At 38.1% G+C, this 57671-nt stretch carries 56 protein-coding genes, 3 tRNA genes and 1 other annotated feature (1 of these 60 running past the window's edge); of the genes, 25 read left to right on the forward strand and 34 right to left on the reverse strand.

Annotated features, from left to right (window positions below):
- Positions 1 to 354 precede the first annotated feature (354 nt).
- The 18 genes from K5Q22_RS06060 to K5Q22_RS06140 form a co-directional block, all read right to left on the reverse strand.
- A complete protein-coding gene (locus K5Q22_RS06060) occupies positions 355 to 825 on the reverse strand; it encodes a sigma-70 family RNA polymerase sigma factor (RefSeq protein ID WP_205013950.1) in 471 nt (156 codons plus the stop codon).
- 351 nt (positions 826 to 1176) lie between these two features.
- The gene (ftsH, locus tag K5Q22_RS06065; RefSeq protein WP_205013951.1) at positions 1177 to 3150 is read right to left on the reverse strand and encodes an ATP-dependent zinc metalloprotease FtsH; all 1974 of its coding nucleotides are present in this window, start codon (positions 3148 to 3150) and stop codon (positions 1177 to 1179) included.
- Between the two features lie 21 nt (positions 3151 to 3171).
- Entirely contained in the window at positions 3172 to 3714 is a 543-nt protein-coding gene (gene hpt / locus K5Q22_RS06070) for a hypoxanthine phosphoribosyltransferase (RefSeq protein WP_014735203.1), read from the reverse strand.
- Between the two features lie 7 nt (positions 3715 to 3721).
- Complete coding sequence (gene tilS, locus K5Q22_RS06075) at positions 3722 to 4990, reverse strand: tRNA lysidine(34) synthetase TilS (protein WP_205013952.1); 1269 nt, start codon at positions 4988 to 4990, stop codon at positions 3722 to 3724.
- Entirely contained in the window at positions 4991 to 6271 is a 1281-nt protein-coding gene (locus K5Q22_RS06080) for a serine hydrolase (protein ID WP_205013953.1), read from the reverse strand.
- Between the two features lie 12 nt (positions 6272 to 6283).
- Entirely contained in the window at positions 6284 to 6397 is a 114-nt protein-coding gene (locus tag K5Q22_RS09775) for an SP_0009 family protein (protein ID WP_032501539.1), read from the reverse strand.
- Positions 6394 to 6762: a septum formation initiator family protein gene (locus tag K5Q22_RS06085; RefSeq protein ID WP_004194327.1), complete on the reverse strand. Its 369-nt coding sequence runs from the start codon at positions 6760 to 6762 to the stop codon at positions 6394 to 6396. Before K5Q22_RS06085 ends, K5Q22_RS09775 begins: the two co-directional genes overlap by 4 nt.
- Entirely contained in the window at positions 6749 to 7021 is a 273-nt protein-coding gene (locus tag K5Q22_RS06090) for an RNA-binding S4 domain-containing protein (RefSeq protein ID WP_004194330.1), read from the reverse strand. The genes K5Q22_RS06085 and K5Q22_RS06090 overlap by 14 nt, the downstream gene beginning before the upstream one ends.
- A 49-nt stretch (positions 7022 to 7070) precedes the next feature.
- The gene (mfd, locus tag K5Q22_RS06095; protein WP_205013954.1) at positions 7071 to 10565 is read right to left on the reverse strand and encodes a transcription-repair coupling factor; all 3495 of its coding nucleotides are present in this window, start codon (positions 10563 to 10565) and stop codon (positions 7071 to 7073) included.
- A complete protein-coding gene (pth, locus tag K5Q22_RS06100) occupies positions 10565 to 11134 on the reverse strand; it encodes an aminoacyl-tRNA hydrolase (RefSeq protein ID WP_105150893.1) in 570 nt (189 codons plus the stop codon). Before pth ends, mfd begins: the two co-directional genes overlap by 1 nt.
- 54 nt (positions 11135 to 11188) lie before the next feature.
- Positions 11189 to 12304 (reverse strand): redox-regulated ATPase YchF, encoded by a 1116-nt coding sequence (ychF, locus tag K5Q22_RS06105; protein WP_014735197.1) that lies wholly within the window; start codon positions 12302 to 12304, stop codon positions 11189 to 11191.
- An 83-nt stretch (positions 12305 to 12387) separates the two neighbouring features.
- Positions 12388 to 12747, reverse strand: coding sequence for a helix-turn-helix domain-containing protein (locus K5Q22_RS06110; RefSeq protein WP_158456536.1), 360 nt, complete (start codon positions 12745 to 12747; stop codon positions 12388 to 12390).
- A gap of 103 nt (positions 12748 to 12850) precedes the next feature.
- Positions 12851 to 13054 carry a DUF951 domain-containing protein gene (locus tag K5Q22_RS06115; RefSeq protein ID WP_029171245.1) on the reverse strand — a complete coding sequence of 68 codons (204 nt, stop codon included), beginning with the start codon at positions 13052 to 13054 and terminating at the stop codon, positions 12851 to 12853.
- 9 nt (positions 13055 to 13063) lie between these two features.
- A complete protein-coding gene (locus K5Q22_RS06120) occupies positions 13064 to 13945 on the reverse strand; it encodes a diacylglycerol kinase family protein (protein WP_205013956.1) in 882 nt (293 codons plus the stop codon).
- 91 nt (positions 13946 to 14036) lie between these two features.
- Positions 14037 to 15173, reverse strand: coding sequence for a DNA polymerase III subunit beta (gene dnaN, locus K5Q22_RS06125; RefSeq protein WP_205013958.1), 1137 nt, complete (start codon positions 15171 to 15173; stop codon positions 14037 to 14039).
- Between the two features lie 153 nt (positions 15174 to 15326).
- Positions 15327 to 16700 (reverse strand): chromosomal replication initiator protein DnaA, encoded by a 1374-nt coding sequence (gene dnaA, locus K5Q22_RS06130; RefSeq protein ID WP_024384308.1) that lies wholly within the window; start codon positions 16698 to 16700, stop codon positions 15327 to 15329.
- Between the two features lie 202 nt (positions 16701 to 16902).
- A complete protein-coding gene (locus tag K5Q22_RS06135) occupies positions 16903 to 17667 on the reverse strand; it encodes a ParB/RepB/Spo0J family partition protein (RefSeq protein ID WP_012775418.1) in 765 nt (254 codons plus the stop codon).
- 60 nt (positions 17668 to 17727) lie between these two features.
- Positions 17728 to 18924, reverse strand: coding sequence for a S1C family serine protease (locus tag K5Q22_RS06140; RefSeq protein WP_014736606.1), 1197 nt, complete (start codon positions 18922 to 18924; stop codon positions 17728 to 17730).
- A gap of 173 nt (positions 18925 to 19097) precedes the next feature.
- Between K5Q22_RS06140 and rlmH the strand changes: the two genes are divergently transcribed.
- Both rlmH and K5Q22_RS06150 read left to right on the forward strand, forming a co-directional pair.
- The gene (gene rlmH / locus K5Q22_RS06145) at positions 19098 to 19577 is read left to right on the forward strand and encodes a 23S rRNA (pseudouridine(1915)-N(3))-methyltransferase RlmH (RefSeq protein ID WP_205013960.1); all 480 of its coding nucleotides are present in this window, start codon (positions 19098 to 19100) and stop codon (positions 19575 to 19577) included.
- Between the two features lie 24 nt (positions 19578 to 19601).
- The gene (locus K5Q22_RS06150; RefSeq protein ID WP_029171250.1) at positions 19602 to 20285 is read left to right on the forward strand and encodes a YoaK family protein; all 684 of its coding nucleotides are present in this window, start codon (positions 19602 to 19604) and stop codon (positions 20283 to 20285) included.
- On the opposite strand, the gene K5Q22_RS06155 is transcribed toward K5Q22_RS06150, so the two are convergent.
- Positions 20283 to 20356: transfer RNA gene (locus K5Q22_RS06155), tRNA-Arg, on the reverse strand. The two genes, K5Q22_RS06150 and K5Q22_RS06155, sit on opposite strands and share 3 nt — an antisense overlap.
- Positions 20357 to 20467: 111 nt before the next feature.
- Between K5Q22_RS06155 and K5Q22_RS06160 the strand changes: the two genes are divergently transcribed.
- Positions 20468 to 20539, forward strand: a tRNA-Glu gene (locus tag K5Q22_RS06160).
- 5 nt (positions 20540 to 20544) lie between these two features.
- A tRNA-Asn gene (locus K5Q22_RS06165) sits at positions 20545 to 20617 on the forward strand.
- 172 nt (positions 20618 to 20789) lie between these two features.
- On the opposite strand, the gene K5Q22_RS06170 is transcribed toward K5Q22_RS06165, so the two are convergent.
- From K5Q22_RS06170 to K5Q22_RS06195, 6 genes are all read right to left on the reverse strand, one after another.
- Positions 20790 to 21911 (reverse strand): site-specific integrase, encoded by a 1122-nt coding sequence (locus K5Q22_RS06170; protein ID WP_205013963.1) that lies wholly within the window; start codon positions 21909 to 21911, stop codon positions 20790 to 20792.
- Between the two features lie 62 nt (positions 21912 to 21973).
- Positions 21974 to 22312: a DUF771 domain-containing protein gene (locus tag K5Q22_RS06175; RefSeq protein ID WP_014638876.1), complete on the reverse strand. Its 339-nt coding sequence runs from the start codon at positions 22310 to 22312 to the stop codon at positions 21974 to 21976.
- A 62-nt stretch (positions 22313 to 22374) separates the two neighbouring features.
- Entirely contained in the window at positions 22375 to 23625 is a 1251-nt protein-coding gene (locus tag K5Q22_RS06180) for a replication initiation factor domain-containing protein (RefSeq protein ID WP_205013966.1), read from the reverse strand.
- A gap of 307 nt (positions 23626 to 23932) precedes the next feature.
- The gene (locus tag K5Q22_RS06185) at positions 23933 to 24685 is read right to left on the reverse strand and encodes a cell division protein FtsK (protein WP_205013968.1); all 753 of its coding nucleotides are present in this window, start codon (positions 24683 to 24685) and stop codon (positions 23933 to 23935) included.
- Between the two features lie 12 nt (positions 24686 to 24697).
- Positions 24698 to 25168 (reverse strand): hypothetical protein, encoded by a 471-nt coding sequence (locus K5Q22_RS06190; protein WP_024407766.1) that lies wholly within the window; start codon positions 25166 to 25168, stop codon positions 24698 to 24700.
- A 40-nt stretch (positions 25169 to 25208) separates the two neighbouring features.
- Positions 25209 to 25505 (reverse strand): hypothetical protein, encoded by a 297-nt coding sequence (locus K5Q22_RS06195; protein ID WP_205013970.1) that lies wholly within the window; start codon positions 25503 to 25505, stop codon positions 25209 to 25211.
- A 209-nt stretch (positions 25506 to 25714) separates the two neighbouring features.
- On the opposite strand from K5Q22_RS06195, the gene K5Q22_RS06200 reads away from it, so the two are divergent.
- The gene (locus tag K5Q22_RS06200; protein ID WP_205013973.1) at positions 25715 to 26362 is read left to right on the forward strand and encodes an epsilon-antitoxin; all 648 of its coding nucleotides are present in this window, start codon (positions 25715 to 25717) and stop codon (positions 26360 to 26362) included.
- A 32-nt stretch (positions 26363 to 26394) separates the two neighbouring features.
- Here the strand turns inward: K5Q22_RS06200 and K5Q22_RS06205 are convergent, their stop codons facing one another.
- On the reverse strand, positions 26395 to 26730 hold the full coding sequence (locus K5Q22_RS06205) for a helix-turn-helix domain-containing protein (RefSeq protein WP_205013975.1): 336 nt from the start codon (positions 26728 to 26730) through the stop codon (positions 26395 to 26397).
- Positions 26731 to 26872: 142 nt separating this feature from the next.
- On the opposite strand from K5Q22_RS06205, the gene K5Q22_RS06210 reads away from it, so the two are divergent.
- Positions 26873 to 29761 carry an SEC10/PgrA surface exclusion domain-containing protein gene (locus tag K5Q22_RS06210; RefSeq protein ID WP_205013977.1) on the forward strand — a complete coding sequence of 963 codons (2889 nt, stop codon included), beginning with the start codon at positions 26873 to 26875 and terminating at the stop codon, positions 29759 to 29761.
- Positions 29762 to 30176: 415 nt separating this feature from the next.
- Here K5Q22_RS06210 and K5Q22_RS06215 read toward each other — a convergent pair whose 3' ends face one another.
- The 3 genes from K5Q22_RS06215 to K5Q22_RS06225 all read right to left on the reverse strand — a co-directional run bounded on the left by K5Q22_RS06215 (position 30177) and on the right by K5Q22_RS06225 (position 35352).
- Positions 30177 to 32756, reverse strand: coding sequence for a YfhO family protein (locus K5Q22_RS06215; protein ID WP_205013979.1), 2580 nt, complete (start codon positions 32754 to 32756; stop codon positions 30177 to 30179).
- Between the two features lie 36 nt (positions 32757 to 32792).
- The gene (locus K5Q22_RS06220; RefSeq protein WP_012775415.1) at positions 32793 to 34415 is read right to left on the reverse strand and encodes an ABC-F family ATP-binding cassette domain-containing protein; all 1623 of its coding nucleotides are present in this window, start codon (positions 34413 to 34415) and stop codon (positions 32793 to 32795) included.
- 64 nt (positions 34416 to 34479) lie between these two features.
- On the reverse strand, positions 34480 to 35352 hold the full coding sequence (locus K5Q22_RS06225; RefSeq protein ID WP_024384295.1) for a YitT family protein: 873 nt from the start codon (positions 35350 to 35352) through the stop codon (positions 34480 to 34482).
- 101 nt (positions 35353 to 35453) lie between these two features.
- Positions 35454 to 35660 (forward strand) — a binding site (T-box leader).
- A 46-nt stretch (positions 35661 to 35706) separates the two neighbouring features.
- Between K5Q22_RS06225 and trpS the strand changes: the two genes are divergently transcribed.
- Both trpS and guaB read left to right on the forward strand, forming a co-directional pair.
- Positions 35707 to 36732, forward strand: a complete 1026-nt coding sequence (gene trpS, locus K5Q22_RS06230; RefSeq protein ID WP_029171262.1) for a tryptophan--tRNA ligase — start codon at positions 35707 to 35709, stop codon at positions 36730 to 36732.
- Positions 36733 to 36963: 231 nt separating this feature from the next.
- A complete protein-coding gene (gene guaB / locus K5Q22_RS06235) occupies positions 36964 to 38445 on the forward strand; it encodes an IMP dehydrogenase (protein WP_012028051.1) in 1482 nt (493 codons plus the stop codon).
- Positions 38446 to 38515: 70 nt separating this feature from the next.
- Here guaB and recF read toward each other — a convergent pair whose 3' ends face one another.
- Together recF and yaaA are read right to left on the reverse strand one after the other, a co-directional pair.
- Complete coding sequence (recF, locus tag K5Q22_RS06240; RefSeq protein ID WP_205013981.1) at positions 38516 to 39610, reverse strand: DNA replication/repair protein RecF; 1095 nt, start codon at positions 39608 to 39610, stop codon at positions 38516 to 38518.
- Between the two features lie 2 nt (positions 39611 to 39612).
- Positions 39613 to 39996: a S4 domain-containing protein YaaA gene (yaaA, locus tag K5Q22_RS06245; protein WP_114866986.1), complete on the reverse strand. Its 384-nt coding sequence runs from the start codon at positions 39994 to 39996 to the stop codon at positions 39613 to 39615.
- 73 nt (positions 39997 to 40069) lie between these two features.
- On the opposite strand from yaaA, the gene yfmF reads away from it, so the two are divergent.
- The 11 genes from yfmF (at position 40070) to K5Q22_RS06300 (ending at position 50111) form a co-directional block, all read left to right on the forward strand.
- Positions 40070 to 41323 (forward strand): EF-P 5-aminopentanol modification-associated protein YfmF, encoded by a 1254-nt coding sequence (gene yfmF / locus K5Q22_RS06250; RefSeq protein WP_014638852.1) that lies wholly within the window; start codon positions 40070 to 40072, stop codon positions 41321 to 41323.
- Positions 41320 to 42603: an EF-P 5-aminopentanol modification-associated protein YfmH gene (gene yfmH / locus K5Q22_RS06255; RefSeq protein ID WP_014638851.1), complete on the forward strand. Its 1284-nt coding sequence runs from the start codon at positions 41320 to 41322 to the stop codon at positions 42601 to 42603. The genes yfmF and yfmH overlap by 4 nt, the downstream gene beginning before the upstream one ends.
- An 81-nt stretch (positions 42604 to 42684) precedes the next feature.
- Positions 42685 to 43539, forward strand: a complete 855-nt coding sequence (gene rodZ, locus K5Q22_RS06260) for a cytoskeleton protein RodZ (RefSeq protein WP_205013983.1) — start codon at positions 42685 to 42687, stop codon at positions 43537 to 43539.
- A gap of 19 nt (positions 43540 to 43558) precedes the next feature.
- Positions 43559 to 44098 (forward strand): CDP-diacylglycerol--glycerol-3-phosphate 3-phosphatidyltransferase, encoded by a 540-nt coding sequence (pgsA, locus tag K5Q22_RS06265; RefSeq protein ID WP_014638849.1) that lies wholly within the window; start codon positions 43559 to 43561, stop codon positions 44096 to 44098.
- Complete coding sequence (locus K5Q22_RS06270) at positions 44098 to 44934, forward strand: energy-coupling factor ABC transporter ATP-binding protein (RefSeq protein WP_205013986.1); 837 nt, start codon at positions 44098 to 44100, stop codon at positions 44932 to 44934. The genes pgsA and K5Q22_RS06270 overlap by 1 nt, the downstream gene beginning before the upstream one ends.
- Positions 44910 to 45752 carry an energy-coupling factor ABC transporter ATP-binding protein gene (locus K5Q22_RS06275; RefSeq protein WP_002938195.1) on the forward strand — a complete coding sequence of 281 codons (843 nt, stop codon included), beginning with the start codon at positions 44910 to 44912 and terminating at the stop codon, positions 45750 to 45752. Before K5Q22_RS06270 ends, K5Q22_RS06275 begins: the two co-directional genes overlap by 25 nt.
- The gene (locus tag K5Q22_RS06280; protein WP_174854029.1) at positions 45745 to 46539 is read left to right on the forward strand and encodes an energy-coupling factor transporter transmembrane protein EcfT; all 795 of its coding nucleotides are present in this window, start codon (positions 45745 to 45747) and stop codon (positions 46537 to 46539) included. Before K5Q22_RS06275 ends, K5Q22_RS06280 begins: the two co-directional genes overlap by 8 nt.
- A 131-nt stretch (positions 46540 to 46670) precedes the next feature.
- Positions 46671 to 47225: a LysM domain-containing protein gene (locus tag K5Q22_RS06285; RefSeq protein WP_205013988.1), complete on the forward strand. Its 555-nt coding sequence runs from the start codon at positions 46671 to 46673 to the stop codon at positions 47223 to 47225.
- Positions 47226 to 47346: 121 nt separating this feature from the next.
- Positions 47347 to 48729: a HAMP domain-containing sensor histidine kinase gene (locus tag K5Q22_RS06290; RefSeq protein WP_205013991.1), complete on the forward strand. Its 1383-nt coding sequence runs from the start codon at positions 47347 to 47349 to the stop codon at positions 48727 to 48729.
- Positions 48726 to 49394 (forward strand): response regulator transcription factor, encoded by a 669-nt coding sequence (locus K5Q22_RS06295; RefSeq protein WP_014638843.1) that lies wholly within the window; start codon positions 48726 to 48728, stop codon positions 49392 to 49394. Before K5Q22_RS06290 ends, K5Q22_RS06295 begins: the two co-directional genes overlap by 4 nt.
- A 111-nt stretch (positions 49395 to 49505) precedes the next feature.
- Positions 49506 to 50111, forward strand: a complete 606-nt coding sequence (locus K5Q22_RS06300; protein WP_205013993.1) for a DUF3642 domain-containing protein — start codon at positions 49506 to 49508, stop codon at positions 50109 to 50111.
- 40 nt (positions 50112 to 50151) lie between these two features.
- On the opposite strand, the gene sdaAA is transcribed toward K5Q22_RS06300, so the two are convergent.
- Complete coding sequence (sdaAA, locus tag K5Q22_RS06305) at positions 50152 to 51024, reverse strand: L-serine ammonia-lyase, iron-sulfur-dependent, subunit alpha (protein ID WP_105119835.1); 873 nt, start codon at positions 51022 to 51024, stop codon at positions 50152 to 50154.
- A 12-nt stretch (positions 51025 to 51036) separates the two neighbouring features.
- Positions 51037 to 51708, reverse strand: coding sequence for an L-serine ammonia-lyase, iron-sulfur-dependent subunit beta (gene sdaAB / locus K5Q22_RS06310; RefSeq protein WP_002938202.1), 672 nt, complete (start codon positions 51706 to 51708; stop codon positions 51037 to 51039).
- Between the two features lie 214 nt (positions 51709 to 51922).
- On the opposite strand from sdaAB, the gene mnmA reads away from it, so the two are divergent.
- Complete coding sequence (gene mnmA, locus K5Q22_RS06315) at positions 51923 to 53047, forward strand: tRNA 2-thiouridine(34) synthase MnmA (RefSeq protein ID WP_205013996.1); 1125 nt, start codon at positions 51923 to 51925, stop codon at positions 53045 to 53047.
- Between the two features lie 42 nt (positions 53048 to 53089).
- Here the strand turns inward: mnmA and K5Q22_RS06320 are convergent, their stop codons facing one another.
- Positions 53090 to 53479 (reverse strand): nuclear transport factor 2 family protein, encoded by a 390-nt coding sequence (locus K5Q22_RS06320; RefSeq protein WP_024389859.1) that lies wholly within the window; start codon positions 53477 to 53479, stop codon positions 53090 to 53092.
- Between the two features lie 125 nt (positions 53480 to 53604).
- Here K5Q22_RS06320 and K5Q22_RS06325 point away from each other — a divergent pair, with 125 nt between their 5' ends.
- The 5 genes from K5Q22_RS06325 to K5Q22_RS06345 all read left to right on the forward strand — a co-directional run.
- Positions 53605 to 53931: a helix-turn-helix domain-containing protein gene (locus tag K5Q22_RS06325; protein ID WP_014638837.1), complete on the forward strand. Its 327-nt coding sequence runs from the start codon at positions 53605 to 53607 to the stop codon at positions 53929 to 53931.
- Positions 53932 to 54072: 141 nt separating this feature from the next.
- Positions 54073 to 54525: an NUDIX hydrolase gene (locus tag K5Q22_RS06330; protein WP_205013999.1), complete on the forward strand. Its 453-nt coding sequence runs from the start codon at positions 54073 to 54075 to the stop codon at positions 54523 to 54525.
- A 36-nt stretch (positions 54526 to 54561) separates the two neighbouring features.
- Positions 54562 to 55017, forward strand: coding sequence for an NUDIX hydrolase (locus tag K5Q22_RS06335; RefSeq protein WP_205014001.1), 456 nt, complete (start codon positions 54562 to 54564; stop codon positions 55015 to 55017).
- A 2-nt stretch (positions 55018 to 55019) separates the two neighbouring features.
- Positions 55020 to 56936 (forward strand): tRNA uridine-5-carboxymethylaminomethyl(34) synthesis enzyme MnmG, encoded by a 1917-nt coding sequence (gene mnmG, locus K5Q22_RS06340; RefSeq protein WP_205014003.1) that lies wholly within the window; start codon positions 55020 to 55022, stop codon positions 56934 to 56936.
- A gap of 106 nt (positions 56937 to 57042) precedes the next feature.
- Positions 57043 to 57671: the 5' end (the start) of a DHH family phosphoesterase gene (locus K5Q22_RS06345; RefSeq protein WP_044758771.1), read on the forward strand. It continues 1333 nt past the right edge of the window; 629 of the gene's 1962 nt are visible here — the first part of the coding sequence; it begins with the start codon at positions 57043 to 57045; the stop codon falls past the right edge of the window.

The following is a 57671-nucleotide window of genomic DNA, read 5'->3' on the forward strand; positions in this document are numbered from 1 at the left end:
TTCTATCATCTTCTACTGAACTTGTCAACACTTTTTTGAAACTTTTTTTCATTCCGCTATTGACTAGCCCCTCAAGAGACAACTCAGTTATTCTATCACGACTTATACACATTGTCAACCGGTTTTTTGATATTTTTACACTGAAAGTTCTATGTAGATACTAAAGCATAAGGTTACCGCTGAATCAGTCAATCAGGCGCTTAGGTTACTATTGGCTGAGTATCACATTTAGTCACTCCTCTCCTATTCCTTCTTCTCTTTGCTATAACCTAGATAAAAAGAAACTGAACAGAACTTTTTACGATGCTTCTGCCCAATTTCTTGATTCGATTAACATAATGTTAGTGACTAGCTTTAGCGAAAGTCTTTCAAATGAATTTGTAGATCACGTATCATTTCACGGCGACCATTAAAACATTGTCCGCTAATTAATTTTTCGTATTTATCAAGTTGATCATTGCTCAGATTTTTTCGATAATCTCTCAAGGCACCTCTCAACATTAATAGTTCATCGTTTATCAATCCCGGTGATTGTATTGTGTGAGATAATTCGTGAATATCTTCATGTGGCATACGGTCAAACTTGCGTTTTTGACTTTCCTGTTTACGGATACGATCCTTGATTCGATTTCTGAACTTGACTTTGAAATAACAATATAATTGAACTTGTTCATCAACTAGCCACGGTTGATCTTCCAACAATTCAAATAAGGTCATCATTCCTTCTTGTTCCCAATCATCTCGATCCCATAGTTTAATGTAAAACTCTTTTCGAGCCTTGTTTACAATACCTTTGACGCTTGCGTACACTTTTTCGAATTCCATTTCTTAATCTCCTTTTGTTGATGGTTTAAGTTTATCGAAAAGTGCTGTCTTTCTACAGGACATTTTTGTCTAGCATACTTTATTTGATTTTTCTTTTTTAAAGTACATTTGCTATTGATACTCTATGGCAAACATTGCATTCTGCTCCAGAAGGGAATTATTTGGTATAGTTCTAAGATTGAGATAAATAGCGATTGATTCGTTTTTCTTGTAAATACCCTGTTTCTGATGTGTAGCATGTAAAAAAGCCTTCACCAAGATTATGTACTTAGCGAAGGCTTGGTGGTTATTTTAGTGGTTGAGAGTGAGGGCAGATCCGTTATGGAATGTCTTGCCCAGAGTATTTTTATACTACTCTTTCGTATTAATTTTCTCTTTTACTTCTTCATAAGAAAGGGGATGAACATCTTCGTCATCGTGTTCAATATTCTCTGGCATTTTGCCTGTTTCATACAGAGATTTAATTTGAACACTATCAAGAGTTTCATATTTGAGAAGTGCTTCTGCAATCAGTTTGTGTGTATCACGGTTTGATTGAATAATATCTGCAGCTTTATTACGAGCCTCATTTAGCAAATCTCTTACTTCATTATCTAACTCATATGCAGTTTGCTCAGAAATATGTTTTTGAGTTGTTTGTCCACCAAACATTGCATGACTGCCTTCATACTGCATTGGTCCCATTTTTTCACTCATACCATATTCTGCAACCATAGCACGCGCCATCTGTGTAGCTTGTTCAAAGTCATTTGAGGCACCGGTTGTTTGGATATTGAAAATAATTTCTTCCGCAACACGACCACCCATAAGACCAGCCAATTGCTCCTTCATATCTTCTTTAGATAGAAGCATTTGATCTTCTTTAGGAAGGGCAATCATGTATCCACCTGCGCGACCGCGGGGAACAATTGTTACTTTGTGAACTTCACGTGCATTTGATAGTACGAGACCAACAATTGTATGACCTGCTTCATGGTAGGCAACGATTTCGCGTTCTTTGGCTGAAACTTGACGGTCTTTCTTAGATGGACCTGCAATTACACGATCTTCTGCTTCGTCAATATCTGAAGCATCAATGACAGTCTTGTTTCGACGTGCTGCTACAAGGGCTGCTTCGTTAAGAACATTCTCTAAATCTGCACCAACAAATCCTGGTGTTTGTTGTGCTACTAATTTCAAATCTACATCTGCTGCTAATGGTTTATTCTTCGCATGAACTTTAAGGATTGCTTCACGTCCTTTAACATCCGGACGACCAACCAATACTTTACGGTCAAAACGACCTGGACGAAGAAGGGCAGGGTCTAAAACATCACTACGGTTGGTTGCGGCAATGACAATGATCCCTTCGTTCCCTTCAAAACCATCCATTTCAATTAGGAGTTGGTTGAGGGTTTGTTCACGTTCATCGTTACCGCCACCCATGCCGACACCACGTTGGCGACCGACAGCATCGATTTCATCGATGAAAATAATGGCTGGTGCTGCTTTTTTTGCATCTTCAAATAATGAACGAACACGGCTGGCACCGACACCAACAAACATTTCAACAAAATCTGAACCAGAAATGGAGAAGAATGGCACACCTGCTTCACCCGCTACTGCTTTGGCAAGCAAGGTTTTACCTGTTCCTGGAGGACCCTCTAGTAGCACACCTGCTGGAATACGTGCTCCAAGTTTAGTAAAGCGTTTTGGATCCTTCAAAAATTCAACAACTTCAACTAATTCTTGTTTTTCTTCCTCTGCACCTGCTACATCTGAGAAACGTACCTTGATGTTACTTTGTTCCAAAGCTTTAGCTTTATTCCGTCCAAAGTTCATTGCACCACGTGCTCCACCGCCACCCTGGTTCATCATCATCATAAAGAATACACCAGCAATGATAAGCGGTAACAAATTAAAGACGATATTTAACCAAAGTCCATTTGAACTTTCAGGTTTAATAGTAACCTTTACTCCATTTTCATTTGCAAGAGCTTGTAGCTCTGACAAATTCGTTTCTGACGGTAAAATTAGTGACTTAAAGTTTTTATACTTAACTTTGCTAGAAACTTGGAATAACTTAATAGATGAAGCTAACTCATCTTTAGCTTCCTGTTCTGTTTTGTACTTACCAGTAATTTCAATAACACTTGAATTTGGTTGATAAGTAATTTCAGATACATTATTATTTTTCAATTCAGTTACTACTTGTGAATAACTGATTTCTTGAGTTGCTACTTGCTGACCAGCGTTAAAAAATTGAAAGGCTGTAACAATAGTGGCAATAACGAGAATAATGAGAAAAGGATTTTTTATAAATCCTTTATTTGGTTGATTGTTCATAATATAGTAGGAAACCTTTTTCTATTTTGTGTAAACTTCCTCTTTGAGTACACCAACATAAGGAAGATTACGATAATTTTCATCATAATCTAAGCCAAATCCAACTACAAATTCATTTGGAATAGTAAAGCAAGTGTAGTCTGGCTCGATTTCAACAACACGACCTTCTGGTTTATCAAGAAGAGTGGCAATTTTAATAGAAGCTGCCTGACGCAAAGCAAAGAGTTCTTTCAACTCTTTTAATGTACGACCAGTGTCAATAATATCCTCTACGAAGATGATATGTCGACCTGCAACACTATTGTCCAAATCCTTGATAATCTTAACGGTACCGCTACTCTCCGTTCCACCATGGTAGCTAGAAACAACCATATAATCCGTTTCTACATGGGCATCAATATGTTTCATTAATTCTGCCATAAATGGGATAGAACCTTTTAAAATTCCTACAAGAATAGGATTCTTATCTGCATAGTCTGTTGCTAGAATTTGACCGAGTTCTTTGCATTTTGCAACGATTTCTTCTTCTGAAACAAGAATTTTCTTAATATCTTTGTCCAACATAGTTGTTCTACTCTTTCATTTTTATATATAAGGTAGCTTTGATTATATCATTTTTTACTGATTTACTCAAATCACTGCTAACAAGATTCGTAATTCCGTAAATTTCTCCATCCTGCTCGATAATAAGCGCATTTTGTCGAACTTTCTGTGAGATTTTATTATCAATAAACCAACGGCGGAGTTTTTTATTTACTCCGTTTATTAAAATGGTATCCCCAGCCTGCCTTCTCCTCACTACAATTGGATTTTCTGTAGGAAAATATAAAATACTATCCGCTTCTTCCAAAGGATGATTGAGAGAAAAAATATATGAACCGTAAGAAAAAATACCCTCTGATTTTATCATGATTTTTTCTGGTTGACTATCCGTCTCTAGTCCTATTTTATAAATTTGAAAACGATGATAATCCTTCTCTAACATGTAATCATTTTTCAATAAATGATAGTAGTTAGTTTTTGAACGCAAGATGTGTAATACTTCATTAAATTGTGGACGAGAGAGCTGTAAATCAGGAAATTTTTCCAAATATTCCTCTAATAGATAACTTTGTACTGCAGGTGTCTGTTGTTGAAAACTCATCACATCTGTAACGGATAAATCCTGTGTCAAATCTCTTAGCGCTTGAAATAGATTATTTGTATCAACTGCAAGATTATTGAGAGCAAGTTCGATTTTAGGATTTTCCTGTTTTAACTTTGGTAAATAGTCATTTCTGACTCTATTTCGAAAATATTTGAAATCTGCATTACTGCAATCTTCAAAATGAAATAGCTTATCAAAATCTGCCTTTTTAAAAGATAAAAGTGGTCGAATAAGTTCTCCTGTTGCAAAAGGCTGAGTCGGTTGAATTGCTGATAAGTGACGTAAACGCCCTCCTCTAATCAATCGCATAAAGACAGTTTCTGCTTGATCATCTGCATGGTGAGCTGTCACTAGCGCAGTGTAGCCTTCCTTCTCCATGATTGTAGCAAAAAATCCATAACGCCATTTTCGCGCCGCTTCTTCTGAAAAAACACCTTCAAAATAGGACAGATAAAAGGGAACATTACTTTCTTCTGCTAACTGTTTAAGATATTTTTCCTCGATGACAGATTCTTCCCTCTGTCCATGATTAATATGGGCAATTCCAAGTTCAATCCCTAACACTTGTTTGCATTCGTATAAAAGATGGAATAGGTTCATAGAATCTAACCCACCAGATACGGCTACTAGTACTTTCTTATGTTTATCAAAAAAGTGACCATCCTGTGTCACTTTTAAAAATCTATCTTTCATTTACTTTAAAATCCCGTAAATATCATTTGCAATTTGTGTAATCTCATCATAATTTGATTTATCTGTAAAAATAGATAAAACAAAAGGAGACCCTGCGTAAACAATCGCTACATCGTGTTTGACATCATCTGCATCGCCAATTTTATGAGCAACTGGAACTGAGATGTCTTTCGAAATACGTTGATTATCAAATTGAGTAGATAACAAACTTTCTAGCACATAGCCATTTTGAATATATAAGGCTTCCATCATTTTCCCTGCGATCTCAGCTGAAGTTTCACGTGTAACCATACTCCACTCACTACCTGTTTTAGCAGTTATTACTTGATAAAAATTGGAATCGAATTTATTAGCTACATAATAAGAAAGTAAATTACTAGCTACATTATCTGACTCTTTAGCAGTCTTATTGATCAATTCTTCCACTGAATAATCTTTGTTGTCAGGAGTTTTTGACAGTGAACCACTTCCTCCAGCAACATAAGCTCCTGGGAAGGACATAGATTCGGCTGTATATTTCACTTTAGTAGTCAAATCAATATACACAGCATTCAGTTGCTCTTGAACGTAATAAAGAATTGGTAGTTTAGCAATGCTGGCAGAATAGAATAGTTTCTCTTGATTTACACCTGCAGTTTGACCTGTTGACAATTGTTTCACATATATACCAATAGTATCTTTGGAATATTTGTTAGTCAACAACTCTTGAACAGCTTCTACTCTATTATCCGTTTTAGAAAGATTATTTACTGCAATCCAACCTTTATCTGTAACATAGGCAAACTCACCTAGGGAAGTTGTTACGATTTTAGAAACCATAACAGCTTGATAGGGTTGTAAATCATTTTTTATTTCCGTAGCTTCGTTAGCAATTGGTGAGATTAACAATGTGAAACCTTTTTTTGTCCAATAAGTTTGCTCAACAGTAGTTTCTGTAACAATTACATCATCAAATAGTAGATGCCTACTTGCAAGAATGTAACCCTTGTCATCTATTTGGAAAACCAATTCTTTTTTACTATTGACTAGAGCATCCGTAATAGAAAAATGTTGGTTCGGCTGTAATTGTCCACCTGCTATAGTCAGTTCTTCATCCGAATAAAGATTCTCAGTTTGAAAAACATTTGGGTTTTGAGGGATAGTTTGAAAATACTGATCATAGATAGTATGAGTCAATTCGTATTCTTCTTGCGCTGTGAGTTCAAATGGTATTTCTGTACTATCGACCACCTGCCATCCAAATAAAACTGGCAATAACCATACGAGCAGTTTTTTCTGCATACTCCCTCCTTTCTACGATTGATTTTCTTCTAACTTTAATTCTCTATTCTTTTGATTCAACTCTTCTAATTTTTCATCAGAATGCTGTAAAAATTGCTCTACAATTTTAAAAATAGATTCGGTCATTTTGGTAACCCTGGAATATTGTAGACAAATTCCCCTTCTTTAGAGTATTGATACTTAGCTCGAACATACTTTGCTGCGTATTCCTCATTTTTCAATTTTGCAACCATCTCTGCTTCCTGCTTCTGTTCTTTGGTCAGTTCTTCGTAATTTTTTTCCAATTCAGCAAGTTTCTTTTCCTGCTGCTGAATATTGGTGTAAGTCCCAACAAGATTGTAGGCAGGCAACATAAAAAGAAAGATAACTAGAATGAGAATTGCACCCATAAAACGATTTTTTTGTTGGCGTTCTGCCAATTGATGCTGAGTTTTTTTACGCTCCGACTGAATAAAGGCATTATTCAGTTGTAGAATTTTAGATTTCTTCATCTTTTTCTATCCTTTTTTCACTGATAATTTCATACATTTTCAGTGCGTCTTCTTTTTTAGTCGAATCTTTCATCTCAAGTACTTTTACAGTGAGTAGTTTATTACCAAATTGGATTTCAACCTGATCATTTACTTTTAAATCTGTTGAAGATTTCGCCAAAATCCCATTGACTTTTATTCGTCCTTTATCGGCAACTTCCTTCGCAACTGTTCGACGCTTGATAATGCGGGATACTTTCAAATATTTATCTAGTCTCATACTTTACCTCAGTTCACTATTTTACCATTTTTCAAGGTATTTGAGAAATTTATTCTGCCTTCCTTGCTTTAATTTCTTTTAATTTTTCGGCAAAAGAAATCAATTCCTCTAATATTTCATATTCTTTTTTCTGTTGAATGTTAAACACAACAGCTAGTTTTCCTTTATTTTCCGTTATCTGAGCTTTCAAATTTGTCACAGATAAAGCTTCAAAGTAATCTTGCGTTAGGAAAATTTGACCAGCCATAGGTTCGAATGTTACTGTCACTTGATGTTGTCGTCTAAGAACTGTATGACAGAAAACTTGGTCTAAAAATGACTTCAATAGGCCAATTTCAAGCAAGTAGGCTACTACATCAGGATACTCTCCAAAACGGTCTATCAATTCTTCTTGCAATTCTTGATAGTTTACACGACTGTCAATATTCTTTATACGCTTGTAAATTTCAATTTTTTGTCGCTGATCAGCAATATAGTCACTTGGTAGATAGGCGTCAATCTGTAGGTTGACCTCAGTGTTGCTTTTCTGACGTTGGGCTGCCTTACCTTGTTTTTCCAAGATGGCTTGTTCCAGCAATTGTGAATACAGTTCATACCCTACAGAATCAATAAATCCTGACTGGGCAGCGCCTAAAATATTTCCAGCTCCACGAATGGACAAATCTTGCATGGCAATCTTGAAACCTGATCCTAGTTCTGTAAAGCCCTTGATTGCCTCCAAACGTTTTTCAGCTACTTCTGTCAGGGACTTGTCTGGACGGTACATGAGATAGGCATAGGCAATCCGACTGGAACGGCCAACACGTCCTCGAAGTTGATAGAGAGTTGACAGTCCCATGTGATCGGCATTTTCAATAAACAGTGTATTAGCATTTGGAATATCAACACCTGTTTCGATGATTGTTGTGGTCACTAGAATATCATACTCACCCTCTACAAAGGCATATAGAGTATTTTCTAATTGGATTTCCGACATTTGTCCATGGACGTATCCTATAGTAGCTTCTGGAACCAAGTCTTTTAATTCAGACACTTTCTGTTCAATGGTGTCAACTTTATTGTAAAGATAGTAAACCTGACCTCCGCGATCTATCTCACGAAGCATTGCATCTCGGATAACGGAAGGATTTGTTTCCATCACATAAGTTTGTACAGGATAGCGATTTGTCGGTGGAGTCTCAATTACTGATAAGTCACGGATTCCCAACATGGACATTTGCAATGTCCGAGGAATTGGAGTTGCAGTTAGGGTTAGGACATCTATTTTCTTTTTCAGTTCCTTCAAGCGTTCCTTATGCTTGACACCAAACCGTTGCTCTTCATCAATAACCAGTAAACCCAAATCAGCAAAAACAACATCTTTTGATAGGAGGCGATGGGTACCAATCAAGATGTCAACTTGGCCTTTTTTCAACTTCTCAAGTGTTTTTTCCTGCTCTGCCTTTGTTTTAAAACGACTCATAACATCAACATTAACAGGAAATTCTGCAAACCGTTCTTGGAAATTAGCGTAGTGTTGCTGGGCTAAAACAGTCGTAGGAACAAGAATAGCTACTTGCTTGCCATCATTGACAGCTTTGAAAGCAGCGCGCATAGCTACCTCTGTCTTACCAAAGCCGACATCCCCTACCAGCAAACGATCCATTGGAGAGTCCTTTTCCATATCTTGTTTGATTTCATCAATGGATCGAAGTTGGTCGTCGGTTTCCACATGTGTAAAGTAGTTGTCAAACTCAATCTGATTCTCATCATCTGGTGAAAAGGCAAAGCCTTTCAGCTGACTACGCTCCGCATAAAGCTTAATCAAATCATCTGCAATATCCTCCACTTGCTTCTGAACTTTTTGCTTGGTTCGTTGGAACCGACCATCGTTTAGTTTATTAACTTTTGGAGCTTTCCCATCAGACGCTAAGTATTTGGAGAGAAGATCAATTTGTTCTACAGGAATAGAAATGCGATCAGAGTTTTGATATTGAACCGTTAAATAATCACGATGAATGCCTGAAATTTCAATAGTCTCAATTCCTAAGTATTGACCGATACCATGAACATGGTGAACAACATAGTCACCAACTGCTAATTCACTATAGTCCTTAATACGTTCAGCGTTAGAAATATTGGTTCTACGTGTCTTACGCTTCATTTTCTTATTGAAAATCTCTTTTTCAGTGATGAAAACTAGTTTCTCATCCATCAAATGAAAACCTGAAGCTAACTGACCAATCGTAACCTGTTGCTGACCTTCTACTAACTTATCTGCTGCATGTACTGGAAGATGGATATCATACTCTTGTAAAGTTTTCTGTAAAGTCTGTAAACTTACATCAGAACTCGCTTGAATAACAACGGTATTATTTGACTTCGCATACCGAGTCAATTCATCTTTTAACAGTGGAATCTGGTGGAAAAATTCCTGCATAGGATGCTGTGTGAATTGATAGAGAGCATCAAACTTTACATTGCCTAAACCTTTTTGAAAACTTGAAAAGAAGGTGGCAGGTTTGTATTTTCTTAACTCCGAATAGGTAGATGCAAAATAGTGCAAACTTGACACTGATTTTCCCTTTTGTAAATCATCTGTCAATAACTCTGCTGATTCTTTTTCAAATTGAGCCTGCTTGTCAGCAATTTTATGAAAATCATCTAAAAATAAGGGAGAACCCTTTGGCAAATAATCCAACAATGTCCAAGATTGTTCATATAAAAATGATAGAAATTTCCGTAAATCGGGATGACGATATTCCGTTTGCATATCTGCCACGACTTCTCGTAAATAAGACTGCTGCTCCCCACTTCTAGATTGGTCAATAGAGATTTGGATTTTCTGACTAGCCCGCTCATAGTCAGTAGACGATAAAATAATATCTGATGCTGGTGACAAACTGATTTGTTCGAGATTCTCTAAAGACTTTTGACTATCTACATCAAAAATACGGATGCCATCAATTTCATCTCCAAAGAATTCTAAACGGCAGGGAGATGCCGCTTGCATATCAAAAATATCTAGAATATCCCCTCGTTGGCTGAATTCTCCCTGAGTTAAAACTCTGGACACCTTTTTGTAGCCTGTATTGACAAGTTTCTTTACAAGATTGTCAATTTCTATTTCTTGACCAACTTCAAGCCTTATTTTAGAACCTTTATAAGTCTCAGGACTCGGCAATAAGACCCGACAAGCAGCTATACTAGCAACTAAAATTCCTGAACTGGTAGAATCTGTCAAGAAATTTAAACTATCAATCCTTGATTGAGTCCGTTCTTTTGATGCAAAAACAAACTCGGCAATAGGACTATCATCTGTAAAAAAGTTGTAAACATTCTCACTTCCAACGATGGCTGTTAAATCTGCAACTAATTTCTCAGCATCATTTTGAGTAGCAGTCACAATCATAATCTTTTCAGCCAAACAATCATAGGCAGTCGCCATGACTAATGACTTACTGGTGCCAGTGAGTCCTAATAATAGTTGGCGAGCTGACTTGTTTAAGCCAGACTGCCACTGATTGATTTGCTTATTTTTGTGAAGAAGATCTAGTATATTCATTATCCGTTAAACTTTCTCATGATGCTATCAAAATCGTCCTCTTCCAGATAAAAGTTGACAGCCTTGTCAAGTTTATCTAGTGCTAAGTCGATTTCAATACGGTCTTCTGTATCAAATCCAGATAAGACGTGATTGACAACGTTCATCTTTCCTTTTGGACGGCCAATACCAATCTTGATACGGTCAAATTCTTGTGTACCAATATGCTTGACAATGGATTTAATCCCATTGTGGCCACCAGCTGAACCCTTTTGACGAAAACGGATTTTCCCAACAGCCATGTCCAAGTCATCGTAAGCCACCAAAATATCTGTCTCATCTAAACCATAATAGGTCATCAGGGCATGGACAGCCTTACCTGATTCGTTCATGAAGGTCGTTGGCTTTACTAGATAGATTTTTTCACCGTCAATAAAGGTTGTGGCAATGTCTGCTTGGAAAATCTTATCGTGACTAAAAGTTACATTTTCACGCTTGGCAATCTTATCTAGCAACATAAAGCCGACATTGTGCTTGGTTTCAAAATAGCGATCCCCAGGATTTCCTAGGCCTATAATCAATCGTGTCATTTTTTCTCCTTACATACCAAAAGGCTGGAAAATGTATTCCAACCTAATTGTCTATTATACGTTAAAGCGGAACTCCATGATGTCCCCGTCTTGAACGACATATTCTTTTCCTTCTTCACGGAGGCGTCCTGCTTCCTTAACAGCTTTCTCAGAGCCGTATTGAATCAAATCATCATAGGACATGGTTACGGCACGGATAAAGCCTTTTTCGAAGTCTGAGTGGATGATGCCAGCACATTGAGGAGCTTTCATACCACGTTTGAAGGTCCAAGCACGAACTTCCTTCTCTCCTGCTGTAAAGTAGGTGCCTAGACCAAGCAAGTGATAGGCTGCACGTGTTAATTTGTCCACACCAGATTCTGTCAAGCCGAGGGCTTCCAAAAACTCACCCTTGTCTTCATCGTCTAGTTCTGAAATTTCCTCTTCTGCACGCGCAGAAATCACCACCACTTCTGCATTTTCTGTTGCTGCAAAGTCACGGATTTGCTGAACATAGCTGATAGAGTCAGGATCCGCTACCTTGTCTTCATCGACGTTGGCAACATAGAGGACTGGCTTGGTGGTCAAGAGGAAGAGTTGCTTAACGATTTTTTGTTCTTCATCTGTGAAGTCAACTGTACGAGCTGATTTTCCGTCTTCCAAGACAGGCTTGATTTTTTCAAGAACTGCAAATTCTGCTACAGAATCCTTGTCTTTTTGCGTACGGGCCATTTTTTCTACACGCGCATAACGTTTGTTGATGCTCTCTAGGTCCGCCAAAATCAATTCCAAGTTAATGGTATCAATGTCTGCGATAGGATCAACAAAGGCATCTTCACGGCCTTGTTCACGCATGACATTTTCATCGTCAAAGGCACGCACAACATGGACAATGGCGTCAACTTCGCGGATATTGGCCAAGAATTTATTTCCAAGCCCTTCACCTTTAGAGGCACCTTTTACGATACCAGCAATATCGGTAAATTCAAAGGTCGTTGGCACTGTCTTTTTAGGAGTGATGAGTTCTGTCAACTTCTGCAAACGCTCATCGGGCACTTCTACCATACCGACGTTTGGATCAATGGTCGCGAAAGGGTAGTTGGCAGCCTCTGCTCCTGCCTTTGTAATCGCGTTAAATAGGGTTGATTTACCAACGTTTGGCAAACCGACGATTCCTGCTGTTAAAGCCATGTTTTTTACTCTCCAATTAAAAATTCAATCATGACTATTATAGCAGAAAAATAGAGAAAAAGCTTGCTGTTTGGCAAGCTTCGTTAAAAATAATGCATAATGAAAAATGAACCTAAAACAACAACTGCAACAAAAATGAGAGAGATAATATCTCCTCTTGTAAGAGGTCGTTTGGATTCTTCGTTCAAGTATTCCCAAACATTCATTTTTCCTCGCTGTTCCACCACAATTTCCTTCTCAGGCTCTTTTCCTAAAACCAGATAATCCAGACTGACACCAAAGATTTCTGCCAGCTGGACCAGTTTGTCGATGTCTGGCGTTGCTTCACCATTTTCCCACTTTGAAACAGCCTGACGGGAAATATAGAGTTTCTCTGCCAACTCATCTTGGGATAGGTTATTGGTTGTGCGTAAAACTCGAATTTGCTGTGCCAACTGATTCATGTTCATGTCCTCCTCTTTTTTATAAGTCTATTATAGTTTAGAAAGGAACAGTTGACTAGCACTTTTTAGGAAATATTCGCAACCAGCAGTTGCAAACTGTCAACTAGGTTTCACTAGGCAGCACTTGTTGCATTTTTCGTTCAAAATCATGCCGGCTCATCATGACTACATGGTCACAGTTGGTACAACGGATTTTGATATCCGCTCCTAGACGGATGACTTCCCATTTATTGGCCTTCTTGCCGGTCGATTTGATGACACAGGCATGGGGCTTTTTCATTTCGACAAAGGATCCTAATTGATACATACTTCCTCCTTAAAGATACATACTTCTTTCCTGATAGGTTAACGTTACCTCATTTGCAGTGCATATCTCTCCATCTATTTGCAATAATAATTTTTCTTTTGATTTTAAAACTACATCTACCCCTGTTAAATGCTGAATTGTATGAGAAGATTCATGCCTCTTCGTTAATAAGGCTAACAATGATTGTAGACGTTGGTAGAAATTTCCATTTTTGAAGTAAACAATATCTACTTCCTTCTTTTTAGCACTTGCTGTTGGCCATATCATGATTCCTCCACCAAAATAAAGACTATTTGCTACAGAAATAAAAAAGAGATTATCTAACTGATAAGATTTTTCATCAAGAGTTAATTCTAAGTTTATAGCTTGTTTTGAAAATAATGTTTTAATACCAAAGAATAGATAAGTTAACTTCCCAAGTTTTACCTTGTTCAGAATTTTTTTCAAAATTGAATTCGTTGAACCATTGATAACTTGAGCTGCAAAGCCAAAATCCATACTGTTTACAACCGTTCCGTGTGAACTGTTTAAAACATATATCCGACTTGTTTTTCCCTCTAAAATGGCATCTACACTTCTATAGAGCGATGTTATATTCATTGCTTTTGCAAAATCATTTCCAGATCCTGTTGGATAATAAGCAAACGGTAGACTAGCTGGCCAAAAACGCAAGGCTTTAGATAGTGTGCCGTCTCCGCCTAAAATCATTAATTGGTCTTCACTACTGACAAACTCCTTTAAAATAGCCTCTATTTGACTTTTTTCATCCTCAGGCCCAACTGTCATAAAAATGTTAACTGCAAGCTGTGGATAACTTTCTTTTATTTTGAATATGATATGTTCAGCAGTATGGCTACCAGCATTAGGATTAGCTAATATATATAACGTCATTTATTCCCCATCACTAAATATATAAAAATAAGCTAGGTGCTATTTTTTAGTATAACATAAAAACGGCTAGTTTAGCCGTTCTTAATATTATTTAGTTGGTACGAACTGGTGTAACCAATTGAATAAAATCTTCCCCTTCATTATTGGGAATCAATGTAAATGGACGGACAGAAGAGATAAAGCTAATTTTCACTTGTTCACTAGTTGTGGCTTTCAATGCTTCTATCAAGTAAGTTGGGTTAAAGCTGATTACTAAGTCTTCACCTGATACTTCTACAGTATCTAATTCCTCATTCACACGTCCAACTTCTGGAGAATTTACATGAGCCGATACAACGTTATTAGCAATTTCTAGTTTTACTGTACCATTTTGGGTTGCATTTGAAAGAAGACGAGCACGCTCCATCGAGTGACGAAGATTTGCAGTATCAAAAATTGCAGTTGTTTTAAACTCAGTTGGAATTAAGCGGTCGGTATCAGGGTAGGTACCTTCTAATAAGCGTGTATAGAAGCTAATATGCTCGCTTCTAAAAAGGATTTGATTATTTGAAAAGAAGACTTCTACTGTTTCAATATCATCTGTAAAAACTGCAGTAAATTCACGGAGAGAACGACTTGGAATGACAACATTAAAATCATCACCAGATGTATCAAGGACCAATTTCCGTTGGCTCATACGGTGTGAATCTGTTGCAACAGTTTTTAGATTTTTATTTTTTGTTAAAACAAAATGAACACCTGTAAGAATAGGACGACTTTCTTGTGTAGAAGCTGCAAATGCTGTTTCATTAATTGTTTGTTTTAATACTTTGGTTTCTAACACCAATGGTTTTGAAGTTGGAACTTCCTGTAAACGAGGATACTGTTCTGCTTCTTTTCCCTTTAATGTGATTTCAGACTTACCACTTGTCAAAACGATTTGCTTTTGTTCAATTTCATTGAAGTCAAGGACCAAATCCGGCATGCTGGATACGACATTAATAAAGAAACCAGCTTCTAAGAGAATGGAACCTGGAGAACTGATCAAAAGTCCTGCATTTTCATCTTGAATAGAAATAAAATGTTCAATCGAGATTTGTCCATTTGAACCAGTTAAAGTGATTCCTTCACTAGTTACTGTAATTTTTACTGTTGAAAGAATTGGAATAGCATTTTTTGTACTGATTGCCCGTTTAGTAATACTAAGTGCTTGTAGAAATATATTTTTATTAATAGAAAATTGAATCATGGATTCTCCTTTATTTATTATCTATAAGGTTAATAGTAATAGTAGTCTCTGTGTATTCTGTGGAAAAGTGATGAAAGACCAATAAAACTGCGGAAATTAACTTGTTCACAACTTGTGGAAAAAACAGAAGTTTTTTTAAAAGTTATACACAGGTTAACGAAGTTTATTTTTTATACTGGTAATCTCTATTTCTAAATTCTCATCATCCAAGAGGAGAGTTTTTATTTTATTGTATGCATGCATAACGGTTGTATGGTCTCGATTACCAAATTCTTTCCCAATTTTTGGAAGGGAATTGTCTGTCATTTCACGTGCTAAAAACATAGCAACTTGTCGCGCGTGAACGATATGTTGAACACGCTTAGAACCTTTTAATTCTTTCAAGCTGACACCGTAGAAATTTCCCACTTCGGTTTGGATTTTCTCAATAGGAATAACCATGTTTTGTGGATTTGTTTGTTTTCTTGATCGAATAGCCTCAGCAGCAACCTCGACACTTATCTCAGACAGTTGCCGCATAGTGGCTATCAAATGGATATCTTTTAAGGCACCTTCAAGGTCACGTACGTTCGAATCAAATTGCCCAGCTAGATAGGATAGCGTCTCATTTGTAAAGTTATAAGGCAGGTTCTCGCACTTGTTACGTAAAATTGCGATACGTGTTTCAAAATCAGGTGGAGTGATTTCACTGGTTAACCCCCATTTGAAACGTGTTACTAGTCTTTCTTCCAAATTGTCTAAGTGATCGGGATTACGGTCGCTTGTGAGTACAATCTGCTTATTTTTTTCATGAAGCGCATTAAAAGTATGGAAAAATTCTTCCTGTGTTGTTGCTTTATTACGGAGAGACTGAATGTCATCAATTAGAAGTAAGTCCAGATTGCGATAGGTTTTTTTGAAACTTTCCATATCATTGAGACGGAGGTGTTCTAAAAATTCATTGATGAATGTTTCCGATGAGACATATTTTATCCTTGCCTGGGGATTATCGGCTAGAACCTTATTTCCAATCGCATTTAAAATATGAGTTTTTCCAAGACCAGGACCACCAAAAATGAATAATGGATTGTAGAGCTCACCTAGGTTATCAGATACAGCTAAAGCTGCAGCCTTTGCCCAGTGATTATTGTCTCCTTGTACAAAATTAGCAAAGGTGTACTGGGATTTTATGTCAGAATGAACCGGTTTAAAAGTTTCTTGAGGCGTAGCCGGCTCAGGTGTCTGTACCTGGTGAACCACTGAACTTCTTGCGTTTGTAATGTTCTTAATCTCCTGTTCATCCTCTGTAAATTGATATTGGATGGCAAGAGGCTCTCCGTAGATTTCAAAACTAGCGGCAATCATTAACTCTTCGAAGTTTTTTTCCCAGAAATCTTTTTTAAATGGACGATTTAAGAAAATATTGGCAACTTGCTGGTTGATTCCGAGTAATTTTGCATCAGCGACATAAAAATCATAAATAGATGGCTTAAAATTTACTTTTGCTAATTCAATAAATCGTTGCCAAAAAAGTTGTTCTTGGTTCATATTTTCCCCCTTTCACATTATATTCGTTAGAATAGTGTACCATAAAAAACAAAAGTTTTCCACAGATAATTTTTAAAATCCACACTGTTAAGAAAAGTTTTCCACAAGATGTGAATAAAAGTCAGAACCTTTGCTGGTCCTGACTTTTTGTAATGATTTTAGTGTGGAAAAGAGTGTTTATAAAAATAAATTGTAAACAAGTCTATTTAAAATTGTTGATAATTCTTTCGAATTCATCGAGGTCATTAAAGCTAATTCGAATTTCTCCGCTCCCGTTTTTCTTCTTGATAATTTTTGTAGCTGTTCCAAGAGTTTTACTGAGTGAATCTTCCTGTTCTTTTAAAAATTGGTCGCGTTGTTTAAGCTTAGTGTGTTTTTTCTTATTTGCAGCTATTAATTTTTCAAGCGTACGCACACTTAAATCCTTTGATAAAATGAGTTGAACCCATTCGGCTTGCTTTTCTTCTGAAAATGACACCAATTGTCGCGCGTGCCCTTGTGAAATTTTTCCTTCTTCTACAGCTTGTTTAGTCTGAGATGATAGATTTAGTAGGCGCAATAAATTACTGATATATGGTCTTGATTTTCCCATGATTTGAGCAACTTCATCATGTGTTAACCCTCTACTAATCAATTTTTGATAAGAGGCTGCTTCTTCTATCGGATTTAAGTTAGAACGTTGCAGATTCTCTATGATAGCCTGATAGAGTAAATCATCATCAGTCAGCTCTTTTACCACTGCTGGTATTGTAGTCAGTCCAGCTAATTGACTGGCTCGCAACCTTCTTTCTCCAGCTAATAATTCGTATCCGATAATAGAAGATTTTCTTACAATAATCGGTTGAATTAAGCCATTTTCCTTAATGGATTGAGCGAGCTCAAGTAGCTCCTTTTCATCAAAATGAATTCTTGGCTGATAGGGATTGGGATGGATTTCTGAAATATTTAGTGTACGTAATTCTTCCATATATCCATATTCTAGCAAAAAAAATGAGACTTTACAATTGTGTAAAGTCTCATTTGTCAATTATTCGCTAAGTTCTTCTGTAGAATGTGTCAACTTAATGTCAACAGTTTGTTTCTGATTATTGCGGTAATAAGTTACAGTGATTGTATCTCCAATTTGATGTTTGTAGAGAGCGCTCTGGAGGTCACTCTTATTTTGAATAGCTTCTCCGTCAATCTCAGTAATAACATCAAAAGTTTCTAATTTTCCATCTGCAGGTAGTCCACTTTGTGTAGAGACAATTACGACACCGGATGTTAATTCCGTATTTGATAATCCAGCTTTTTCTAATTGACTAGTTGACAAGGTCGTCAAGTTAACCATATGAACTCCAAGAGCAGGTCGGCTAACTTGTCCAGTTTTTTCAAGCTGATTGATAATAGCTACGGCATCATTTGCAGGAATAGCAAATCCCAACCCTTCTACAGCCACGCCTGAGCTATTTGCAGAACTTGAGGTAATTTTGCTAGAGGTAATGCCTATCACTTGTCCTTGGGTATTGATTAACGGTCCGCCAGAGTTTCCAGGGTTGATAGCTGTATCAGTTTGAATAGCGTTGGTTGAAATGGTTTGTCCATCTTTTGATTGTGAAGTAACTGTCCGACTTAAGCTAGAAATAATACCCTGGGTAACTGTATTGGCGTAGACGCTGCCTAGAGGACTACCAATTGCGATAGCAGTTTCTCCAACTTTAATTGTATCGGAATCAGCAAATTCAGCAACAGCAGTGACTTTATCTGCTGATATTTTTATAACAGCTATATCAGAATATGTATCGGAACCAACAAGTTCACCGCTAATTTTTTCTCCAGATGCTAAAAGGATATCAATCTTTTCTGCGTTATTAATAACATGCGTATTTGTCACAATATAGGCATATTGACCATCTTTTTTGTAGATAACACCAGATCCCTCCCCAGCAACGGCTAGTTCGTCAGATGATTCAATATTTCCAAAGATAGCACCAAGACTATTGTTGGCTGATTTTTGGTAATTAATAACAGACACAACAGCATTTTGTACTTTCTCTACAGCTTTTGTGGTGGAAGTTTCATTATTATATTGAACATTGCTGACACTAGTGATAGCAGAATTTGCTTGTTGAACCTGTGGCTGGAAGAAAGAGGCTGATAAGGCCCCGATAAGACCCCCAAAAAATCCAATTACAAATAAAATCGCAAATTTCAAATATTTTTTCATATAAGGAATCCTTTCCATTTCTTTAATTTTCCTTAAGAGTACTATTTCTTTCTTAATTATAACTTAAAGTTTTCAAAAATCAATCCACAACCTGTGGATAACTCTGTGAATTATGTGAAAAACTGTAGCCATATCCTGATTTTCTAAAAATATTTTCTGTCGTATGCTTGTGGATATGTTACAATTATTTTATGAAAATAAAATTGATTACCGTTGGAAAATTGAAAGAAAAGTACCTCAAAGAAGGTATTGCAGAATATAGTAAACGATTGGGACGATTCACTAAGTTGGATATGATTGAGCTTCCTGATGAAAAAACACCAGATAAAGCCAGTCAAGCAGATAATGAACAAATATTAAAAAAAGAAGCCGATAGAATTATGTCTAAAATTGGAGAGCGAGATTTTGTCATTGCCTTAGCGATAGAAGGGAAACAATTTCCATCGGAAGAATTTAGTCAAAAGATATCTGATATTGCAGTAAATGGGTATTCAGATATAACTTTTATCATCGGTGGTAGTTTGGGTCTCGATTCTTGTATTAAAAAAAGAGCTAATTTGTTGATGAGTTTTGGACAGTTGACACTTCCCCATCAACTAATGAAATTAGTTCTCATCGAGCAGATTTATCGTGCATTTATGATTCAGCAGGGAAGCCCATATCATAAGTAGTTTCACGTGAAACAAGGAGTGAAAATGAATCAAAAAGATTATCGTGTTTTTGAGGGATTGAGAATTGCTTGTTCATTAACGTTTATCAGTGGTTATTTAAATGCCTTTACTTTTGTGACTCAGGGTGGTCGCTTTGCTGGCGTACAATCTGGAAATGTTATTTCCCTAGCTTATTTTTTAGCTAAAGGTGACTTTGCGCAGGTAGTTAATTTTTCCATTCCCATTTTATTTTTTGTATTCGGACAATTTTTTACCTACTTAGCAAGAAGGTATTTTGAAAAACAAACATGGTCTTGGCACTTTGGTAGTAGTGTAATGATGTTAGTTCTTATCTTACTAACTATCATTCTCTCACCTATTATGCCTGCGTCTTTTACAATTGCTAGTCTAGCCTTCGTAGCCTCTATTCAAGTAGAAACATTTAGAAGGTTACGAGGTGCTCCGTATGCCAATGTGATGATGACAGGGAATGTCAAAAATGCTGCTTACCTCTGGTTTAAAGGAGTTATTGAAAAAGATTCAGAACTTAGAAAAACAGGTAGAAACATCTTATTGACCATTATAGGGTTTATGCTAGGTGTCATTATATCTACTCACCTATCCTTCCAATTTGAAGAATATGCCCTTATTGGTCTGATTTTGCCAGTTTTATATATTAATTATGAATTATGGCAAGAAAAAAGACCTACTCGAGGTAGGTCTAAATGATTCCAGCAGGATTCGAACCTGCGACCGTTCGCTTAGAAGGCGAATGCTCTATCCAGCTGAGCTATGGAACCTTAACCATTTTATTTTACATTAAACAAAGCACTCTGTCAATACAATAAAAAATCAAAAAATGTATTGACAAACAAAGTCACATGTATTATACTAGTTATTGTTCTAAAAATGGTCCGTTGGTCAAGGGGTTAAGACACCGCCTTTTCACGGCGGTAACACGGGTTCGAATCCCGTACGGACTATTTCTTCCGCCATAGCTCAGTTGGTAGAGCGCATGACTGTTAATCATGATGTCACAGGTTCGAGCCCTGTTGGCGGAGTAAATAAAGACTAGGAAACCTTGAGAAATCAAGGTTTTTTCTTATTTTGGTCAAAAGTTGGTCAATGAATTTAGAACTATCTCAGCTTTTACTGCATATTGGATAAGAATGAAAAAATCGTGAAAAAGCGACATGAATAATCATACAATAGGAAAATTTGGTCAAAAAATGGTCAAGTGTTTGCTGACATGATTTTTCTAATTTTTTCAGTTTCTTCTTCCTCTTTTTCCTTAATAAGATGAGAGTAAGTTTCTATAATTTGCTTTGTATCTTTGTGACCTACGATTTTCGAAAGTGTCCAAATATCAATTCCTTCAGCCAGTAAAATACTGATATAGGTATGACGAATACCAGTAGCTGTTAGGACTTTTGGAGTTATATTTAATTGATGAAGCAGTTCACTGAGACAAGTATTGACAGTTTTATTTGAAGGTACACCATAAATTGGATTAACAAATAGAAGATTATTTGAATTATCGAAATCAATTGTATCTTGCTCTTTTAGCAATTTATCGAGTACTTCTATTACAGTATCATCAATAGGAATATTTCGTACAGATGTTTTTGTTTTAGGGTCTGTAAACTCATTTTTCGCTGAATCGTATCGCCTATAAGTTACAATCTCTTTGCTTTTCCAAAGTATGCAATCCCAAGTTAAGCCTAAAACCTCTCCAAATCTCATACCAGTCTTTAACTGTATGTAAAGAAGATAGTAAACTAAGTTGTCAGTATAGTTTACATTATTGTAAAGATAATTAACTAATTTTTTATAATCTGCTTTACTATGAATATACTTATCTTCTTTTGATTTTGCTGGTTCTAATCCAGTTATCTTTACACCTATTGTAAAGTCATGGAAATCAAGTCGGTCTTGTTTAGCAAATTCCAACACTTTTCTAACTTCAGAATTTAAACGAGCAACATTATCACGACCATTAGTTTTGGCAAATTGATTGATAAAGAGTTGATAGCGACTAGCCTTTATATTTACTAAAGGCATATTTCCGAAAAACTCTTCAATTAGTTTGCCACGTTTAATGTGTTTGTTGAGTGTCGCCTGTTTTTTATTTAAAGGAACGATATGTAGCTCATACCATTTTTTCCAAAGTTCATGTAAACTAATTTGTCTATCAATGTTAGCCCCTTTTAGAAGTCTAAGCTCAATTTCGATTGCTTCAAGTTCAGCTTCTTTTTTAGTTCTAAATCCAGAATTTGAAGCTATTACTTTTCCTTTATCATCAAAGATTCTATAGTCCCATAATTTTTTCTTACCTCTTTGTCTATAGGATGCCATATAGTTACCTCACTTTCATAAAAAGCAGATAACCAAGGGTTGTCTTGGTTATCATAGCATAATTATTTGAAAATTTCTAGAAAATTCTGTTCGAAAAATTCACGTGTTTTAGTAGCTAAAAAGAAATATCGACCTCCTCGATTCTGAGGATATTTTACAAATCCGTTTGGGTTTTGGTCAATATCAATTTGTTTGCGAATAATCGGCTTATATAGGACATTTTCAAGTAGCCATGGACGAGATACAGAGAGCATTTCTAGGACATCATTCATAGTCATATACTGACCTGCTACAGCACTTTTCTTCAGTCTTTCATATTCATCTTTATCTACAATAATCTTCGAATCAGGAAGCTTAATAGTGATATTTGCTAAGTCAATAGTAAATTTATTTATTTCCATGACTTTATCTCCCTTCTAAATTATGAGATAATAGACTAGGGATAAACCTAGTCTTATCTCAGTTAATCGGCAACATCATTCTTATTGTTCTTGGCGGAATTTTTAGGGTTGATGTTGTTTTTTTGATAAAAAATTTGAAAAGCATCTTCAAGTAAATCTTTAAAATTAAGATTAGAGAGTTTGTCACCAAACTTAGATAACCATATTCCAACATCTGGATTTGGTACATAGTTGGCATCGTATTCTTGAACTAGCCTGATGATGAAGTAGTTACGTGCTTCTGTTCCCCATATTGTTTCTATTTTCCATAGAAGTGGATAGAAGCCACTACCTTTCATTAAATATAATATTGTTGCCATCAGGTCATTATTCCTTGAAGATAATGATTCTAGTGCTGGAAAGTCTCCCATACTTTTCATTAAATCACTTGTTACATCAAGAGCTTCTCCATTAGTTGATTCGTAGAAGCAATACTTATCAAGTATTTTATTGACAATTAGCTTGCTCAAGCCTTCAGAGCTTTCTAATGTTAGTAGCAGAGCTAGGATTTGATTACTATAAGTTCCTTTATAGGAAGCCTCCATACGAATCCAAGAATCACAGAATTTTGTGAGGTGCATATACCGTCCTTGATTATCTAATTGCTCCTGGTACTTATTATAGATACGAAGTAAAGCGTTAATATTCTTTTTCTTGCTACCAATATAAACAGTTTGAGCATATCCATTTACCTCTTGAGCACTAATTTTTGATATATTTTTACGTCCCTTGTTATTGGTAATGATGTATTGCTTTGTTTTCAATCCTTGGTAGAGGTCATTGACAGTTAACTTATAGTTAAAATAGTCAACGGCAAAGTCAATACGTGAAAGACGTAATTCATAGTAATCCTCGTCCAGTAATTGCGCCATGTTGTGGACGTCAATTGATTTACCATTTAAGTCTTGATAACTAGATTTATATTGCGATAATGCAGATGCACTGAACTTTAATATAATACCCATTGTAAAGTTGGTCTGATGCCAAGCAATTGCAAAATAGTAAGGCAAGTCTTGAAAGGTGAATCCATCTGTATAGCCTGCTGGAGGTGTTTTTAATGGAATATAATTTCCAAAAAGAATAGGCAGAGATAGTTTATTAGCTATTATCTCAGATAGCGTTGAAGCAATTTGATGCCAATTATCTGGATAATCACCGACTGTATCTTCTGTTGGCTTGATGACGAATGTTACTTCATCAATACTGGTCATAATTACAGGTTTACGGTTAGTATCTTTTTGAAGATACTCTTCAATTTCGTTTTTACAAAACATAATTTACGTCCTTTTATCCGCCTATAAATTGATAGTTAACTGGGCGGTAGGTTTTATTTTAGTTAACTATTGCTACCGAGTAGTGAAATTCCTATGATTTAATTTTCCCATGATATGAAGCTATAGTCACCCTAAGTTTTATTTAGCAGGTAAATGCTTGCTTTGACAGCCTTTTGTAATGGTAGTAAGTTCCTTCCCTAAAGTGGAATGTGTAAAGCAAAGAATCTAGGAAATAATGGAACGGGGGTTATTACAGAATCCCCGTTAAGCCAGCTAAAGCTGGCGAGGCTGTAAGACCTCTGATACCCTAAAGGGAACCAGGGTCAACAGCCTCATCATTTTGGAAATATTGCTCTGAACGTTGGAATGCTTTCACAATCAATCTTTCTAGTGGTGGCATATTGTGACTTGGTACAAGTATATGGCGACTATCTTGTCCATCTATCTTCATGTACCCGACACCTCTGGGATTATTTCGTACAATGCCATCCTTTTCATCAGAGAAGAGCATTGATACTGTTTCTTTAGACAATTTGCCTAATGCAATCACTGTACCTATGGAATCACGTGATAATCCTAGGCTGGTCTTGTGGGCATCTTGTTGAGAGATGATAACGTAGATTCTGAAAGACCTTCCTAACTGTATAAGACGAGTATAGTCTTTAACGGCTTGGTCACGCTCTTTTTTATCAAGACTATTCTGCCAGGCATTAAACTCATCAAAGCATATTACGACAAATTCCTTAGACCTATCTATCCCTTTTTGGCGGTTTTCAAGGATTTTTAGTCCTAGAGTAAGTAATTCTGAAACCTCATCAAATCGCTTAAATCCTTTACAGCCATTTAGAAAAGCAAAGTCAGTATCAGCTTTATAGTCGCCAATTAGGAACGTAGCTTCTGGGTAGGTATAAGCAAACCGTGCTAAAAAGACCTTTGTTGCATAAGTCTTCCCAGACCCACTGGAGCCTACCAAAAGAGCGTGGGGGACACGCCCAACTGGTATATCCCAGAAGAAGTGATTTCCAGCATCAAAAAGCTTTTTATCAAGAAAACATTTCATCTGTTCACACTCCTAATTAGAACTATAGGAAAATTGAATTTCCAAATTGAGATAATACTGATTGTTATACCTCAACAGTTCTCCAAATTTGGGTGTAATATATAACGACTTCCCTTTGTCTGACCAATTTTCATAAGTTATAGAATCAACCAGAAATTTACTAAATTGTGTCAGAAAAACTTGTTGGATATAGCTTTCTTCTTCCTCAACAGGCTTTTTAGATAGCATAACAGGAAAACGAATAAGGTGAGAACGATAATCACTGCTAGTTTGCAAGTATCGAATATAGCGACTATCAAAAAGAAGTTTTTGCCCTGAAACAGTTGCAGTTTTTTCAATTACCTGTTCAATATCTGCTATGATTGTTGGGAGGTTTAATTGAAGTATTTGAGCCTGTTTCTGTTTTTCTTTAATCTCGCTAATTCTAAGAGCAAAATAAAGAAATCCAGCAAATAAGATAATTAACCAAGACAAAATTGTCATAAAAAGTCCTTTCTATGGCTAGGAGGAATCCCCCTAGCCACTAAACCAACTCAATAAAAGCAGACTTAGCTTTGACTGAAAGCGCACCGCGATTCCCACTTGTGTAGGCATTGATAGAAACATTATCAAGAGTAATTTCTACTTTTTCATCAAACAAAGTTGTAAAGTCTGATATATTCACGGTATCAACTTTTATATTTGTCTGACTAAAATGCCCCTCTAACGAGCGTATTCCGATAGAGAGTTGGATTTGACCAGTACTGTGCCCAGACGTAAAATCTTTTACTTCCGATGCCCCGAGCAAGCGCCCTTGAATTGTTACTTGTGTAGCTTCCATGAGCCACCTCTTTTCTAACCCATGTGGGTAAATAATGTTGTGTGATAGCTATCTCACACTACGAGAATAACATACAAATAATTCAGTTTCTACCTAACGTCTAGGTACTGATGTAATAGGCTTTTTCCACTTTCACTAACGGAATAAAGTACACTTGAATTTGTTCATCGGTTATGCTAATCTAATGAAAAATATGTGAGGTGCTATTTATGTCTATAGATGTTGTTGAACAACAAGAAAAATTATTACTAGCTTGTATAACTCTGAACTTTGTTGAAGATTTAGAGGAATTCAAGGAATTTCAAGAACTTTCAGCTGAAGAAAAAGGATACAAAGCAATATTAGAATACGTCGATGATATGATTGATTCTAAAGTAGGTGTTAAAACACTAGAAAAAATCTTCCAAGGAAACCCTTCTACGTCCAAAACAGCTATTAGTGATAGAGCTTATAATGCTATCTTTGAAAATGAAATATTTAGTGAATTAAGTGAAAAAATATACGAAGGCATTCAAAACAATGATAAAGTAATTATGGACAAGGTTACGGACATTATTGAGCATCGAATTGAAAACAAAGAATTCCCTAAGATATTGGAGAAGATGAAGAAATCAAGTAATCGTCATTATGCTCTACCTATGTTATTACAAAATGAGCAACTATTAACGAATGTGTTTGATTATCTCCCTTTAATTGAAAAGATTTTTGAATCAAAAGATAATCTGAGAGTGTTTTGTCAAGTAGCTGAACGATTAGAATTATTTAGGATAGTTGATGAATTTGAGGATTGGGATAATGTAGAAAAGTTTATCAAATCAGTTCAAACTCGAAATGGTTTTGATAATTACATATTTTAGAGAACACAAAAAGCCAAGTTTTTAGACTTGGCTTATTTTTCAACTTCATCAATTATGTTAATCAGTAGTTTTAAAAGTCGTTCTTGTTTACTTGTTGAGAATTCTGCTATTTTAGATAATAATTGGTTTGTTAGGGGATTATCTTCCTTTAATGAAATATCAAAGAAGTTTTCTATATCTGTATCAAGTGCAGTCATAATTTTTTCAAGAGTCTCAACTGTGATATTCGGTTCTAAATTTTCTAATTTATAAGCATATTTTAAGGGAAGACCGGCTTCTTCTTCTAATTGCTGCTGTGTCAAGTGTTTTTGCAATCTAAGAATTCGAATGCGTTTACCAATATAGGCTTTTAGGTTTATTTTCGTCATATAAATACCTCTTTTAAAGCTATACTACTGAATTTTGTAGTCTTAAAGAACCACTTAAAAAGCGAATATCCACGTAAAATAGTTTTATAAAAACACTGTTTGTGTTATAATATCCTTAAAAAGCTATTTAGGAGAAGCATTTATGTTCAAATCTAACATTCGTGGTCATGGAACCATTAAGAAATTGCGTACTGGTGCGGTTGTATCTGTATTGACTACTTCAATGCTAGTAGGTGGGGTAGTGAGTGCCGAGGAGGTTGTGACTAGTGCTGAGTCTACTTCGGTTGAGGTGGTTGCTGAGTCTGGTGCAAGTGAAGGGATTGTTGAAACCAAGGTAACTGATGCCCAGGTATCTGAAGCCAAGGCTGAAGCAGACCAAGCTAACCAAGCGGTTACAGGACAAGAAGCAGTTGTAGGTGGTTTGGAAGAAACTATTGCTACGGGTGAATCTACAGTTTCTGCTTTGACTACTCAAATTGAAGAAGCTAATAAGGTCACACCTGAGGTAGTAGCAGATGCTAAAACTGATGCCGATGCCAAGTCTGATGCGTTGGCTACAGCTAATGAAACTGTAGAGACTGCTAAAAATTCTGCAAATGCAACAGCAGAGGCGGTAACTGTTCAAGAGGGTGCCGTATCTGATGCTGATGCTAATGCTCAAAAAACTGCAAGTGCGGTTGCCGATGCCGAGAAGAAAGTAGCAGACCTTTCAGGTACTACAGATACAACTCAACTTCAGAAAGATGTAGATACTCTTACTGAAAATGTTGCTAAAGACACTACTGACTTAGCAGAAGCTAAACAGGCTCTTGAGTCTGCACAGTTGGCTGAAACCAACAAGGCACAAGCTATTACGGCACAAGAAGGGGTAGTAGCGTCTAAGGAAGCTGATGTTGACTCAACTGCAAATGCTTTGGCAAATGCAACTAAAGCTAAATCAGACGCCGATAAAGAAGTATCTACTACTAAATCAGCTCTTGATACTGCCAAGGCGGGTACTACTGTAACTGAAACTGTTCAGGTTGGTACTGAGACTAAGACTACTGGCGGTATGTCTACATTAAATACTGGTGTTGCTCAGTCAGGTCGCTTCTCGGGTGTAAATGGTGTTGTAACCAACTCAGATTATCTGAAGGCTATTCAAAACTACGCTAATGGTACAGGAACAGTTGCCGATATTGAGTCTGCTCTAGCTAAAGGAATTTCTTATCAGAGCGGAGGCTCTACTGTTTCTGTTAAAGTGAACGTTCGTGACTTGTTGGCATCACCAACTGTTGCCGAGTTCCAATCTTGGACTGAGAACCTTCGTTACTCTTTCTCAGATACAGATAACTCTACTCTTGTAAAGGTTCATGACCTTACAGAAGAGCAACGCACAGACTTAAGCCTTTTCTATGCCTCATTGGTTAATGAATTACGCTCTAAACTAGGTACTCCTTTGTTGGATGTAACTAAGTCTAGTGTATCAGTAGCAAACAATACTACAGATGCCTTGTTTAATGGTATGTTTGCTAATTATCAAGGTATGACTCATGACCAGCTTGTTTCTAGCGGTTTCTTTACAAAAGCTACTGGAACAATTAATGATGTTACAGTTATTGCTAAAAATATTGCAAATAACGAAAACACTACAATCATTAACAATATTGCAAATATCGCTCAATTTGATGATAGAGATGCAACTGTTTCTACAATGGCAGAGTTGAAGTCTATGGTAGTGGTCGCGGTAGGTCATCAGTTGTATCGCCCTCTTTACAATATTGTAAATGGTGTAGGGAACAACTCTGATTTTTCTACAGCCATTAAAGTGTTGGGTCTTGTAGAAGGAGCAAGCTCAGTAGGGGTATCCTTAGATGTATTGTCGTTCAAGGACGGTCATGGAGAGCGTGTACCTAAGGTTGTTGTTACATTTAGCGATACTGTGGGAACTCCAATTGTTAATAAGTATTCAACAGTAGCAGGTGGTACTACAACAACTACACCTATTTACGAAACAGTAACTAAAACAGTAGTAGACGAATCAGCAGTCGCAGCAGCTCAATCAGCTTATGATACTGCTTTGGCTAATGCCCAAACAGCAAATGTAGCTTATCAAAATGCAAATACCGCATACGTTAATGCACAACAAGCCCTTGCAGATGCTCAAAAACAACTTTCTGACTTGAAGTCGGGTACAGTAGATATTCCTGCTCTTGAGCAAGCAGTAAAAGATGCTGAAACTCAACTTGAAAAAGACCAAGCATCCTTGCAGTCTGCTAAGGAAACTCTTGCCGTAGCTAAGGCTAGTGCTATCGATAAGGCTAACGCCCTTTCTAAAGCTAAGGCTGAACTGGTAGAGGCTCGCTCAGCAGATGAAAAAGCTCAAGGGGTACTTGCACAAGAAAAAGAAACTCTGGAAGTACTTAAGAAGTCTGACCAGGTTGCACAACTTGCCCTTACTGATGCTATTGCTAAACAAAGCACAGCTAAGTCTGACTCTGAAAAAGCTACTGCTAAGTACAATGAACTTGCTAAAGCTTTGGTTGACAAGGGTGCAGTTCTTACAGTCTTGACTGCTAAGCTTACTGAAGCTAATCAAGCCCTTGCAGTTGCTCGTGCAGAGTATGAGACTGCTAAGGAGTTACTTGCAACCCTTAAAGCTAATGCAACTGAGAAAACTGCTCGCTACGAAGAGTTGGCTAACCTGAAGGCGGAACAAGACCGTGCTGAGGCTGAGGCTAAACGCTTGGCTGAGTTGAAGACTAAGGCTGAAGCTATCAACAATGCAGGTGGTATTGCGACTCCAGTACTAGATGCCAATGGGGTAGTTATTGACTACGTTGATGGGAAGAAAGCAACATCTGTAGTGCAAACTAAAATTGGAAAACAAGCTGGTATAACGCAGGTTGGTGACAAAATTACTTATTCACGTGTTGAACGTGCTAAGACCTTGCCAAACACAGGGGAGCAAACAAGTTTGTTGGCACTCGCAGGTGTGTCAGTATTATCTAGCCTTGGTCTTGCAAGTGCAAGAAGACGCAAACAAGGATAGATGGCTAAAATGAAAAAATCTTCTTACTTATTGTAGGAAGATTTTTTGGATTCCTAAAAATTTCGGAAAGACTACGCTATTCCAACAATTTTTAGGAATGTTAATAGAATTTTAAATTTTTTAGTTACTCCGAAATGCTTCTTTGTCAAAACTTGGTCAGACTGTATTTTTATAAAAATTCTGCATAATTTAGGAAATACATAAATATTTTATAAAATTTCATGTGGTCAAAATTTGGTCAAATTCCTTCTTTTCATTACTCCATAGATAAGTGACAAACCCTTGATTATCGCTATTTTTGTTATCTATTTTAACTTATTTTAACGTACAATTATCTGTTGGCGGAGTAGATAAAGCATAGGAAACCTTGAGAAATCAAGGTTTTTTGTTTTTTACAAGAAAAAACCGAGAAAGTTTAGGATTCTCGGTTCTTAGAATAATAGTATCTAATGAATTGATAGGAGAAAAATACAAAAACTGCACCAAAAGAAATCAGTAAACCTAGATAGAAACCATTTGGTATAAAGGTTAAAACTAGTTTAGTTTGACCTGGACTTACATCCACTTTCATAAAACCCTCTTGCGCTTTTTGGATTTTGATAGGTTTACCATCAATGGTTGCATTCCATCCTTTATCATAGGGTAAAGTAAGGAGGAGCGAGGCTTCTTTATCGGTTACAAAATCAACGGTTACTTTATTACCATCAGTTTTTGTTACTACTTGTTTTTCTTGGAGAATGGAAATAGCCTGTTGGAAAGCTAATAAGTCCAATCGATAAAATTGTGGTTTATCAAAAGAAACTTGATTATTTTCAGGAAAATATACATCGACTTGAACTTGTACATCTGTAGTAAAGCTCCCCACATTGAAGAAAGAGAAAGCATTATCTAGTGTAAACTCACTTGACTGATTATTGACAGTAATGACAACCTTTTTTTGATTCTCATTTGAGAATGTTAAATTTGGCAAATTTAAGTATACTTGGCTATTTGCAGGTATATTTACTAAGAAAGTTGCCTTTGCAGTATTCTCATTGTCAACTTTGTTGACAGTCATTCGATTGTTCAGTTCAACTGTGTTTTGTGAAACAACATCTGATAGAGTGTGGTAGTATTTTTGAGATCGCCCTGTTAGTTGATTGAGAAAATTTGTTTGATTATCGAGAGTCAGATTTGTAAAATTGACATCTCTGTAAATCCCTTCAGTCAATAGTGCTAACCCTAGATTAAAACTATTTTCGTAAAGATTAATAGTAGACTGACTCTGATTCAGTGTGAAACCAAACTTATTTGGGTCCGTAGTAGCTAAATTATATTTGATTCCGAATAGGCTATCAGCAATAATTGTATTATTCTGATAACGAAGATTCAAATTGGTACCGTCTGAACGGAAACCGAGCTTATCTAGTACTGAGCTGGAAGCACGATTTCGAATGGAGGAGAATTGAGAAATACCGTTGTAATTGAATTTCATGCTATCATTGCCAGTTTGTGGTAATAGACGTTCTATACGATAAAATGAATCAGTTGTAGTCTTTGTAGACTTTACAATACTGTCAATATCTGTCAATTTTTCTTCATAGTTTGATCGGCTAGGGAAATGCCATTCATCAGAAATCCCCTGAACCTGATAATGACTATGTAATCCAAGTTCTAAGAAAGTGAAGAACAATAAAACAATATTAATCCATTTTAAGGATGATTTATAGTGAATCATTGATACAAAAAGAATGAAGTAGGCTATTAGAAATTCTAGTGTGAGTAGGAAATTTACATCCATTAGAAACTCATAATGATCTCTAAAAATAAAGGTAGAAGCAAAGCAAATGAGTAAAAATGAAACAATCAGAGTAAAATTTTTAATACTTACTTGACGTAGTCGTACCAATGTCTCTGCTGCTAAATAGATAACGGTTATTGATAGAGCCCATGCATAACGATAGAGGAACATGTTTGGCGCATGCATGCCTTGCCAAAAAAGATTGAGTGGTTGTAGGTAGAAACTTGAAATAATGAATGTAAAGAATAGAGAATAGGAGAGTTTGACAGTTGGTTTTATTTCTTTTAATGTAAAGAATAATAAAGCGAGTATTAGTGGAACGAGACCAACAGAGATCATGGGAATAGAACCGAATTTTGTTGTATCAAAGCTACCAACTAAGTTTTTTGCAAAGAAGTCCAGATACCAAGAGTCTTCGGTTTTTAGGTTGACAATTTTTGTAAATGTTTCACCATGAGTTTTTAAATCCAAGTAGGTTGGTAACAACATGAACATGCTGCTTAGAGCAGATAAAATTGACACTATTGTAAAGTTGATAAATCTTTTGATTCTCTGACTATTTATCCATGATAATTGAACCAATGTCCATAATGTTAGAAAAATAGCCACCATATACCCGAAGTAATAGTTTTGGATAAACAAGCATGTTAATGTTATGTAGTAGAGAATCGGACCCTGTTTTTTTAATAATCGATGCAATCCAAGAAGAACGAGTGGGAGGAGTATAAAAACGTCTAGCCAGTTGTTTATTTCTAATTGACTTGTACTAAAACTCATCAGAGAAAAACTAGTAGCGAGTAATAGTGCCCATTCTTCTTTCAAATTTTTATGGATACCCTTTAGGCTGACATAAGTTGACAACCCAGTCAATCCAAATTTGACAATAGTGACAAGATAGATAGCGTCAGGCATGGATTGTAAATCAAAGAAAAAGACAATTGGAGATAGGAATGAACCTAGGTAATAGGAGGATAGAGCATAAAAATTGAGTCCTAAACCACTTGAAAATGTGTAAAATAAAGAGCCGTCTCCGTGTAAAGTATTTCGTAATGTTTGATTAAAAATAACATACTGGTGGAAGCCATCACTTGCCAATATAGTTGTATCACTTCCCCACCAGATTCCTTGAAATGCTAAGACGATAGAAATAATAGTCAGCGGAATAAGGAAAGAGAAGAGATAATAAATAGATGTTTTTGTAAATATTTTTTTCATAGATTTAAAAGAAAAGGCGAATAAATCGCCTTTTTATTATGCTTTCCAAAGTTCTTGTACTTTTGCTTGTACTTCAGCATTTTCCAAGAATTCATCATAAGTTTCGTCGATTCGGTCGATAACACCGTTTTTAGAAATGACGATGATATGGTTTGCTAAAGTTTGAATAAATTCGTGGTCGTGGCTGGCAAAGATGATAGACTCTTTAAAAGCTTTCAAACCATCGTTTAGACTGGAAATTGATTCCAAGTCCAAGTGGTTGGTTGGATCGTCTAAGACCAAGACATTTGACTTGAGGAGCATGAGTTTTGACAACATCACGCGCACTTTTTCGCCCCCTGACAAGACGTTTACAGGTTTGTTAACCTCATCACCCGAGAAGAGCATACGTCCCAAGAAACCGCGCAAGAAGGTATTGTCATCTTCTTCCTTGCTGGCAAATTGACGGAGCCAATCAAGGATAGATTCGTTTGTATCGAAGTCACGAGTATTGTCTTTTGGTAAGTAGGATTGACTAGTAGTGACACCCCACTTGACAGTACCTTCATATTCAATATCGCCCATAAGAGCACGAATGAGAGCAGTTGTTTGGATGTCGTTTTGACCAATAAGAGCAGTCTTGTCACCTGGACGCAGGATAAAGCTGATATTGTCAAGAATCGTTTCACCATCGATGACAACTTTTAAGTTTTCAACTGTTAGGAGGTCATTACCGATTTCACGTTCTGATTTGAAGTTGATAAATGGATACTTACGGCTAGAAGGAATAATTTCCTCCAACTCGATTTTATCCAGCATCTTCTTACGTGAAGTAGCTTGCTTAGACTTAGAGGCATTAGCAGAGAAACGAGCAACGAATTCTTGTAGTTCCTTGATTTTTTCTTCTGCTTTGGCATTACGGTCAGCTTGTAGTTTAGCTGCTAATTCACTAGATTGTTTCCAGAAGTCGTAGTTACCAACGAAAATCTTGATTTTACCGAAGTCAAGGTCAGCCATGTGGGTACATACCTTGTTTAAGAAGTGGCGGTCGTGGGACACGACGATAACCGTATTTTCAAAGTCAATCAAGAAATCTTCGAGCCAGTTGATGGACTGGATATCCAAACCGTTGGTTGGCTCGTCCAAAAGAAGAACATCAGGCTTACCAAAGAGGGCCTTAGCCAAGAGGACCTTAACCTTCTCACCGTTGGTCAATTCGCTCATGTTTTGGTAGTGGAGGTCTTCTGAAATGTTGAGGTTTTGGAGCAATTGAGAAGCTTCACTTTCAGCTTCCCAGCCACCAAGTTCAGCAAACTCACCTTCTAATTCAGCAGCACGAACACCATCTTCATCAGAAAAATCTTCCTTCATGTAAATAGCATCTTTTTCTTTCATGATGCTGTAAAGTTGCTCGTTCCCCATGATAACAACGTCAATCACGCGCTCATCTTCATAGTCGAAATGGTTCTGACGCAGTACAGAAAGGCGTTCGTCTGGTCCAAGTGAAATATGACCTGTTGATGGCTCGATGTCACCAGCAAGAATTTTTAAAAATGTAGATTTACCAGCCCCGTTTGCACCAATCAAACCGTAGGTATTTCCTGCTGTAAATTTGATATTGACATCGTCAAATAATTTGCGGTCGCTAAAGCGAAGCGACACGTCTGATACTGTAAGCATAGTTTCTCCTCTATTTCTGTCTATTAGTTTTATTGTACTAGAAAGAACTTGAATTTTCAATGAATTACATTGGAATCAAGATATCTTCATCATAATGTTTATGGTCTTTTTGAAGACTGAAGCCACGTCCACGCACCTGACTCGCAGGCATAACAACCATAAAGGCAGTTTCATCAATTTCTAATACCGCTGTCTCCAGTTTCTGCATTTCTGGAATAGAGATGGTAGTCATCAACATGCGCTTGTCAACCCCTGTAAAGCCACCGATAATTGGAAATTCTGTAACACCGCGATCAGCAACTTTAGTAATATAGTCTTTAATTTCTTCTGATTTTTGAGAAATAATCATGACATTTCGAGAAGATTGTGTACCAGACATCATGCGGTTGACAATATAAGTAATGGTCATTAGGGCAATAATCGAGTACATAACAGTATCAGTATCGAAGGCAATAAATCCAAGACCAACGATAATACCATCAATAATAGCCATTGTCAGACCTAATGATAAAGGGGTGTACTTGTGAATAAATTGAATAAGAATACCTGTCCCACCAGTAGAAGAATTTCCAAGGAAAACAAGACCAAGTCCAAAACCTAGGATAATTCCACCGAAAATAGCAGCTAGGAGAGGATTTTCTGTCAAGTTGGGTAAACCTGCTGTCAACTTGATGCAAAGAGGATAAATGACAGCACCATAGACAGTTTTGATAAATACAGATTTTCCTAAGAAAAACCAACAGATGATTAATAAAGGGATGTTACAGTAGAGGACAAAGTCAGACGGACTCCACCCCAGAAGAGCATTGAGTGCGATTGCTAAACCTCCGACACCACCAGATACGATATTATTCTCTAGAAAAAAACTGTTAAATCCAATGGCCATGACAACTGATCCGAGTGTGACAGAGATAAAGTCCTTTATACGTTCTTTCATATATTCTCCTTGGTTAGTGTTATAAAAGCAATTTCTATTATCCCTAATTTAGACAGTATCGTCAAGGCTTTGTCAGCTTGACTTTCTAATTTTTTGCGGTTATAATAGGAATCAATCAGAAGAGTAGTAAGTGGATAATTTTTAGAGAGTTTGTGGTTGGTGGAAACAAACAAGAGTCGCTTATGAATGGACTGAGTGAATAGAATCTGAATAAATAAGGATTCGGCTAGCAGGCCTTATGTGCAAAAAGATGTAAGCTTATTTAATGCTTATAAGTGAGGTGGCACCGTGTCCTTGACGCCCTCGCACAGTTTTCTGTGCGTGGGCTTTTATTATGTAAAAGGAGAATATTTTATGAGTAAACCGATTATCCTAACAGGAGACCGTCCAACAGGTAAATTACATATTGGACATTATGTTGGTTCGTTGAAAAATCGTGTTTTATTACAGGATGCAGGTCAACATGAACTTTTTGTCTTTTTAGCAGACCAACAAGCGTTGACAGACCATGCCAAAGAACCGCAAAAGATTGTTGAATCCGTTGGAAACGTAGCACTAGATTATCTAGCGGCAGGACTTGATCCAGCTAAGACAACGATTTTCATCCAGAGTCAAATTCCTGAATTGGCAGAGTTGACCATGTACTACATGAACTTGGTATCTGTTGCACGTCTAGAACGCAATCCAACTGTAAAAACCGAGATTGCTCAGAAGGGATTTGGCGAAGGAATTCCAGCTGGTTTCTTGGTCTATCCTGTGTCTCAAGCGGCGGACATTACAGCCTTCAAGGCAAATTTTGTCCCTGTTGGAAATGACCAGAAACCGATGATTGAGCAGACTCGTGAAATCGTTCGTAGCTTTAATCATGCTTATCAGACGGATATTTTGGTGGAGCCGGAGGGCATTTATCCTGAAAATGAGGCAGCTGGTCGCTTGCCAGGTTTGGACGGCAATGCTAAGATGTCTAAGTCACTTGGAAATGGTATTTACTTGGCAGATGACATGGATACGCTCAAGAAGAAAGTCATGTCCATGTACACTGATCCCAACCACATCCGTGTTGAAGACCCAGGTAAGATTGAAGGAAACATGGTTTTCCACTATCTTGACGTTTTTGGGCGCGAAGAAGATAGGGCTGAGATTGAGGCTATGAAGGAGCACTATCAACGTGGTGGTTTGGGCGATGTGAAGACCAAACGTTATTTGCTGGACATTTTAGAGAGAGAATTAGGACCAATCCGTGAACGCCGTCTGGAGTTTGCACAGGATATGGGACAGGTCTATGCAATGTTGGAAGCAGGTAGCCAAAAAGCTCGCCAAGTTGCTGCGACAACTCTTGACCAAGTGAAATCTGCTATGGGAATTAACTATTTTAAATAAGGTTAACAATGAAAGAGCAATGTTGAGAAAATGTTGCTTTTTTCATTTATTTTACGACGCAGCAAAAAACAAACGTTCGAATTTTATATGTAAAACTGAATAGAATTTTCTGAATTTTTAGGAATGATGATATTAAAGCGAATAATGATTGACAAATGATTTCAAAATGTTATCATAATTAAAATACAAATAGCAATCACGCTACATATTAAATAAGAAAAGAGGAAGAAAATGTCAAACTGGGACACTAAATTTTTGAAAAAAGGCTTTACTTTCGACGATGTATTACTTATTCCGGCTGAAAGTCATGTATTACCACATGATATTGATTTAAAAACACAATTAGCACCAAATTTGACCCTTAATCTTCCGATTATTTCTGCTGCCATGGATACCGTAACAGATAGCAAAATGGCTATCGCTATGGCGCGTGCAGGTGGTTTGGGTGTCATCCATAAGAATATGTCTATCGCAGAGCAGGCTGATGAGGTGCGTAAGGTAAAACGTTCTGAAAATGGTGTTATTATCGATCCATTCTTCTTAACACCAGAACACACCATTGCTGAAGCTGAGAAATTGATGGCTACTTATCGTATTTCCGGTGTGCCAATCGTTGAAACATTAGAAAATCGTAAGTTGGTCGGTATTATTACCAACCGTGATATGCGTTTCATTTCAGATTACTCACAGCCAATTTCGACAAACATGACAAGTGATGAATTGGTGACAGCGCCAGTTGGAACAGATCTTGCGACGGCAGAGGCTATTCTTCACAAGCATCGTATTGAAAAATTGCCATTGGTTGATGAAAATGGTCGTTTGTCAGGCTTGATTACCATCAAAGATATTGAGAAAGTGATTGAGTTCCCAAATGCTGCGAAGGATGAATTTGGTCGTCTCTTGGTTGCGGGTGCTGTTGGTGTCACATCTGATACTTTTGAACGTGCAGAAGCCCTTTTTGAAGCGGGTGCAGACGCGATTGTCATCGATACGGCTCACGGTCACTCAGCAGGTGTTCTTCGTAAGATCAAAGAAATCCGTGACCACTTCCCAACTCGTACCTTGATTGCCGGCAACATTGCTACAGCTGAAGGAGCTCGTGCTCTTTATGAAGCTGGTGTTGATGTTGTCAAGGTCGGTATTGGCCCAGGTTCAATCTGTACAACACGTGTCATTGCAGGTGTTGGTGTACCACAAGTGACAGCTATCTATGATGCAGCTGGTGTTGCGCGTGAATATGGTAAAACCATTATTGCTGACGGTGGTATCAAGTATTCAGGAGATATTGTCAAGGCACTTGCTGCGGGTGGTCATGCCGTTATGCTTGGTTCTATGTTTGCTGGTACAGATGAAGCACCAGGCGAAACAGAAATCTTCCAAGGTCGTAAGTTCAAGACCTATCGTGGTATGGGCTCTATTGCAGCCATGAAACAAGGTTCAAAAGACCGTTACTTCCAAGCATCTGTCAATGAAGCCAACAAACTTGTTCCAGAAGGAATTGAAGGACGTGTAGCCTATAAAGGTTCTGTTGCAGATATGATTTTCCAAATGGTTGGTGGACTTCGCTCAGGTATGGGTTATGTAGGTGCTGGTAACTTGACTGAATTGCATGAAAATGCTCAATTCATCGAAATGTCAGGTGCTGGTTTGAAAGAAAGTCATCCACACGATGTTCAAATTACAAACGAAGCTCCAAACTATTCAGTACAGTAAACAAAAACAAGACCCTCTTGACAGGGTCTTTACTTTTTTGTAAATTTTATTGACAACAGTGTAAATAATCTTATTCTGATTCAGTAACCTTACCAGACTCAATATGGAAGATTTTTAAACTATCAGGTAGCTTATGTAAATGGTCTAAAGAGGTCGTTGTAATAAATGTTTGAATCGTATCTGTAATAGTTTCTAGTAGCTTGATTTGACGATTATTATCCAGCTCACTCATAACATCATCTAAGAGTAGAATTGGGTACTCTCGTGTGACTTCTTTCATCAGCTCGATTTCAGCCAGTTTGAGTGACAGAACGAGACTGCGGTGTTGTCCTTGACTACCATAATGGGCATTCATTCCATTTATAAAGAAAGCTACATCATCTCGATGTGGTCCAACTCCTGTATTTTTCTTAAATAAATCACGTTTGCGACACCTTTCCAATTCCGTCAAGAATATGTCAATTAAATTGACAGAAGTAGTAAACTTAATTGAGGATTGATATTCGATAGTTAGTTCCTCTCTCTTATCTGAAATATCTTGAACTTTTCTATTTCCGAATTCCTCTAATTTCTTTAGAAAGTCAATACGATGTTGGATAACACGACTACCATATTCAGCAAGTTGCTGATCTAACACGGATAGGAAGTTCTCATCAATCTTATCTGTAGATTTGAGGTAAGTATTTCTTTGTTTTAAAACGTGGTTATAATTCGATAGGTCAGAGAGATAGAGTGGTTTGATTTGCCCGAGCTCGACATCGATGAACTTTCTTCTCAAAGCAGGCGCACCTTTTATCAGCTGTAAATCTTCTGGAGCAAATAGGACGACGTTCATATGTCCAATGTAATTAGAAAGTTTTGCTTGTTTGAGATGGTTGACCTTGGTCACTCGCCCCTTATCTGTCAAGTGAATGTCAAGTGGAACTTTACCGCTTGTGCGATGGAGTAAACCAGAAATAGATAATTCCTTTTCTTGAAACTGTAGTAGTTCCTTATCTGTTCGTGTTCGATGGCTTCGTGTTAAAGCTAAAGCATAGATAGATTCTAGAATATTGGTTTTTCCTTGGGCGTTTTCGCCTAAAAAGACATTGAGCCCTTTGTGGAACTCAATATCTAATTGGTTGTAATTGCGAAAATGTTGTAACTCTAATCGTTCTAGCCACATGTCTACATACCAGGGAAACGAACAGGTTTTCTTTCAGTCTTTTTAGTTGCTTTTTTAGGAGTCTTTACCTGTTTCTTATTCTTTTTATTTTCTTGATTTAACTTTTTAACGATTGCAGCCACACGTTCTTTTTCAGCTTGATCCTCTTGGTGCTGTTTGATTTCCTCTGCACTAGGAGCGACGATTGTGATGCTAGTGTTGTGGTCTGGGAGTGTGATAACATCTCCGATACGGATTTTTTTACCGCGTCTTTTTTCATCCTCTCCATTGAAAAGAATAGTATTTTCTTCTAAGAAACCTTTAATGGCACCTCCTGAATGGAGAATACCAGTCGTTTTTAATAATGCTTGTAATGTGATGTAGTCATCAAATAATTTAAATTCCATAAGTCACCTCGTTACAGAATATTATATCACAAAATGGTATAATGGAAGGTACAATGTTTGAAAGAGGAAGAAGATGAAATTACAAGAGGGAGTAGATCTTCATTTTATTGATACAGATCAGTTTACGACAAATCGTATACGTATTCGCTTTGCAGCTGAAATGAGTGAGGCTACCGTTGCTGGTCGTGTGTTAGTTGCAAATATTTTTGAAATGGGTAACCAAGAATTTCAGACTGCTCAGGCTGTTCGGAGAAGATTGGCAGAATTGTATGGTGCTCAGTTCTCGACCTCAGTTTCAAAACGTGGTAGGGTGCACTGTGTAGATGTGACAATTTCATATGTCAGTCCTCGTCACTTGCCAGAAAATGAGGATATTACAGTAGAGATTCTTGATTTTTTATACACGTGTATATTTAGACCACTGAAAAAGGGGCGAGGATTTGATAGTCAGATTTTCGAGGTTGAAAAAACGAATTTAATCAATTTTCTTCAGTCAGAGATAGAAGATAATTTTTATCATGCAGATGTTGAAATGAGTAAGCTTTTTTATAAAGATCCCTCTCTTCAAATTCCACGCGTCGGTAGGCTTGATTTGGTTGAAAAAGAAACAGCAGAATCAACCTTTCAGATTTATCGGAATATGTTGCGTATGGATAAAATTGATATATTTGTCTTAGGGAAGGTTGACAGAGAACAAGTAAAAAGAAAACTTGAAGATTTTGGTTTTACTTATAGAAATCCAAAATTAGAGTTAGAATATCATCAGGAATACTCAAACATCACGCAAGAAAAAATCGAGCGTAAACAGGCAAGGCAGTCCATTTTGGAATTGGCATATCATTTACAGGTGGTTTACAACGATGTAAACTATCCAGCTTTGATGGTATTTAATGGTCTACTAGGTGCTTTCTCCCATTCGAAGTTATTTATGAATGTTCGTGAGAAAGAAAGTTTGGCCTATACAATTGGAAGTCAGGTCTCTATTTTTTCAGGAATGCTGAAGGTCTATGCTGGAATTAGCCGCGAAAATAGACTCAGGGTAATGAAGTTAATTAGTAAACAACTACTTGATTTAAAATGTGGTAAATTTACAGAAGAAGAATTAGAGTTGACAAAAAACATGTTGATTCATTCAGCAACCTTGGCTCAAGATAGGCAGAATAATTTGATAGAACAAGTATATAATCAAGTTACCTTAGGAAATAGAAATTTAAGTTGGCTAGATTGGATTGAGGCTATCAAATCTGTATCAATAGACGATGTCATTCGAGTAGGACAGATGATTAATTTACAGGCTGTTTACTTTATGGAGGGGACAGAAGAATGAAGTTAGTTGAGAAGAAGTATCCTTACATGAAAGAATCTGTCTTTTATGGGAAAGTTGACAATGGGTTGACAGTTGTTTTACTTCCTAAAGTAGATTTCCATGAGACATATGGAATTCTAACGACCAATTTTGGGGGGATTCATACTCGATTTACGTTGGCTAATGGTAATAGTGTTGTTTATCCTGCAGGGATTGCACACTTTTTAGAACATAAGCTGTTTGAAACTGAGAATGAAGAGGATATTATGAATGAGTTTGCTAAATTGGGAGCAAGCGCAAATGCTTATACCAGTTTTAGACAGACTAGTTACTTATTTTCAACGACTCAGAAAGTATTGGAGTCTCTATCACTTTTACAATCTTTTGTTCGAGAACCGTATTTTACAGAAGACAATGTAGAAAGAGAACAGGGGATTATTGAACAAGAAATTGAGATGTATCAAGATGATGCAGATTATCGCTTGTTTACGGGAATTTTATCATCGCTTTATCCAGAAAGTCCTTTGGCCTATGATATAGCAGGGACAGTTGAATCAATTGCTGCAATTACTGCGGATGATTTACATGAGAATTTTGATGTGTTTTATCATCCAAGTAACATGAATTTATTCGTTATTGGTAATTTTGATTTAGAGGCAGTTTGGAAACAAATTTCAAGTTATCAAGTAGCTCAGATGGATAATCCAGCTCAGTCGTTTGAATTGGCAGGTGTCCAAAAGTTGCCGATACAGGAGCATCTCTCAGAACAATTTGAAGTATCTACCCCAAAATTGGCTGTTGGTTTACGGGGAAATGACGAGGTTGATAAGGAGACTATTCAGAAATATCGGCTCAGTTTACAATTTTTATTTGCCATGTTGTTTGGTTGGACTTCAAAACGATACCAACAGTTATACGAGCAGGGAAAAATTGATTCTTCTTTCCAGTTCCAATTAGAGGTTACGCCTGAATACCACTATTTGATTATCTCGGGAGATACTCAAGAACCCATTACGCTTTCTAGTATACTGATGAAAGCACTTAGGAAATTTGAGGATGATGCAGATGTGACAGAGGATCATTTACAATTGTTGAAAAACGAGATGTATGGAGATTTTATTCGTAGCTTAAATTCTCTTGAGTTTACAGCTAGTCACTTTGTTTCTCAGTATTCAGAATATGAAAATGTTTTTGATATACCTCAAATGATACAGGAACTACAGTTAGATGATATCAGAGAGGCAGGTCGTCGCTTTATTGATCACTGTGATATGACAGATTTCACGATTTTTCCAAAATAAGTGGGCGCAACCCGTCGAAATTTCTTTGGAATTTTGTTAGAATAGTATACTGTACATGATGAGCGATAGAGAGAGGATATTATGAGACAAAAGAGTATAGGGGAAGTACTTAGAACAGCTAGAGAAGGACGGGGTTGGACATTCGTTGACTTGCAACGGATAACAAAAATCCAAGCTAAATATTTGCAGGCACTTGAGTACAATGATTTTGATTTTATTGCAAACTCAGATGATGTTCATTCTATTTTAAGAGCATATGCTGAGGCTTTGGAATTAGATGCAGATGTCCTACTGGATGCTTACGAGACCAATAGTTTAGTGAAATATTATGAAGATGGAGAAGAAGAACTCCGATCTTCAGAATTGAAAAGAAGCTATAAGGTTCGTAAACGTAAAAAGAACTCTTATCTTCCGTTGATTTACTTATTACTTGCGACGGGTTTGATTATTATTTTTGTGACTTATATTGTTCATAGCAGGCTCCAAAATAGAGCACCTATTACGCCTACTACAACGTCATATAGTATAGTTGAGCAATCTGTATCTGAAGCAAGTAGTGGTACAGAGACGAGTTCTACTGAGCAGGCGCAGTCAAATTCAACGAGTTCAAGTAGTTCCGCTACAGAAAATGTGACTATTTCAGGATCAGGTTCTAACATTGTTGCGACCCTTAAAACAGTGACTTATCCAGTAGAAGTGACTGTAACAGCAAAAAATACAACGAGTTGGATCAGCCTTTCTGACACCTTGTTAGAGGGGGGCGTTACACTAACACCTGATAATCCAACAGTAACTACTACTATTGAAGAAGGAGTGACTTCTACTACACTTGTTCTTGGTGTTGTCAAAGGAGTAGAGGTAAGTGTAGGTGGCCAAAAGTTAGATATATCAGCTCTGACAGCCGATACAGGGTCGGTCACTTTAAATTTTGAATAAGGGCAATAAAGGTATTAGAATGAAAAAAGAAAATATTCCCAATGCATTGACGATAGGTAGGATTTTGGTAATCCCAATTTTTATCTTGTTACTGACCGTTTGGGATTCAACAATTAGTCATGTGTTGGCAGCACTTATTTTTGCATTAGCTAGTATTACGGATTATCTAGACGGCTACTTGGCTCGTAAATGGCAGGTTGTAACAAACTTTGGAAAATTTGCGGATCCGATGGCAGATAAGATTTTGGTGATGACAGCGTTTATCATGCTTGTAGAGCTTGGCTTTGCTCCAGCTTGGGTAGTTGCAATTATTATTTGTCGTGAATTGGCAGTGACAGGTCTTCGTCTACTCTTGGTGGAAAATGGAGGAACAGTTCTAGCTGCGGCTATGCCAGGAAAAATCAAAACATTTTCACAGATGTTTGCAGTTATTTTCCTGCTCTTACACTGGAACGTCGTGGGGCAAATAACACTCTATATTGCACTTTTCTTCACCCTATATTCAGGCTATGATTATTTCAGGGGTGCCTCTTACTTATTCAAAGATACTTTTAAATGATGACAAATATTATCGAAGTAAAAAATCTTAAATATAAATACAATCAAGAGGATGAGCGCTATACCCTAAATGATGTCTCGTTTCACGTGAAACAGGGAGAATGGTTGTCTATTATTGGACATAATGGTTCGGGTAAATCAACAACAGTTCGTTTGATTGATGGTTTGTTGGAAGCTGAATCAGGTGATATTTATATTGACGGTGATGCCTTAACTATTGATAATGTATGGGATAAGCGACGCTTGATTGGTATGGTTTTTCAAAATCCAGATAACCAATTTGTGGGTGCCACAGTTGAAGATGATGTTGCATTTGGTTTAGAGAACCAGGGAATCCCTTTGGAGGAGATGCGTAGTCGAGTTGACGAAGCTTTGGCATTGGTTGGAATGACTGATTTTAAAACACGTGAGCCTGCTCGTTTATCTGGTGGTCAGAAGCAGAGGGTGGCGATTGCTGGAGTGGTTGCCTTGCGTCCAAAAATTATTATTTTGGATGAGGCTACGTCTATGTTGGATCCAGAAGGTCGTCTCGACTTGATTAAGATTGTCCGTGAAATTAAGGATCGTCATGGTATGACGGTTATCTCTATAACACATGATTTGGATGAGGTTGCATTGAGTGACCGAGTTATCGTGATGAAAAATGGACAGGTTGAATCAATTAGCACTCCAAATGAACTATTTATGCGAGAAGATTTGGTAGATTTAGACTTGGATAGACCATTTACGACAGAACTGGCTTCATCTTTGCGCCAGACTGGACTTGATTTACCGCTCCGCTATTTTACAGAGGAAGAATTAGAGGAAACTTTATGGGAATTGATCTCCAAGAAGTAAGCTATACCTATCAAGCTGGCACTCCTTTTGAGGGGCGTGCACTTTTTGGTGTGGATTTGGAGATTGTTGATGGCTCTTACACGGCCCTTATTGGGCATACGGGTTCGGGAAAATCAACGATTTTACAACTCTTGAATGGATTAAATGTACCAACAGAAGGAAGAGTAGTCATTGATGATGTTGTGATTACAGCAACGTCTGAAAATAAGGATATTAAGCAAGTAAGGAAGAAAGTGGGGCTGGTGTTCCAATTTCCTGAAAGTCAAGTGTTTGATGAGACAGTTTTGAAAGATGTTGCTTTTGGTCCACAAAATTTCGGAGTTTCTCAGGAAGAGGCTGAAACGATTGCGCGTGAAAAGTTGGCCTTGGTTGGAATTGATGAAAGCTTGTTTGAGCGTAGTCCTTTTGAACTATCTGGTGGTCAAATGCGTCGGGTGGCTATTGCTGGGATTCTGGCAATGGAACCAAGTATCTTAGTTTTGGATGAACCAACAGCTGGCTTGGACCCTGCGGGTCGTCAGGAATTGATGGATATTTTCAAAAAGCTTCATGAATCAGGCATGACAATCGTTTTGGTAACTCATTTGATGGACGATGTGGCTAACTATGCTGATTTTGTTTACATTATGGAAAAGGGAAAGCTGGTCCGTTCTGGTAAACCAGTTGATATTTTTCAAGAGGTAGATTTTTTAGAGAGTATTCAGTTGGGAGTGCCTAAGATTACTAAGTTTGCAGCTAATTTGGAGAGAAGAGGCTTTGTATTTGAACGTCTTCCTATTACAATTGAAGAATTTACGGGGATGGTGACACATGGATAAATTAATTTTAGGTCGCTATATTCCTGGGGATTCAATTATTCATCGCTTGGATCCAAGAAGTAAGCTTTTAGCAATGTTTGGATTTCTATTGATGATTTTTTGGGCCAATAATTTGGTCACCAATGCCTTGTTGATAGCATTTGTTTTAGGAATGGTTGTTTTATCTCGTATTCGCTTATCATTTTTTATTAATGGTTTGAAACCGATGATAGGAATTATTCTATTTACAACTTTCTTTCAGGTTTTCTTTACACCTGGAGCGACACTTTTATGGGAATTTTGGATTTTTAAATTATCAGTTGAGGGTTTGCAACAGGCGGCGATTATTTTTGTTCGCTTTGTTTTGATTATTTTCTTCTCGACCTTGTTGACCTTGACGACAACACCGCTCAGTTTGGCAGATGGTATTGAATCAGGGCTTGCACCTTTGAAGCGATTTAGGGTTCCTGTGCATGAAATTGGTTTGATGTTGTCCATGAGCTTGCGTTTTGTACCGACCTTGATGGATGATACCACTCGGATTATGAATGCTCAGAGAGCTCGTGGAGTGGACTTTAATGAGGGAAATCTTATTCAGAAGGTAAAGTCAGTTATTCCTATTTTGATTCCTTTATTCGCATCAAGTTTTAAGAGGGCAGATGCTCTTGCAACGGCGATGGAGGCGCGTGGGTATCAAGGCGGAGATGGGAGAACCAAGTATCGGATTTTGGAATGGAAGTTAGCAGATACGTTAGCAATTTTAGTTATGTTAGCTTTAGCTGGACTCTTATTTATATTGAAAAAATGAGTAAAAAACGCTAGAAATAGCGTTTTTATTGTCTAATCTCAATTTGTCTGTAATATTTGTAACAATTTCACAAAGTCTAAGTAATAGTTAGAGGGTATGATAGACACATGACAGAAAGGAATGTGACTATTATGAACATTACATTAAAGAAAAACTTAAAAACAACTATTGCTGGTTTGGTAGCGGGAATCTACCTTTTGACTGCGGGTGTAGTCAGTGCAGAAACCTATACTGTAAAGTCTGGTGATACCCTGTCTGAAATTGCTGAAACACACAATACTACTGTTGAAAAATTAGCAGAGCAGAATAAGATTACCAACTTAGATTTTATCCATGTCGGTCAAGTTATCGAATTGGGTGATGTGACAGTGAAGGCAGTAGAGAGTTCAGTTGAACAAACTCAATCAACAACATCATCAACTTCTACTGCAACAACTAGCACCTATTCTTCAAATTTGAGTGCTGAAGATGCAGCAGCAAAAGAATGGATTGCAATGAAGGAATCAAGCGGTAGCTATGATGCCCGTAACGGTATCTACATTGGTCGTTACCAGTTGACAAATACTTACTTGAACGGTGATTACTCACCAGAAAACCAAGAGCGTGTAGCAGATGCTTATGTTGCTAGTCGCTATGGTTCATGGTCTGCAGCCAAGGCTTTCTGGTTGGCAAATGGTTGGTACTAAGATAAATTAGAAGAGGTCTAGCGCGATGCTAGACTTTTTTCTATTGTTGAAAGTTGTCTAGCTTTACAGATAGGGTTGTTTTGTTTATAATTGTGAAAAAATTGACTAGAAAAGAAGAACTATGAAATTACAAAAAAGAATTTTTCGATTAAATATGATTATGCTTATTTTTTCCTTGGTTGCTATGCTGGGGGTAAGTGTTTATGTGGTTAATAGTATTTATCGTAACCAAGAAACATGGCAGTCCACTAGCCAGAAGACAGCAGGTAGTCAACAGAGTTTGGAAAAATTTTCGGGATTAGATTTTGCAGTATTGGCAGATGAGTTAGCATCGAATGATGCACGACTCTATGTAGAAAGTAATGGCGAGGTTGTCTTTTCAAATCTGAAAGATGATGCGGATGAGATATTGGGAGTGACAGTATCATCAACCACTCACACCTCCTATGTAGATGGAGAAATTGTGATTAGCCGTAAACTCGCCATGGATGGGCAAGTTTATTATTTATATGCCTTGTTAGAAGATTTGGAAGACCAGCAAGAAAGCCAAGAATTTCAAGCCTTCCTGATACAGCTTTTGTTAGTTGGTGGAATAGGTATCGTGGTCGTAGTGGTGCTTAACTTCTTCTTTACTCGCCGTCTCCTAGATGTCATCATGCGTCCTTTGGAGGAATTGCACAGCGGTGTAGAACGTATCCAGCAGGGAGATTATACAGTACCTCTGACCTATCAAGGTGATAAGGAATTTGAAGAATTGACCCAAGGGTTCAATCAAATGCAGACTTCTTTGTTAGATGCCCGTGAGAAAAATCGACTGTATGAACAAAATCGGACCCAGATGGTCGCAGATATTTCGCATGATTTGCGGACTCCCTTGACTTCTATCAAAGGTTATGCCAAGGGAATTTTGGATGGTATTGCCAATACGGACGAAAAACGCAATCAGTATTTGACTGTTATCTATCAAAAATCTCAGGTGATGGAGAAATTACTGGAAAAATTATTTGCTTTTTCACAATTGCAGACAGATAAAATGCCATTTGATAAAGTCCAGCTTGATTTGGCTATCTTTTTACAGTCCTATGTAAGAGAGAAAACTGAGGAATTAGTAGATGAGGACATTCGGTTTAGTTTGGAAGTATCAGATGGATTGCCAGTTGAGATTGATCCAATTCAATTTCGTAGAATTCTAGATAATTTGGTGGACAATGCACGAAAATATGCCGCTGTAAAGCCCCTGATAATCAGTATTACTGGACAAATGCAGGAGCAAGAAGTTGTTTGGACTTTTACAGATAACGGAAAAGGTGTAGCAAAGGATAGACTTGACTTGATTTTTGAAGAATTTTACAGGGAAGACGAGACCAGACAGCAAGTAGAAGGCCATGGTCTGGGGTTAGCGATTGTAAAAAATATTATGGAGAGACTGGATGGTCAGGTATCTGTTGAGGCAACTCCAGGTCTTCGATTTATCTTTAGATTACCTAGAAAGGATACGAAATGACACGGATTTTAATCGCAGAAGATGATGTAGAGATTGCTTATTTGGAGCGAGATTATCTAGAAATGCAGGGCTACCAAGTAGATTTGGTACATGACGGTGGTCTTGTAGAGGACCAACTCAAAAAAGAGGATTATGCTCTTTTAATGCTGGATGTCATGCTCCCAAATAAAACTGGCTACGATCTTTGTCGTGATTTACGGGATAAGGTGGATTTCCCTATTTTAATGGTTACATCCAAGCAAGAAACTATGGACGTGGTGAGAGGGCTAGGCTTGGGAGCGGATGATTACATCAGCAAACCTTTTGATCCCATGGAGTTGGTGGCGCGTGTAAAGGCTCATTTGGCTCGCTACCAGCGTTTTCAAAAGGATAATGATCATAATGAATTAACAGTTGGGAATATGACTATTTTCTTGGATAATTGGAAAGTGACTTTGGATGGTCAGGAAATCAAATTGCCTAATCGTGAATTTGAATTGCTGGTTTATCTAGCAAAACACCCTAACCGAGTATTCTCTAAAGATCACTTGTTTGAAACCATTTGGGGATATGACTATGTTGGAGATAGTGCGACAGTTGCTGTTCATGTCAATCGACTCCGAGATAAATTGGGAGCGGATTTGATTGAGACTGTCTGGGGAGCAGGCTATCGTCTTAATGATTAATTTATAAGTGTTTAGAATTTGTTTAGAAAGTTTCTCTAAAGTGTTAAAACCTATCCTCTATAATAGACTTATCAGCAAGAGCTGAAGAAAACAAGTTAAAAAGAGGACAAAATGGAAAATAACAATCAACAACAAGAAATTATTGAAGTGGTAGAAAGTAAGAAAACAGGTGTCTGGGAATCAGTCAAACAGAAGGTTACAGGCATGAGTAAGAAATCGATTATCTTATTGTCGGTAGGTGCCTTGGCACTTGTGACGGCTGGTTTTGTCGTAGCAGAAGTCTATGAAAATAAACTAGAGGCATTAGGAGATCAAATTGAGCGACAAGTTGGAATTGCAGATGATGATGACAATCAACAGGTAGTAGCACAAGCTAATGCATCATCAGCCTCATCAGTAAATACAACTTCTGCTAGTCAACTCGCAACAAGTTACGGTGTAAAGTTAGTTGACACCTCTGAGCTAGATGGTACTTATACAGCAACATCTGGAAATGACTCCTACACGTTGACTGTAAAAGGGAATCAAGCAACCTTGACAGAAGTTGACAAAGACGGAGATCAAGATATTGAACAAGTTATCTTTGATTTAGATAAAAAACTTGCCTATATTGATGGCGAAGCAGATAGTTATACCTTGAATGGTCCAACTCTTACTTTGACAGAAATTGATGCTAATGATACAACTTTAGAGAAACTAACATTCACGAAACAATAAGAAAAGGGACCGTTAAGGTCCTTTTTGGTTTACACTATTGTCAATCTTCTCCAAAAATTTCTTGAGCAAGGCGACGACCCGTCGGTGTAGCTGCAAGGCCACCTTCAGCAGTTTCACGGAAGGCAGTTGGGAGGGCTGAACCAACTTGGTACATGGCATTGATGACTTCGTCAACGGGGATTTTGGATTCGATACCTGCTAGTGCCATATCGGCAGCAACCAAGGCGTAGCTTGCTCCCATTGCATTACGTTTGACACAAGGGACTTCTACCAGACCAGCGACGGGATCGCAAATCAGACCCAGCATATTTTTGATGACAAAGCAGATGGCTTGGCTGGCTTGGTAGGGAGTTCCACCTGCTGCAAGAGTTAATGCTGCGGCAGACATAGCAGAGGCAGATCCGACTTCTGCCTGACAGCCTCCTTCTGCACCTGATATGGAGGCGTTGTTGGCGATAACTAGTCCAAAGGCTCCAGCTGTAAATAGGAAGTCAAGTTGCTGTTCTTCTGTCAAATTGAGTTTTTCAATAGCAACTCCTAGCACAGCTGGTAGACAGCCTGCAGATCCTGCTGTCGGAGTGGCACAGACTAAGCCCATTTTGGCATTCAACTCATTAACGGCCATGGCATTTCTTGCGGCGGATAGGACAGCGGAATCTGACAAGGTTTTACCAGATTTCATATAGGCATCTAACTTGGCAGCATCGCCTCCTGTTAAACCAGATACGGATTTGCTTTCAGTAAGTCCATCTACGATGGAGGCTTTCATAACTGTCAAGTTTCTTGACATAATTGTCAATATTTCTTCGCGGCTGCGACCGGTCAATTCAATTTCAGTAGCAATCATGAGTTCAGCTACATTACCAGAAAAGTTGTCTGCTTGCTGAACTAATTCTTCGATAGTATAAAACATGTCTTTCTCTTTCTAGTTGAAGAAGGTTACATTGTGCAGGTGTGGAATTTTTTCAATTTCTGCAATAGAATTTTCACATTGGCGAGCATCCACTTCAATAATCATAATGGCTTTTTCGCCAGCTTTTTCACGTGTCACGTTCATTTGGGCGATATTGATGTCATACTTAGAAAGGACATCGGTCACTTTCGCAATCATACCAGGGACATCTTGGTGAACAATAATAATAGTTGGCGTATTCATATTGAGATTGACAGAAAAACCGTTGAGCTCTGTTACTTGAATGTTTCCCCCACCTATGGAAACGCCTGTGGCTGAGATGGATTTTTTATCGTTTTTTATGATGATTCTGGTGGTATTGGGATGTGGGGTATTGCTGTCCTTGTTGACACGCCAGTAAACCTTAATGCCTCGTTCTCTTGCAATATCAAGAGAGTCAGGAATGCGGGGATCATCCGTATCCATGCCCAGAATACCTGCTACCAAGGCTACATCCGTACCGTGACCACGATAAGTCTTGGCAAAGGAATTGTAGAGTTGAAATTCCACCTCTGTTGGCTCATCGCCGAAGATGGAAGACACAATTTTTCCAATGCGGACCGCACCAGCTGTGTGACTAGAAGATGGGCCAATCATAACAGGTCCAATAATATCAAAGACCGACTGAAATTTTAAGTTTGTCATAGTAATCCTCACGTTTTTCTTGGTACTATTATATCAAATTTTCCAGTTAGAGAATATGCCTAGATGAATGTGTTTTCTTATGTTAAAATCCTATCGCTTACCCTTTTTGTATGGTATAATACAAGTTGTTCAAAATCGTCAATCGTTTTTGGATAATCAAATTTTGGAATACGACCTTCAAATCGTTATTTCTACGAAAAGATGGGAGAAGATTATGTCAATTGACAATTCTAAAACGCGTGTCGTTGTCGGTATGAGTGGCGGTGTGGATTCATCGGTTACGGCCCTCTTGCTCAAGGAGCAGGGCTACGATGTGATCGGCATCTTCATGAAAAACTGGGACGACACGGACGAAAATGGCTTCTGTACAGCAACAGAAGACTACAAGGACGTGGCTGCAGTGGCAGACCAAATCGGCATTCCTTACTACTCTGTCAACTTTGAAAAAGAGTATTGGGACCGCGTATTTGAGTACTTTTTAGCAGAGTATCGGGCTGGCCGCACCCCCAATCCAGATGTCATGTGTAACAAGGAAATCAAGTTCAAGGCCTTCTTGGACTACGCTATGAACTTGGGGGCGGACTATGTGGCGACGGGGCACTACGCTCAGGTGTCACGCGACGAGGACGGCACCGTCCATATGCTACGTGGGGCAGACAATGGCAAGGACCAGACCTATTTCCTTAGCCAACTCTCACAGGAACAACTGCAGAAAACCATGTTTCCGCTCGGCCATTTACAAAAGCCTCAGGTGAGGGAAATAGCAGAGCGAGCAGGCTTGGCGACGGCTAAAAAGAAAGACTCGACAGGCATCTGCTTTATCGGTGAAAAGAACTTCAAAGAATTTTTAGGGCAGTATTTGCCAGCCCAGACCGGCCGGATGATGACGGTTGACGGTCGTGATATGGGAGAGCATACAGGCCTTATGTACTATACCATTGGTCAGCGGGGCGGGCTAGGTATCGGAGGACAAATCGGTGGAGACAATGAGCCTTGGTTTGTTGTCGGAAAAGACCTGTCAAAAAATATCCTCTATGTCGGTCAGGGCTTCTATCATGAGTCCTTGATGTCAACTTCTTTACAGGCTAGTCAAGTACACTTTACACGTGATATGCCTGAAGAATTCACGCTTGAATGCACGGCTAAGTTCCGCTATCGTCAACCAGATAGTCAAGTAACTGTCAAGGTAAAAGGTGACAAGGCAGAGGTTGTTTTTGCAGAGCCACAACGAGCCATCACACCAGGTCAAGCCGTTGTTTTCTACGACGGTCAAGAGTGTCTGGGCGGTGGCATGATCGACATGGCCTACAAGGATGGGGTTGCTTGTCAGTATATTTAATCAAAAATAAAAGCTTAGCACCCTCATGCTAAGCTTTTTATCTTATCCCCAGAAAGCATCTTCGGCTTTTTGGTCGGCTGAGAAGAGCCAAACTTCCTTGATTTTGCCATCTTCCATACGGAAAAGATCGATGCCATTCATGTTTAGTTCTTCACCATCTGTTCGAGTACCGAGGAATGTTACGTTAGCGGCAACAAGAGTATCATTATCGGATACCCAGTTTGTCACTACTTTGAAAGTTCCATTTGTTTTTTCGGCGAAAGTTGCTAGATGTGCTCCGAGTACTTCCTTACCAATTTTAGCACCAGATGTTGAATGATTTCCGGGTTGATGCCAGATAATGTCATTAGCCATTGTTTCAAAAAGAGCTGCAAAATCACCAGCGATGAGAGCATTGTTATAGGCATTAAAAATTTCCAAGTTTGTTGACATTTGATGTCCTCCAATTTTTTTGATATAGTACAATTATAGCTGAAGCATTCCATTATGCAAGTAGGTACTTTTGCATTCGTTAGTATCAAAAGTGATACTATTGTGATAAATAAAGGAGAATTTTTTTGAAAAAAGTTAGTGAATATGGTATTTGCCCTTTTGCAACAACACAAAAAGTCTTGACTGGTAAGTGGGGATTGGTGATTATCTACCAACTCAGTACAGGAACGAAACGCTTCAATGAATTACAGCGACTGATTCCAGGTATTACTCAAACCATGTTAACAAGGCACCTTAGACAATTGGAGGAGGATCGCATTATTAGTCGCACGGTCTATGCAGAAGTCCCCCCTCGTGTAGAGTATAGCTTGACTGAGATGGGCGAAAAATTTCGTTCGGTACTGGATGCTGTTGAGGCTTGGGGCTTAGAATATATTGAAACGTTAGCGTAACACTAGATTTGAAATTCTACAAATCTTTTGATAGAATAAGAGTAACAATTATCATGATGGTCAAAGCTCATGGGAATTGTAGGCTTTTTTGTCCTGCAGTTTTCGAGAGTTTTGGCTATTTTTTGCTATTGAGGAGAGAAGATGGACTTTCGGACAGTGGTAGGCAACCAGTCCTTTGGTGTTCGTGCGACGGGATTGTTAGTAAAAGATGAGAAACTATTTCTTGTAAGGGCACCGGAGGGGAACTACTACACCTTGGGCGGAGCCATTCAGCTTGGTGAAACAACTGAAGAGGCTGTGCAACGGGAAATGCAAGAAGAACTTGGAATTGATGTGGAGGTTGGACCGCTGGCTTTCATCGTTGAAAATCAGTTTAGTTTGCAGGAGAAATCCTATCATCAGATTGAATTTCTTTATCTTGTTACCCCACTGTCTGATCCAGTTACCTATCTGGAAGAAGGTGATTCTATCCGTCAGTGTGAGTGGATTGCCTTTACAGACTTGAAAAATCTTGACCTTAACCCTGCCTTTCTCAAAACGGAACTAGCCACTTGTAAGGGACAGTTGCAGCATTTTACTAATCGGGAAAGCTAGACTATCTAAATGAAATTTTAGAAAAGAGAAGGAAGAATGGATTTTAGGACCAGAATTGACAATCAGGTCTTCGGTGTTCGTGCCACTGCATTGCTTATAAAAGATGGGGAAATATTTTTCACCAAGGACTCTAAGGGTTGTTATTATACCATTGGTGGTGCAATTGCAGTCAACGAAATTGCACAAGATGCGGTTGTTCGGGAAGTCAAAGAAGAATTAGGGGGTGACAGTTGTGTCAACCAACTAGCCTTTGTCGTTGAAAATCAGTTTACACATGAAGATATAGATTTTCACAACATCGAGTTTCATTTTATTGTCGAGCCTATTGGAAAAATGCCTGTGGAGATGATTGAAGATAACTTGAAACAAGTTTGTGAATGGATTGAACTTGACAAGCTTGTCAATCTAGATGTCGTACCAGCTTTTCTGGCTCAAGAATTGCCAAACTGGAATGGGCAAGTCAAACATATCATGAACATAAAGGAGAAATAAAAATGACACACACATTTGCAGAAAACTACGATGTCATCGTGATCGGTGCGGGGCACGCGGGTGTAGAAGCAGGCTTGGCAGCCAGCCGAATGGGCTGTAAGACCCTGCTTGCGACCATTAACTTGGATATGGTGGCTTTTATGCCATGTAATCCCTCCATTGGTGGCTCTGCCAAGGGGATTGTGGTAAGGGAAATCGATGCCCTGGGTGGCGAAATGGGCCGCAACATTGACAAGACCTATATTCAGATGAAAATGCTCAATATGGGTAAGGGGCCAGCCGTACGTGCCTTGCGGGCTCAGGCGGACAAGGCAGAGTACGCGGCGGAGATGAAGCGGACGGTGGAGCGTCAGGAAAATCTGACCCTGCATCAAACCATGATTGATGAGATTTTGGTGGAAGACGGCAAGGTTATCGGTGTCCGCACGGCTACCAACCAGAAATTCTCCGCCAAGGCAGTTGTGGTGACGACGGGTACAGCTCTGCGTGGTGAGATTATCATCGGCGACCTCAAATATTCATCAGGCCCTAACAACAGCCTAGCTTCTATCACGCTGGCGGATAATTTGAAAGAATTGGGACTTGAAATCGGTCGTTTCAAGACAGGAACGCCACCGCGTGTCAATGCTCGCACCATTAATTACGACGAAACCGAGATTCAGCCAGGCGATGAAAAGCCAAATCACTTTTCATTCTTGTCCAAGGACGAGGATTATTTGCAGGACCAGATCCCTTGCTGGTTGACCTATACCAATGCGACCAGCCATGAGATTATCAACAGCAATCTTCATCGGGCGCCTATGTTTTCGGGCATTGTCAAGGGGATTGGTCCCCGTTATTGTCCGTCTATTGAGGACAAGATTGTGCGTTTTGCCGACAAGGAACGCCACCAGCTTTTCTTAGAGCCAGAAGGTCGCAATACCGATGAAATCTATGTTCAAGGGCTGTCAACCAGTCTGCCAGAAGATGTGCAGCAGGACTTGATCCACTCCATTAAAGGCTTGGAAAATGCTCAGATGATGCGGACGGGCTATGCTATTGAGTACGATATGGTTATGCCTCATCAATTGCGGGCGACGCTGGAAACTAAGAAGATTTCTGGGCTCTTTACAGCAGGTCAGACCAACGGAACATCAGGTTATGAAGAAGCGGCAGGTCAGGGAATTGTCGCTGGTATCAATGCAGCCCTCAAGGTGCAGGGCAAGCCTGAGCTGATTTTGAAACGGAGCGACGGCTACATTGGTGTTATGATTGATGACCTGGTAACCAAGGGAACGGTGGAGCCTTATCGCCTCTTAACCAGTCGGGCAGAATACCGCCTGATTCTGCGTCATGACAATGCCGATATGCGTCTGACGGAAATCGGTCGTCAGGTTGGCTTGGTAGATGATGAACGCTGGCAGGTCTTCCAAATCCATAAAAACCAATTTGACAATGAAATGAAACGCTTGGAATCTATCAAACTCAAGCCAATCAAGGAAACCAACGAAAAAGTCGTAGCCATGGGCTTCAAGCCTCTGACGGATGCCCTGACTGCCAAGGAATTCATGCGTCGTCCAGATGTGACTTACGCAGATGCGGTAGCCTTTATCGGCCCTGCGGCAGAGGACTTGGATGCCAAGACCATTGAATTGATTGAAACAGAGGTCAAGTACGAGGGCTACATTGCCAAGGCCTTGGATCAGGTGGAGAAGATGAAACGTATGGAAGAAAAACGTATTCCAGCAGATATTGACTGGGATGATATTGATTCCATAGCGACGGAAGCTCGTCAGAAATTCAAGCTGATTTCACCAGAAACCATTGGTCAGGCTAGTCGGATTTCCGGTGTCAATCCAGCGGACATCTCCATTCTTATGGTTTACTTGGAAGGACGCAGTCGTTCCATTTCTAAAAACAAATCAAAGGACAGTCACTAAGGCTGTTCTTTTCGCTGTATGTCAGCTATATGTCAACTACTTTAAAATCATGTGAAAAGTAGCTTTTTTACTGAATTTATGGTAGAATGGCAGGCAGAGGTTAGTGATGAAAAGATTTCGATTTTCGACAATTCACTTTGTCATGATAGGTGTCATTTTATTTGGGTTGGTGGCTCTTGTCCACCGACTTTTTCCAATTGGTGCCAGTACAGTTTTTGCGCTACTCATCAGCCTATTGGTGTTGATTGCGCTGTTTATTTATCAAAAACATTCTTATGAATTTAGTGAGCTAGAACAGATTGAATATCTCAATAATCAGGCCAATTCTGGTTTGATGATGCTCTTGGATAAAATGCCAGTGGGAGTTATCAAAGTTCGACCAGATAGTAATCAGGTAGAATGGTTTAATCCCTTTGCTGAGCTGATTTTTGCTCAAGAAAATGGTGAGTTTGATCAAAAAAAACTACGTGAAATTATTGACGTTGGTCTGGATGAGGAGCGAATTTATGCGAACTTTTCAGGCAAGAGATATGCTGTTAACGTTGATTTTGATCAAGGGTTATTTTACTTTTTTGATGCGTCAACAGAGTATTCAGCGACAAATAGTTTGATCGGAAGCCGTCCTGTTATAGGGATTATTTCAGTTGATAACTATGATGAGCTTGAGGATGCTGTAACTGATTCTCAAATTAGCCAAGTCAATTCCTTCTTGGCTCAATTTGTTTCAGAATTTTG

This window comes from Streptococcus sp. 2018162, assembly GCF_019754175.1.
GTDB classification, from domain to species: domain Bacteria; phylum Bacillota; class Bacilli; order Lactobacillales; family Streptococcaceae; genus Streptococcus; species Streptococcus hashimotonensis.

What these genes read in the sequence shown, in the direction of transcription:
- mnmG (WP_205014003.1), top strand. Translation starts at nt 55,020, where the DNA reads ATGACACACACATTTGCAGAAAACTACGATGTCATCGTGATCGGTGCG.
- yaaA (WP_114866986.1), bottom strand. Translation starts at nt 39,996, where the DNA reads ATGGAATTTAAATTATTTGATGACTACATCACATTACAAGCATTATTA.
- K5Q22_RS06330 (WP_205013999.1), top strand. Translation starts at nt 54,073, where the DNA reads ATGGACTTTCGGACAGTGGTAGGCAACCAGTCCTTTGGTGTTCGTGCG.
- K5Q22_RS06205 (WP_205013975.1), bottom strand. Translation starts at nt 26,730, where the DNA reads ATGACGAAAATAAACCTAAAAGCCTATATTGGTAAACGCATTCGAATT.
- dnaA (WP_024384308.1), bottom strand. Translation starts at nt 16,700, where the DNA reads ATGAACCAAGAACAACTTTTTTGGCAACGATTTATTGAATTAGCAAAA.
- K5Q22_RS06080 (WP_205013953.1), bottom strand. Translation starts at nt 6,271, where the DNA reads ATGCAGAAAAAACTGCTCGTATGGTTATTGCCAGTTTTATTTGGATGG.
- K5Q22_RS06275 (WP_002938195.1), top strand. Translation starts at nt 44,910, where the DNA reads ATGGGAATTGATCTCCAAGAAGTAAGCTATACCTATCAAGCTGGCACT.
- K5Q22_RS06300 (WP_205013993.1), top strand. Translation starts at nt 49,506, where the DNA reads ATGGAAAATAACAATCAACAACAAGAAATTATTGAAGTGGTAGAAAGT.
- K5Q22_RS06270 (WP_205013986.1), top strand. Translation starts at nt 44,098, where the DNA reads ATGACAAATATTATCGAAGTAAAAAATCTTAAATATAAATACAATCAA.
- K5Q22_RS06085 (WP_004194327.1), bottom strand. Translation starts at nt 6,762, where the DNA reads ATGAAGAAATCTAAAATTCTACAACTGAATAATGCCTTTATTCAGTCG.
- pth (WP_105150893.1), bottom strand. Translation starts at nt 11,134, where the DNA reads ATGACACGATTGATTATAGGCCTAGGAAATCCTGGGGATCGCTATTTT.
- K5Q22_RS06115 (WP_029171245.1), bottom strand. Translation starts at nt 13,054, where the DNA reads ATGTATCAATTAGGATCCTTTGTCGAAATGAAAAAGCCCCATGCCTGT.
- K5Q22_RS06185 (WP_205013968.1), bottom strand. Translation starts at nt 24,685, where the DNA reads ATGAAATGTTTTCTTGATAAAAAGCTTTTTGATGCTGGAAATCACTTC.
- mnmA (WP_205013996.1), top strand. Translation starts at nt 51,923, where the DNA reads ATGTCAATTGACAATTCTAAAACGCGTGTCGTTGTCGGTATGAGTGGC.
- yfmF (WP_014638852.1), top strand. Translation starts at nt 40,070, where the DNA reads ATGAAATTACAAGAGGGAGTAGATCTTCATTTTATTGATACAGATCAG.
- K5Q22_RS06140 (WP_014736606.1), bottom strand. Translation starts at nt 18,924, where the DNA reads ATGGAAAGGATTCCTTATATGAAAAAATATTTGAAATTTGCGATTTTA.
- K5Q22_RS06200 (WP_205013973.1), top strand. Translation starts at nt 25,715, where the DNA reads ATGTCTATAGATGTTGTTGAACAACAAGAAAAATTATTACTAGCTTGT.
- K5Q22_RS06150 (WP_029171250.1), top strand. Translation starts at nt 19,602, where the DNA reads ATGAATCAAAAAGATTATCGTGTTTTTGAGGGATTGAGAATTGCTTGT.
- sdaAB (WP_002938202.1), bottom strand. Translation starts at nt 51,708, where the DNA reads ATGACAAACTTAAAATTTCAGTCGGTCTTTGATATTATTGGACCTGTT.
- K5Q22_RS06120 (WP_205013956.1), bottom strand. Translation starts at nt 13,945, where the DNA reads ATGACGTTATATATATTAGCTAATCCTAATGCTGGTAGCCATACTGCT.
- K5Q22_RS06215 (WP_205013979.1), bottom strand. Translation starts at nt 32,756, where the DNA reads ATGAAAAAAATATTTACAAAAACATCTATTTATTATCTCTTCTCTTTC.
- K5Q22_RS06295 (WP_014638843.1), top strand. Translation starts at nt 48,726, where the DNA reads ATGACACGGATTTTAATCGCAGAAGATGATGTAGAGATTGCTTATTTG.
- yfmH (WP_014638851.1), top strand. Translation starts at nt 41,320, where the DNA reads ATGAAGTTAGTTGAGAAGAAGTATCCTTACATGAAAGAATCTGTCTTT.
- K5Q22_RS06135 (WP_012775418.1), bottom strand. Translation starts at nt 17,667, where the DNA reads ATGGAAGAATTACGTACACTAAATATTTCAGAAATCCATCCCAATCCC.
- rlmH (WP_205013960.1), top strand. Translation starts at nt 19,098, where the DNA reads ATGAAAATAAAATTGATTACCGTTGGAAAATTGAAAGAAAAGTACCTC.
- hpt (WP_014735203.1), bottom strand. Translation starts at nt 3,714, where the DNA reads ATGTTGGACAAAGATATTAAGAAAATTCTTGTTTCAGAAGAAGAAATC.
- K5Q22_RS09775 (WP_032501539.1), bottom strand. Translation starts at nt 6,397, where the DNA reads ATGACCGAATCTATTTTTAAAATTGTAGAGCAATTTTTACAGCATTCT.
- tilS (WP_205013952.1), bottom strand. Translation starts at nt 4,990, where the DNA reads ATGAAAGATAGATTTTTAAAAGTGACACAGGATGGTCACTTTTTTGAT.
- K5Q22_RS06175 (WP_014638876.1), bottom strand. Translation starts at nt 22,312, where the DNA reads ATGGAAATAAATAAATTTACTATTGACTTAGCAAATATCACTATTAAG.
- recF (WP_205013981.1), bottom strand. Translation starts at nt 39,610, where the DNA reads ATGTGGCTAGAACGATTAGAGTTACAACATTTTCGCAATTACAACCAA.
- trpS (WP_029171262.1), top strand. Translation starts at nt 35,707, where the DNA reads ATGAGTAAACCGATTATCCTAACAGGAGACCGTCCAACAGGTAAATTA.
- K5Q22_RS06210 (WP_205013977.1), top strand. Translation starts at nt 26,873, where the DNA reads ATGTTCAAATCTAACATTCGTGGTCATGGAACCATTAAGAAATTGCGT.
- K5Q22_RS06170 (WP_205013963.1), bottom strand. Translation starts at nt 21,911, where the DNA reads ATGGCATCCTATAGACAAAGAGGTAAGAAAAAATTATGGGACTATAGA.
- K5Q22_RS06335 (WP_205014001.1), top strand. Translation starts at nt 54,562, where the DNA reads ATGGATTTTAGGACCAGAATTGACAATCAGGTCTTCGGTGTTCGTGCC.
- K5Q22_RS06285 (WP_205013988.1), top strand. Translation starts at nt 46,671, where the DNA reads ATGAACATTACATTAAAGAAAAACTTAAAAACAACTATTGCTGGTTTG.
- K5Q22_RS06220 (WP_012775415.1), bottom strand. Translation starts at nt 34,415, where the DNA reads ATGCTTACAGTATCAGACGTGTCGCTTCGCTTTAGCGACCGCAAATTA.
- K5Q22_RS06090 (WP_004194330.1), bottom strand. Translation starts at nt 7,021, where the DNA reads ATGAGACTAGATAAATATTTGAAAGTATCCCGCATTATCAAGCGTCGA.
- K5Q22_RS06320 (WP_024389859.1), bottom strand. Translation starts at nt 53,479, where the DNA reads ATGTCAACAAACTTGGAAATTTTTAATGCCTATAACAATGCTCTCATC.
- ftsH (WP_205013951.1), bottom strand. Translation starts at nt 3,150, where the DNA reads ATGAACAATCAACCAAATAAAGGATTTATAAAAAATCCTTTTCTCATT.
- K5Q22_RS06180 (WP_205013966.1), bottom strand. Translation starts at nt 23,625, where the DNA reads ATGTTTTGTAAAAACGAAATTGAAGAGTATCTTCAAAAAGATACTAAC.
- rodZ (WP_205013983.1), top strand. Translation starts at nt 42,685, where the DNA reads ATGAGACAAAAGAGTATAGGGGAAGTACTTAGAACAGCTAGAGAAGGA.
- K5Q22_RS06060 (WP_205013950.1), bottom strand. Translation starts at nt 825, where the DNA reads ATGGAATTCGAAAAAGTGTACGCAAGCGTCAAAGGTATTGTAAACAAG.
- guaB (WP_012028051.1), top strand. Translation starts at nt 36,964, where the DNA reads ATGTCAAACTGGGACACTAAATTTTTGAAAAAAGGCTTTACTTTCGAC.
- sdaAA (WP_105119835.1), bottom strand. Translation starts at nt 51,024, where the DNA reads ATGTTTTATACTATCGAAGAATTAGTTCAGCAAGCAGACAACTTTTCT.
- K5Q22_RS06110 (WP_158456536.1), bottom strand. Translation starts at nt 12,747, where the DNA reads ATGAATCAGTTGGCACAGCAAATTCGAGTTTTACGCACAACCAATAAC.
- K5Q22_RS06195 (WP_205013970.1), bottom strand. Translation starts at nt 25,505, where the DNA reads ATGGAAGCTACACAAGTAACAATTCAAGGGCGCTTGCTCGGGGCATCG.
- K5Q22_RS06225 (WP_024384295.1), bottom strand. Translation starts at nt 35,352, where the DNA reads ATGAAAGAACGTATAAAGGACTTTATCTCTGTCACACTCGGATCAGTT.
- mfd (WP_205013954.1), bottom strand. Translation starts at nt 10,565, where the DNA reads ATGAATATACTAGATCTTCTTCACAAAAATAAGCAAATCAATCAGTGG.
- K5Q22_RS06280 (WP_174854029.1), top strand. Translation starts at nt 45,745, where the DNA reads ATGGATAAATTAATTTTAGGTCGCTATATTCCTGGGGATTCAATTATT.
- K5Q22_RS06290 (WP_205013991.1), top strand. Translation starts at nt 47,347, where the DNA reads ATGAAATTACAAAAAAGAATTTTTCGATTAAATATGATTATGCTTATT.
- pgsA (WP_014638849.1), top strand. Translation starts at nt 43,559, where the DNA reads ATGAAAAAAGAAAATATTCCCAATGCATTGACGATAGGTAGGATTTTG.
- dnaN (WP_205013958.1), bottom strand. Translation starts at nt 15,173, where the DNA reads ATGATTCAATTTTCTATTAATAAAAATATATTTCTACAAGCACTTAGT.
- K5Q22_RS06190 (WP_024407766.1), bottom strand. Translation starts at nt 25,168, where the DNA reads ATGACAATTTTGTCTTGGTTAATTATCTTATTTGCTGGATTTCTTTAT.
- ychF (WP_014735197.1), bottom strand. Translation starts at nt 12,304, where the DNA reads ATGGCTTTAACAGCAGGAATCGTCGGTTTGCCAAACGTTGGTAAATCA.